Origin of the sequence: Pantoea sp. EKM103V, assembly GCF_011800365.1 — a bacterium.
GTDB classification, from domain to species: domain Bacteria; phylum Pseudomonadota; class Gammaproteobacteria; order Enterobacterales; family Enterobacteriaceae; genus Pantoea; species Pantoea anthophila.
In genome coordinates this window covers 668,816-725,733 of the sequence record NZ_JAALFQ010000001.1, presented here as the reverse complement: position 1 = coordinate 725,733, position 56,918 = coordinate 668,816, and the positions used below count along the sequence as shown (strand labels likewise).

Sequence of the window (56,918 nt, the reverse complement as noted above, 5' to 3'; positions counted from 1 at the left end):
CAATCGCGCGACAGTTAGGTTCGCTGCCGGGACGCGAGTGGGTAAAGGAGGAGTTGTTCAGTTCCAGCGCCACGTCATAATGCGCGGCAGCTTCAGCGATAGCCGGGATATCGACCGGGAATTTCGGGTTGCCCGGATGGCTGATGATGTGAACCTGTCCGCTGGCCATTGCGGCGATCATCGCGTCAGTGTGCTGTTTTTTGTCGCGCGGCGCATAAACCGGCTCGTGAAAGCCGGCAACGATCAGATCCAGCGCATCAAGCATCGGGCCGGAGCAGTCGATCTCCCCCTGCTGATTTTTAATGTTGGCCTCAATACCGCGCAGAATCGCCACGCCCTCGATCACCCGCGGCCAGATGCGCATATTCACAAAGTGCCAGTAGTGCGGCGCGTCAGCCATGTCAGGGCCGTGATCGGTAATGGCAAACAGTTTCAGGCCCGTTTGCTTCGCCTGAGCCACATAGTCGTGCAGCGTGCTGTAAGCATGTGTGCTGGCAACAGTGTGCATATGCAGATCTACCGGATACATTCTTCTCTCCTCCTGAGCGGCCCTGACAGGGCCGGTTAGTTAATAGCCGCGCTGCCGATCCACCCTGCCCTGCGGCGTTTCGCCTGCCTGGTCCTGAGTAATGGCGCGGGCAATATAGTCGATCGCTTCGTCGATCAGCGTGACCGCCGCATTATGGGGGGTAATTGTGACGCGCGGATGGGACCAGAGCGGATGCGCTTCAGGAAGCGGCTCCACCTGAAACACATCCAGGGCCGCCGCTTTCAGCTGACCACTCTCCAGTGCCGCCAGCAGATCCGCTTCCACCACCTGTGCACCGCGTGCGATGTTGAGGAAGAACGCGCCGTGCGGCAGCTGCGCTAAAAAGTGCTGGTCGATCAGGTTAATCGTCTCCGGCGTGCTCGGCAGCAGGTTGATTAACACCTGCGTCCCCTGCAGGAACGGCTGCAGAGCATCGCGACCGGCGAAGCTGGTGACGCCGTCAATGGTTTTCGGCGAACGGCTCCAGACGCGCAGCGGGAATCCCCAGGGCTTCAGGCCCTCGGCGACGCTCTGCCCCAGCACGCCCGCCCCCAGAATACCAACGGTAAAGGTTTCACGCGTATAGGGAGGCAGCGGCTGCCAGCACGCCTGCTGCTGCTGAAGCCGGTAGTCGTCAAAGCGGCGGAACCAGGTCAGGACGCTATGGACAGCATACTCCTGCATCTGGCGCGCCATGCCGGTATCTTCCAGCCGATAGAGCGGCACGCTGTCGGGCAGCATCTCCGGATGCTGCTCAAGCTGTTTCAGAATCTCATCGACGCCCGCGCCGAGGGCAAAAACGCCGCGCAGGGTGGCCCGTCCCCGCAGCATCTCTGCGGGAGGAGAACGGACCAGCGCATAATCGGCCGGCCCCTCATCGCCTGGCTGCCAGGCACGCACCCGCGCCTGTGGCAGACGCTGTTGTAAACCCCTAATCCAGGCCGTTGCAGACTGCGACGGGTGATACCAGATGATCTCCATCCTGCTCTCCTTTTTTTTCTTTCAGCGTCAGGGAAAATCCCGGTCAGCGCAAGAAAAAACCCGCGTCGGGCAGGGCTTTTTACCCTAAAAATAATTCCCGTGGCTTCACATTTCCGGCTCGCTTCAGGGTGAAGTGTCAGGATACGGTCTAAAGTTGGTCCTGTGGTCAATGCGTTACGCGCGGCCGCATTTCGGACAAGGAGAAAAACCGATGACAAAAATTGAGGTAAACGCCGCCCCACGGCGTCAGCGTTATGCGCCCTTTCTGCTCACTCTGCTGCTGAGCGTACCCGCCTTCACTGCTCATGCCGACGATCACAGCCGCATGCTGGATAATCAGCCGCAGCCGCCAGACGTTCGTCTGGGGCCGCTGTTTAATGCCGTGCAACAGGCGAAGTTCTACCCGGACCAGAAAACCTTTGCCGATGCGGTGCCGAAATTTGATCCCGCGTCGATACTTGCCGACTGGCAGATGCAGAAGAAACAGCGCAATTTCGATCTGAAGCGTTTTGTTGATGCCAACTTTACCCTGCCCGCCGCAGGCGACAAATATGTGCCGCCAGCCGGGCAAAACCTGCGTGACCACATTGATGGCCTGTGGCCGGTGCTGACGCGCACCACCAGCAGCGCCGGACAATATGACTCGCTGCTTCCGCTTCCCAAACCCTATGTGGTGCCGGGTGGTCGCTTCCGCGAGATCTATTACTGGGACAGCTACTTCACCATGCTGGGACTGGCCGAGAGCGGACACTGGGATAAAGTGCAGGATATGGTGGATAACTTCGCCTCGCTGCTTGACCGCTACGGGCACATTCCCAACGGCAACCGCAGCTACTATCTGAGCCGCTCGCAGCCGCCATTCTTCAGCCTGATGGTCGATCTGCTGGCGACGCATGACCAGGGCAAAGCGTACAGCCACTACCTGCCTGAACTGCAGAAAGAGTATGACTACTGGATGGCGGATAGCGACAAAGTGGCGGCGGGCACGGCCAGCAAGCGGGTGATTAAGCTGGCGGATGGCACGCTGCTTAACCGCTACTGGGATGCCCGTGATGTGCCGCGCACCGAGTCTTGGATGGATGATATCGCCACCGCGCAGAAAGCGCCGCAGCGCAATAAAGCGGAACTCTACCGCGAGCTGCGCTCCGGGGCAGCATCGGGATGGGATTTCAGTTCACGCTGGTTTACCGATGCGCATAATCTCTCCACCATCCGCACGACGCAGCTGGCCCCGGTTGACCTGAACAGCCTGCTGTTCCATCTGGAGCAGACGCTCTCTAAAGGGTACCAGATGAACAAACAGAGCGATCTGGCGAAGCAGTATGCCGATCGCGCAGAGAAGCGCCAGGCGGCGATTAACCGCTATCTGTGGGACAGCAAACAGAACTGGTATGCCGACTATGACTGGCAGAAAAAGCAGGTTCATCCGCAGCTGACCGCGGCCACACTGTTCCCGCTCTATCTGCAGGTCGCCAGCGATAAGCAGGCGGAAAGTACCGCCAGCGCGGTAGAGAAACAGTTGCTGAAGCCAGGCGGGCTGGTCACGACCACCGTGAACAACGGTCAGCAATGGGACGCCCCTAACGGCTGGGCACCGCTGCAGTGGGTTGCAGTCGAAGGACTGGAGCATTACAACCAGCCAGAACTGGCTAAAAAGGTGGGATTACGCTTCCTGCAAAATGTCCAGAGCACCTATGACCGTGAGCATAAGCTGGTCGAGAAATATGTCGTTGAAGGCAAAAATCTCGGTGGCGGCGGCGGCGGTGAGTACCCGCTGCAGGATGGCTTCGGCTGGACAAACGGCGTAACGCTGAAACTGCTGGATAAGTACTGCCCGAAAGATAAAACCTGTAACAGCGCCCACGATATTCCTCAGGCGTCAGCCTCTCAGCCCTGATTAGTCTCTGAATACCTCTGGCCTGGCCGGAGGTATTCTTTCCTCACTTCAGCGAATTTTACTTGACGTTCTCTCATCCACAGGCAAAATTGCAGCGTTTTTACAAAAGGTAATAATTCTCATTATGATAATGAGATTATGTATCAACAAACTGACTACACCTGCCTGAACCTTTGTTAAGAAAGGAATTTCGATGAAACTGTCATTGCCGCTGAAAGGTTATGTTCCCCTCTGCACTCTGGTGCTGGCCGCGCCTGCCCTGAGTTACGCTGCCGATATGGTCGTGACTGCCCAGCCGCAGGAAGATGCGACCTCTCCCACCCAGGGCTATCTGGCAACCACCAGCCAGGGCGCAACTAAAAGCGATCGGCCGCTGGTGACCACACCGCAGTCAATTTCGGTTGTGACCCGTCAGCAGATCCAGGACCAGGGGGCACTGACCCTGAATCAGGCGCTGGGCTACAGCTCCGGTGTCTTTACTAACTTTGGCGGTGCCGCCACCCGTTACGACACCATCGCGCTGCGCGGCTTCCACGGCGGCGATGTCGATAACACCTTCCTCGACGGCATGCGGCTGATGAGCGACGGCGGCAGTTTCAACATTCTGCAGGTGGATAACGCCTTCCTTGAGCGCGTCGACGTGATCAAAGGCCCCTCTTCGGCCCTTTACGGCCAGACGGTGCCTGGCGGGCTGGTAAACCTGGTCACTAAGCGTCCTCAGTTCGCGGAAGAGGGTCACATTCAGCTGCAGGCGGGAAGCAATGCCACCACCGGCACGATGTTCGACTACACCAATGCCATCAACGACCAGTGGGCGTACCGTCTGACCGGCGTGACCCGCAACAGCGACACCCAGTACGATCACACCCGCGAAGAGAAATATGCGCTGATGCCGCAGCTGATGTGGCAGCCGGATGAAGATACCCATCTGATCCTGAAAGCCTATCTGCAGAAAGATCCCTCTGGCGGCTATCACGGCTCCGTCCCGGGTGACGGCAGCATCACCGAACACAACGGCTATAAGCTGAGTAAGGGATTCTATGAGGGCAACAGCGACCTCGACCAGTTCAAACGCCGCGAGCAGATCTACAGCTTCGATTTCGCCCATCGTTTTAATGACGTCTGGTCCTTCTCCTCAACCGGCAGCTACAGCCACTCGAATGTCGATCTCGATCAGGTCTATCAGATTGGCTGGGACAAAAATAATCCCGATCTGCTGAACCGCTACTATTCCGGTGAGCGCTCTTCGCTGGCGGCATGGGCTACCGATAACCGTTTACAGGCGGAGTTTGCCACCGGTGAACTGGAGCATCGCGTGACGCTGGGTGCTGAATATCACCGCTACAAAAATGAGATCTCCGCGGCAGGCGGCTCGGCTTCACAGCTGAATGCCCTGACCGGCGAGCAGGTCGGTGACATGCCAGCCTATACCTGGGCGGATAAAACCCGTCGTTACTACCAGACCGGCCTCTATCTGCAGGATGAGATGAAGCTGGATCGCTGGCATCTGGATCTCTCTGGCCGGTACGATCGCATCGTCGCCAATAACAGCGGCAGCGATCGCCGTCAGGATGATCACATCAGCGGGCGCGCCGCGCTGCTCTATGCCTTCGACAATGGCATCTCACCCTATGTCAGCTGGAGCCAGGCAATTACGCCCACCGCCCTCACCGATCCGAACAATAACCTGCTGAAACCGACCACGTCAGAACAGTATGAGGCCGGGGTGAAGTATCAGCCGGTTGGCACACGCGATCTCTATACCGCTGCGATTTATGATCTGACGCAGAAAGATGTGGCGAACCGCGACGTGCTGACGGCGACCTATACGCCATCGGGTAAAGTTCATTCCCAGGGTATTGAGCTGGAGGCGCGTAATCAGCTGACCTCACGCCTGAGCACAGTGGCGAGCTATACTCTGAATCATCTGCGCTACAAGGATTCGGTAGATGGTAATGATGGGCACACGCCTTACGTGGCGCCAAACAGCATGGCGTCTCTCTGGGGCCACTATCAGTTTGATTACGGTCTGAGTGCCGGCGCGGGCGTGCGCTACATCGGCAAGCAGTGGGCGGACAACGAGAACACTACCCGTCTGCCGTCGGTCACGCTGTTTGATGCCTCCGTTCGCGCCGATCTCGGCGCCTGGAACAACAGCCTGAAAGGAGCCTGGGTGCAGGTTAATGCGAATAACCTGACCGATCGCACCTATGTGGCCGCCTGCTACGGCACCGGCTACTGCTACCGTGGCGCTGAACGCAGCGTGATGGCGACCGTCGGTTACGACTTCTGATAAGAGCCTCCGTGATGCAACCCTCCGGCCAGCCCGGAGGGTTTTCTCCTCTGATAACCCGCCTTTTTCAGCCTCTTCAAATCCGCTCAGAATTATCTTTCTCTGCCTGCAGATCTTTCCCTCCCGAACGTTCCTGAAATCCGCCCGGCCTTTTTTCTGCCGCTTCGCTCACAGATAGAACTATGGCCGAAATGGTGCGATGACACGCAGGCGGCCCTGACGTATAAAACAGAGGGTCCGGCGTTGAAAAGGAGTCTCTGACATGAACCCCTATGAACAATATTACAGGCAGCTTCTGGCAAACGGCGCGGTGGCCTGGGCGGGAGAAGGTTATCTCAGAGCCAAAAAACAGCAGGAAGAAATCTTCCAGTGGCTTCGTACTCACCACTATTTACCGGAGCCTGGCGCGCCGGTACTGGAGATGGGATGTGGTAATGGCGCCATGGCCGCACAGTCTCTCGCTGAGCAGGGATATTCAGTCTGGGGGGTAGACTGGTCAGAGACCGCAATAGAGTGGGCCGAAAAGCGTTTTCAGCAAGCCGGACTCACCGCGACATTTCTTGTCGGCAATGTCTGTCATATCGATCGCTGCCAGGCGGCAACGTTTGAGCTCATTATTGATGGCAGCTGCTTACACTGCCTGATCGACGACGATCGGCAGCGCTTTTTTGCCGAGGTAAGAAGGCTGCTCAGCCCGGAGGGACGCTTTGTGATCGGTTCGATGTGCGGCACACCTCGTCATTCAGCCGACATGGCTGCGTATGATCCCTGCAGCCACCATTTATGGAAAGCCGGCAAGCCCTGGCGGACCCTGAAGCCGCTCCCTGATTTACGGCGTGAAGTCGAAAGTGCGCATTTCACGGTGGAGGCAGTCAGCGTTAATGAAAATGCATGGTGGGATCACGCTACGATAGTCTGTTCGCAGCAAAAGAGGCTCATAGCATGATGGGCAAGGGCGTTAAAAAGCGATCCAATCTGAGTCATAAAAAAGGGGACGAATCGCTTCGTCCCCTTTTTTGTTTAAACCGTTACGGTCAACTGCGTACCTTGCGGTAGATAAACAGCACCACGATGGCACCGATCACTGCGACCACAAAGCTTCCGAAGTTAAACCCATCGACGCGGCCGAAGCCAAACAGCGTACTGATCCAGCCCCCGACCACAGCACCGATAATACCCAGCACCACCGTCAGAATGAAACCGCCACCGTCTTTACCCGGCATAATCCACTTCGCCAGAATACCCGCGATCAAGCCAAAGACGATCCAGGAAATAATACCCATCTGTTGCTCCTTCCTTTTTTGATTACATCGTGAACGCCTGATTAATCAAGCGGTTTACTGCGCTAAGTATAGCGAGCTTTTCAGAAAGTGCCTGCCTGCCCTCACGATTTTTTCGGCGTACCCTGGCTAAAGCTTTTTTCCGCTGCGCCGATAACCGTAATGAGGTAGTCAGAACGTAAAAATAATAAAACCCCTTGTGGAGCAGGATGTGAAAGAAGCCGACCAGGAACAATATTTAAAACGTGGCACGCTGGCGGTTCTGGGCGTAATGAAAGATCTGCTGCGACTGCAGACACCATTACTGGTGCGTTTTCCGCGCGGGCAGTTTATCAGCCGGATGCTGGCTGCCGACGCAGACCGCCTGCTGTTTGACCTCGGCAGTAATAATCTGGATAACGACTACGCCCTGACCAGCGACGATCTCAGCATCACGGCGGAAACCTACGGCGCAAAGGTTGAGTTCAGTCTCGCCTCGCTGGAGAAGGTCGATTTTGATGGCCTGCCCGCCTTCAGCGCGCCGCTGCCCGAGCTGGTGTGGCAGATTCAGCGACGGGAATTTTTCCGGGTCACTGCCCCGCTGGCGCCGGAGTTCTGGTGCCATACCGTGTGGCCGGATGGCCGGAAAACGCGTCTGCGCCTGCAGGATCTGTCGCTGGGCGGGATCGGTGTGCTGGTGGACGAGGCGCTGCCGGAAGGATTGCAGAATGGCGACAGTTTCAATCAGTTTCGCGTGGAGCTGGGTGAGTATGGTCATTTTGAGGTGCCGGTTAAGCTGCTGCACATCGGCGAACGCACTGTCGTGACGCATAAAAATGAAACCCGCGTGACGCCCCGTCTCAGCTTCCGGTTTGCCACGCTGAACCCAACGCAGGAGCGACAGCTTCAGCAGATTATCTTCTCCCTTGAGCGACTGGCCCGCGATAAATCGACCCGATTTCAGTAACCCCTTTCCGGATGCGTGCCCCCAAGGGGCCGCATCCAGGCTATGCTTCCTGCTTGATTTCTTTTAAACCGGAACCCAGCAAGGAGACCTTCCCCAATGGAAAACTGGCTCTCATCACGTCATTTTCACTCCCTCTTTTTTAACCAGACGTTCTGGCTCAACAGCGCCATCGTGGTGGTCGCCACCCTGGTGATCTACTGGGTGTTGCGCACCCTGATTCGCTTTATCTCCAACCGGATTGCCCTTTACAGCGAACACCGTCACGTTCGTGTCACGGCGATCCTGGTGGAGATCCTGCGAAGCACCAGCCAGACCCTGCTGCTGATCTTTTCGCTGCTGATCGCCCTGAAATTTGTCGATCTGCCCGCCTCATGGAGCGCCACCATCGCCCACGGCTGGTTCCTGGCGCTGATTGTGCAACTCGCCCTGTGGATCGACAGCGGCATCCGGCTGTGGCTGAAGAGCCTGATGCGCGATCCGCTGCACGTGCGTAATCCGGTGACCACGGTGATCCTCGGGATTCTGCTGCGGATCGTGGTCTGGATCATGATGTTCCTCGCTATTCTGTCGAACATGGGTATCAATATTACCGCACTGGTCGCCAGCCTCGGGGTCGGCGGTATCGCCATTGCACTGGCCATTCAGACCGTGCTGAGCGATGTGTTTGCGTCACTGGCGATTGGTTTTGATAAGCCTTTTGAGCATGGCGATTTTATTGTCTTTGGCGACATTGCCGGTTCCATCGAGCATATCGGCCTGAAAACGACCCGGCTGCGCAGCCTGAGCGGAGAGCAAATCGTCTGCTCAAACACCATTCTGTTGCAGCAGACCATTCACAACTACAAGCGTATGCAGCAGCGCCGCATCGTCTTTAAGTTTGGCATCAGCTACGCCACCCCGTCGGAGCAGGTTCGGGAGATTAGCCCGCTGGTTAAGGCGATCATCGAGGGTGTGGAAACCACGCGTTTTGACCGCGCCCACTTCCTGGCGTTTGAGGATTCGAAGCTGACGTTTGAAGTGGTCTATTACGTGCTGGATGCGGATTACAACAAATATATGGATATTCAGCAGGAGATTAACCTGCAGCTGATGGCGGCCATGGAAGCGCGCAATATTCGCTTCGCCTTCCCGATCCGTCAGGTCGAGTTCAGCGGCGGCAATCTGCCGCCAGTGGATCTGGTTGCCGTGGAGAATGATAAGGGCGATGTACGTCAAATGGCGCGCTGAAGTGTTGCCTGGCCTCAGGTGGTTTCAGGCCAGGCAATCCGTCACGCCGCTGCGCCGGATCGCGCTTAACGCGGCTGAAAACGGCAGCGGGCAACAGCATCGAGCCAGCCTTTGTAGTTTTCCTGCATAGCGTGCGCGCGCGCGTCACGGGGCAGGATAACGCTGCCCCCCTGCAGCGCCTGCATATCACTGCCCTGCTGCCACCATCCCAGTACTTTGCCGGCCAGCAACGCTGCGCCCAGGGCGGAGACTTCGGCGGTGGGCACCCGGTAGAGCGGACGCTGTAACACATCGGCCTGTAGCTGCATCAGCCAGCTGTTTTCCGTGGCGCTGCCATCCACACACAGCGCCGGAAGCTGCTGACCGCTCGCCTGCTCCATCGCAAAAAAGACATCGGCGATTTGCCAGACGATCGACTCCAGCGCCACCCGCGCCAGCACCGCGGGGGTGGCGGCATCCGTCAATCCGCACACCATGCCGCGCGCCTGTAAATCCCACCAGGGCGCGCCCAGTCCTGAGAGCGCCGGGACGAAGTAGATGCCCTGATTGTCATCGCAGCCCTGCGCCAGCGCAGTCAGTTCACGTGGGTCCTGCACGCCGAGCAGCTTACCCAGCCAGGCCGCGCCTGAGCCGGTGTGGGTAATATTGCCTTCAAAGGCGTAACGCAGCGTACCGTCGTGCCAGGCCACGGTAGTGCTGAGGCCATTTTCGGTCAGTAACGGCGTCGCCATGGACATCATCAGGGACGAGCCGGTGCCGTAGGTGGCTTTTACGACTTCAGCGTCTCCGCGTCGCTGCGCCTGCAGGGCGGCATGCGAATCGCCGATGCGCGCCAGAATGGGGGTGCCCGGCGCTAAGCCGGGAATGGTGTTCACCGCCACCACACCCTGCTCACTGGCGGAGGCGATGATGCGCGGCAGCGCGGCTCGCGGCAGCTGAAACAGCGTCAGCAGCTCGTCGTCCCAGTCGTTCAGGTGCAGGCTGTAGAGCTGCGTACGGGCGGCATTAGCATGATCGGTCACAAAGCATTCGCCCGCGCTGAGCTGCCAGCTGAGCCAGCAATCGACTGTGCCGATGCAGAGCTCGCCGGCTGCGGCCCGTGCCGCGCCATCGGGGATGGCAGCCAGCATCCCGGTCAGCTTCGCCGCCGGAAACATCGGATCGACGGCCAGCCCGGTCAGGCCACTGATCCGGGGGGCTTTGCCTGCCTGGTGCAGATCGCGACAGAACGACTCAGAACGGCGATCCTGCCAGCTTACCAGCGGCGTCAGTGGCTGCCCGTCGCGCCGCTGCCAGATCAGCACCGACTCCCGCTGATTACTGATCGCGACGGCGGCGACAGGCGCGCCCCCGCATGCCGCCAGACACCGGGTGATCGCTTCCCTCACCGCCTGCCAGATTGCCATCGGGTCCTGCTCAGCCAGCCCCGGCTGGGGATGGTGCAGGGTTAAACTCTGGCTGCCACGCGCCACCACCCGCCCGGCACGATCAACCGCTATCGCCTTGGCATTGGTCGTGCCTTCATCGATTGCCAGAATCAGAGGTCCCGCCATGTTCACACTCCTGCGCAGATGCGCGCTGCACTCTTCACCACGCTGCTGGCGTCAATGCCGTGACGGGCACGCGTGGCGGCCCGATCGCCGGCAATCGCATACTCCCCATCAGCAATGCCGAGCCGGACCAGCGGAATGCTGCAGCCGCCTTCTGCCAGCACTTCCGCGACCAGGCTGCCGACACCGCCATTGACGTTATGCTCCTCCACGGTCACGACCGCCGGATAGTGATTTAACAGGTTGCGCAGCTGTTGGGTATCACAGGGTCGAATCGATGGAACCGCGATCACGCCCGCTGAAATACCCTGCTCAGCCAGTTGCGCAGCGGCGTGAACCACCTCATGAACTGTGGATCCCATCGCCACCAGGGCGATATCGCGGCCTTCACGTAACAGGTCGATCGCACCGGGTCTGAAGCGGTAGGTGTCATCATGCAGCTGCGGCAGATCTTTGCCATCAAGGCGGATATAGACCGGGCCGACGTGTTCCAGGGCGTAATCAATAATCTGACGACACTCCAGCGGACAGGACGGTGCGTAGATCTCGATGTTGCCAAAGCCGCGCATCACGGCGATATCGTCAATGCTGTGATGGGTGCTGGCTAACGGGCCATAGCTGGCACCGGCATTCAGCCCGAACAGTTTGACGTTGGTGTTGTTGTAGCAGACGTCGACTTTTACCTGCTCATTGGCGCGTGAAACCAGAAACGGCGCGGCGTTGCAGGTCACGGCGATTTTGCCGCCCAGCGCCAGGCCTGCTGCCGTTCCCACCAGCGTCTGCTCCGCGATGCCGACGTTAATCAGCCGGTCGGGAAAGGCCTTGATAAAAGGCGCGATTTTGGCGGTGGAGGTGGAGTCCGCGACCACCGGTACCAGATCGACGCCGCGATTCACCGCATCGATAAAGGCCGTAACCATGACGTTTGCCAGGTGTTGTGCATTACTCATCTTTCAGTTCCTCCAGTGCCAGCGCGATCTCTTCGCCTTTCGGCACCCGGTGATGCCACTCCGCCTTGCTCTGAATAAAGGAGACGCCGAAACCTTTCTCGGTATGCGCCACAACCACCTGCGGCTTGCCGTTCTGCGGCAGGTTTTCAAGGGTGCTGACGACCGCCGCCATCGCATTGCCGTTACATTCACTGACCTCCAGCCCAAAAGCGCGCCATTTTTCCGGCAGCGGGTCCGTGTTCATGATGTCCCGGGTGGCGCCCGCCAGTTGCAGTTTGTTCTTGTCATTGATGATGATCAGATTGTCGAGCCCATAGTGCGCCGCCACCAGAGCGGCCTCCCAGTTGCTCCCTTCCGCCAGTTCGCCATCACCGGTCACGACAAAGATGCGGCGGGAACTGCGATCTTTTTTCGCCGCGAGGGCGATGCCTACCGCCACCGGCAGGCCGTGCCCCAGCGCACCGGTGTTCAGCTCCACGCCCGGTGTCTTCTGGCGCACCGGGTGGCCCGGCAGAGGAGAGTCAGCGTGCTGATAGGTGGTAAGCCACTCGGTCGGGAAATAGCCCGCTTCCGCCAGTACGCAGTAGTAGCCCCCTACCGCATGCCCTTTGGACTGAATGTAGATGTCGCGATCGTTATCCTCTGTGCGATCCGGTGCGCAGTTCAGAATACGGAAGTAGAGCGCGGTCAGGATCTCGACCTGCGACAGGTCAGCACCGGTGTGCCCGCCTGCCGGACTGCCCGCGTTAAGCTGGATAATGCGGCGGCGTATCGCCCGCGCCCGGCGTTCAAGCTCATCGACTGAAAGATTGAAAGGGTTCATGTTCTGCCTCTGAATTTTAAATCGACCGTGAATATATATTCACGATGGGTAAAAAAATTAACCGTTAACGTATCCGGTCCGGAATCGGCCACCTGTCATCCTGTATAAATGCGTCGTTAAACAGCGTGTCAGATCGGTTCATCACCTGACGGGTATCTCCATCCCCCCATGATCCCTTTAGCCTGACAACCGGCACCATGGGGACAAAAGGGCCTGCTCACGAATTTCAATGAATATATATTCAATTACGATTTTATATGCATAATGACTATGCGCCTCTGCTGAGGCATCGTCCAACAGGCGATCGTCAAAAAGCGAAAACGATCACAAATTCGCCTGCGTTGTGATTTTGATGATCCTGGTTAACAATACCGGGCAGACTCTGAGAGGGAAAACCGATGGCTAAACAGGATGAACAGCGACTGATGGTGAAGATCGCCACCCTTTACTATATCGAGGGGCTGAAGCAGTCGGAGATCGCGCAGTCGCTGTCCCTGTCGCAGTCCTTTGTCTCACGCATCCTTAATCGCAGCGTAAAAGAGGGTGTGGTCAAAATCAGCGTTGTGCCACCGGCCAATGTCTATCCTGAGCTGGAAAAAGCGATTGAGCAGACCTACCACCTGCCCCAGGCGATTGTGGTTGATGTGCCGGACCAGGCTTCTCCGCTGCAGATCAAACAGGCGATTGGATCGGCGGCAGCGCACTATCTCGAAACCCGCCTGCGCAACGATGAACTGATTGGCATCTCCTCCTGGAGCGGCACCATCCGGGCGATGGTCGATGCGCTGCATCCGCTCAACATCGCCTGCAAAGGGGTTATCCAGCTGCTGGGCGGGGTTGGCGCTAACGGCAATGTGCAGGCCACCATTCTGACGCAGAATCTGGCGGCGCTGCTGAACTGCCCCGCCTGGCTGCTGCCGTCTCAGTCAATCGAACATTCGGTCAGCGATCGCCAGCGGCTGTCAGCCAACGCGGAAGTTGCGGAGGTACTGGAGCAGTTTGAGCAGGTCGATCTGGCGATTGTCGGTATTGGCGACCTTGAGCCGTCAGCCCTGTTGCGCAATTCAGGCAACTACTACGATGGTGAAATGCTGCAGACCCTGGCGGCACGCGGTGCCGTGGGGGATATCTGCCTGCACTACTTCGATGCCTGCGGACAGCCGGTGCTGCAGCCGGAAGAAGATCCGGTGATCGGCATGGAGCTGGCGCAGGTTAAGCAGTGCCCGCAGGTCGTGGGACTGGCTGGCGGACGCGAGAAAGCGCCGGCGATTCGTGCGGCGCTGCTGGGCGGCTACATTAAAGTGCTGATCGTCGATTATCCGACGGCGCGGCTGCTGCTCGCGCCGTAGGGAGTGCGCCCGCTATCATGCCGAGGCGCTTTCCGGTCAGATCGTGCGGTAGGCGGTGGTAACCTTCCACAGATAGCGCGGAGCCTGCGCCGCCGGATGTTTGTTCTGGACATGCTGATAAAACTCATCCGGCGACATCGCATTGATCATCGCAATGGCACGATCGCGGTCGCGGGAGAAGGTTCGCAGCAGCGCACCGGCACCGTTGGCATAGGAGACGATGGTGGCATAACGCAGCGTCAGCGGATCGCGAATCCCTGACAGAGCGGAATCCTGCAGGATGCGGATATAGGCGGTGCCGATATCGATATTTTTAGCCGGATCGCGCAGTTCGGCATTCGATGGCTGACCGCGGCGACCCTGAGTCCGGTAAACTTCACGCCCGGCGGTCGAGGCTTTGATCTGCATCAGGCCCACCGCATTCGAACGGCTCACCACGCCAGGATTTCCCCCCGACTCGACACTGATAATGGCGCTGATAAGCTTCTCATCAACGCCATAATGACTGGCGGCATCTTCGGTAAACATTGACCATGCGCTGTTAACGCTGGAAGGCGGTGCCTGAGTGAGAGGCGTATTACGCTGTTTCACTGCGTGGTGCGGTGGCTCGCTGGCACAGCCGGTCAGGAGTAACGCTGAGAGTATAAGGTGTCGGATTTTCAGCAATTTTTCGTCTCATAGCGGTAGTGGCGAATGCTATCATACCCAGACAGCCTGAGAGCAAAATTACCGTTTATCCTAAATGCACGAAAAAGCGGCCCGTGTCGTGACTTCAGGGGTGTATTTCGTCATCATCGCCTCAGGTCAAGGGCGCTAACAGCAGGAAAGTATGATGATTTCACGTTCAGTTCGTCTTATCTCCCCCTCCGGTTACTGTCACAATCAGCCTGCGGCACTGTGCGGCATTGCGCGACTGCGCGAGGCGGGCCATCGGGTAGAGAATGAGCAGATCATTACCCGGCGTTTTCAGCGCTTCGCCGGGACAGACGCCGAACGGCTGGCGGATATTAACCAGCTTGCCACACTCAGCACGCTGCCCGATGTGGTGCTGGCGGTGCGCGGCGGTTATGGTGCCAGCCGGTTACTGGAATCGATCGACTATGTCGGCCTGCAGCGTCGCCTGCTGAATCAGCCGCTGGCGCTGTGCGGGCACAGTGATTTCACCGCCATTCAGCTGGCGCTGCTGGCGCAGGTCGGCTTAATCACCTTCAGCGGTCCGATGCTGGCCGGCAACTTCGGTGCCGCGACCTTATCTGAATTTACCCTGCATCACTTCTGGCAGGCTCTGACATCACCTACAGTAGACGTGGCATGGCAGAGCGAAACGCCTGATGAGGGTGAGTGGCAGGGGACGCTATGGGGCGGTAATCTGGCGATGCTCTGCTCGCTGACTGGCACGCCGTGGATGCCACAGATTGAAAACGGCATTCTGGTCATTGAGGATGTGAATGAACATCCGTTCCGCATAGAACGTATGCTGATTCAGCTGCAGCAGAGCGGCATTCTGGCGCGCCAGCGGGCGCTGGTCACCGGCAGCTTTACCAGCACCGCACTGACAGAGTATGACAACGGGTTTGACTTCAGCACCGTCTGGCAGCGGGTGCGTGAAACCACCGGCCTGCCGGTGATCAGCGGTCTGGATTTTGGTCACGCGGCTGACACCGTGACCCTGCCCCTGGGGGCCAGCGCACGATTAGCGGTCCGTCAGGGCCAGGCCAGTTTACAGGCAAGCGGGCATCCCGTTCTGCGGGAATAAAGAACGTTTCAGGAGATCGACATTGAAGCCGTTGTATGACGATTTGTGGATCTCAACCCCGGAATTTCCGGTGGAAGATGCCGTTAATGACCTGATGATGCATGGCTTTATGCTGCGTCACCCTCGCGGCAATCTGCTGATTGGCCGCGTAGAAAATCCGCTCGATCATGAAGTGCTGGCCGATAGCGGTGGCGTGATCCGCCACTATCTGACCCACTGGCACGAGTCTGCGCCGGGGGCGGCGGTGATCCAGCAGCGCTTCAGCAGCGCACTTTACTGCCATAGCCGGTCGCTGGGCCCCATCAGCCGCTTCGCGGAGCCTGATGACACCTTTTCGCAGCAGGAGACGCACTTCGGGGATTTTCATCTGCTGCCGACGCCAGGGCACACGCCGGGCAGCAGCAGTTACCTCTATACCTCGCCGCTGGGGCTGACCTATCTGTTTGTCGGGGATACGGTGACGCGGTCGCACGATAACTGGATCACCGTGCTGGTGCCGGACAGTAATCCGGCGGAGCTGAGTCAGACGCTGGAATTGTACCGTTCGCTGCGTCCCGACGTGGTGCTGATGAGCACCACGCGCGGACATCTCTCGTGGAAAAAAGTCACCCTGCAGAGCTGGCTGGCAGCGATCGATGAAGCTGAGCAGCACCCGCTCGATCTGCGTCAGCAGCCGCTGTTCTGATTACAGCGTTTTCGTCAGATAGTGGCGCTGGTGGTGGCGTGGATAGTTATCCAGGCTGAAACGCAGCGTATAGCCAAGCTTTTCATAAAACGGTCGCGCCTGAAAACTGGCGGTATCCACCTGGGCAAAGCGGCAGCCGCGATCCCGCGCCTCCTGCTCGGCGGCCTGAATCAGCGCGCTGCCCGCCCCCTGCCCGCGCAGCGCCTCACTGACCCACAGCATATCAATCCGCAGCCAGTTTCCGGCCGTTGACCCGGTCAGACCCGCCAGCTTTTTGCCCTGCTCATCACGGATGAAGACGCCAATTGAGCGGATCTCATCCACATTAATAAACTTACGGTTGAAGGCGGTCAGACCCAGTCTGACCTCATCCAGATCCTGTGCGGTAACCGTGTCGGTAATTTCAGGTTTCATCGTGGCTTCCGGTGTCAGGTGTCAGAGCGCGCTCTGTCGTCGTAGCGCTCAAGCGTCAGCGCATCCACATCGCGTTTTTCACTGCGGCTGCAGGGCAGCAGTTTATCGCTACCGCGATAAACAAAGAAGGTCGCCTGGGTGCGCTGATTCACAATCAGCTGATCGCCATTGCGAAAGCGGGTAATCGCCACTTTGTCGCCCGCCTCCAGGCGGGTACGCTGCTGGCCTGCGGCAATCTGGAAGTGTCCGGGAGGCCACATCAGGGTGGATAATCCATATTCGGCGCGTGAAATGGTCATGGTCGCCCGACCGGGACAGGTGAGCTGAAATTCAGTTTCGCTCCATGCGGGCGCGACGTGGCAGGCCATCAGGCCCAGAGCAATCAATGCTGCCTTCATGCTGTGTCTCCACTGAAGAGGATTTCTACAGGAATGAATAGCTTAACATATCCCTGCCCCCTGATGAGGCACAGGCGCGTCGGGAACAAGACCACGAAAAGATAGAATCGGGGTGAGAAAAAGCGGAAAGTTGAGAAAAGATAAAGTAATCCGGTCAGCATATCGGCGCCGCATGCTGACCGGATAACGGTTATTCGGCGGCAACCTCTGCGGCCACCAGCATCAGCGCCAGCCCGGCATTCTCGCTGTCATACGCCTGCATCGCTGCGCGAATACGCTCGGAGCAGGCAACGACCTGTTGCTTCTTATCGGCATCTAACTGGTCAATCGCGTGGCGAATAATCATTAGACTGGCTTCTTCTTCTTTCATCATTTATCCCTGGATTTGCCTAAGTGGTGCGCAAAGGAGCCAAGAATACCGTTTATTGATAAGCAAAGTCACCCTTTTACATTCCTGTTGCTTAACGATTAAACAAATCGCAAACAGGAAGCGCAGCGGAAACTGCTATGATTAACAAAATGATGGCCTGGCAGAAGAGACGCCACGCCACGACACGCCCAGGGATTGAAGCAGGTAGAAAATCATGATGCGACTCAGCATTTTTATCCTCATCACCATACTGACTGGATGTTCATCTGGCCCGAAAGGGGTCAACTGTCCGGGTGAGGTTTCGACAATTTATGGTCAGCCGATGGGGCAAACGCAGGGACGGATTTTTGATCTGGTCAGCGCCTTCACCGTGACCCGGGATGACGTCAGCGTGGAGAGTGGGCCGCTGCAGTCGCTGGATCGCTTTAAATATGTCCCCTCCGCAGTGACGCGGGAAGGCTACTATGCGCAGCGCCTCTCTGATAAGCAGTTCCGGCTGATCAATCCCTACCAGGATACCCAGATTACCTGGACCTGTCCGTAAGGGGTGAATCCTGCTGCCAGATGGTTTATTGTCAGGAAACGTCAAGCAGCAGGTTTCCCCGATGGAAAAGCGTCTGGATAACAACGGTTATATCGATTTCCCCTTTCCGGCCACCCGCAATGCGGATGGCTCCGTCAATCCGTGCGGTATTGATTTAACGCTGGAAACCAGCCGGCTGGAGGAGATTGCGGTCCTGAACCGCTCAGAAAACCTGCGCCGACTGGTCGAAGAGGTCAATCTGCAGGAGGGGCTGTTTATGACGCTCGCCTGCGACTGGCAGCAGCAGGCCGATGCGGTCTGCGGCTTTATCGATGTGGCCTTTCGTCCCGATCTGCCGCAGCACGGTCACGACGAGGCACTGGCGCTGGAAGCGCATTTCATTCGCTACCTGGCCGGGCAGGAGAAGCAGCATAAGCTGCCTGCTGAAACGCTGGTAAATTATGCCCGCTCGGTGCTCGACTGGAGCTGGTCGCCTCTTCGCCAGCGTCAGCGCGACTATGAAAAGATCACCGTTCAGTTCTATTGTCCGCAGGCTGACGACGCCGAATGGTGTTTCGATCACCTGCGTCATTTCCTGGTGAGCGTTTATCCGGCCTGCGTCACGGCCCGCTCACGCTGATCCCCCTGGCATCCGGAGTCGCTATGCGTTCTGCTGCACTGTCTGCTGTTACCCTCTTCTGTTCGCTCTTTTTCGCCACGTCTGCCCTGGCCGATCGCTGCCAGCAAATTCGCGCCGGTCTTGATATCGGTTCCGGCACCACCAAAATCGCGGTGGCCCGCGTCAATGTCTGCCAGTCGCGCATTGAAAAAGTGCTCTATCAGGATCAGCGCGCCGTCGCCTGGAACGATGCGCTGGCACATGCTCCGGACAATCAGCTCACGCCGGCGATCGCCCGCCAGGGCGCCGCGGCGCTGCAGCAGCTTCTGGCCCATGCTCAGCGCTTTCATCCTCAGCGTATCAGCGGCGTGGCGACCGCCGTGTTTCGCAACGCCCGCAATGGCCAGGCGGTCATTGACGATCTGCAGCGGCAGACCGGGGCGCAAATCAGCCTGATCTCACAGCAGCAGGAGGCGAAGCTCGGCTTCCTCTCCGCCAGAGCCGCGCTGAACGATCCCGCGATCCGTGATGAGCAGTTGCTGGTCTGGGATATTGGCGGCGGATCGATGCAGATGACCGCCTGGCGACAGCAGGCCGGTCAGCCGGTGGCCGATATCTATCAGGGAAAGCTGGCTTCCGTGACGCTGAAAAACTTTATCCTGCGCGTGCTGAAGAACAGCCCGGATGCCCCGTCACCCAACCCGATTGGCTCCTGGCGGCAGTCCGTGCTGCGCTTCGTGCAGTTTTATGCCACTAACGAGGTCAGCTCGCAGATCAAACAAGATGTGGCGGGTCGCCGGGTCATCGGTATTGGTGGTGTGCACGGGTTCTCCATCCGCAATCAGTTACCGGGCAGACCCCATCACTACACCCTGGCAGCATTGCGTCAGCTCTCTCAGCAGCAGGTCTGGAAGGGTGACAGTGAACTGTCAGGCGACTATCGCGCCACGGACGTCAGCAATCTGTTGCTGGTTGAAGGCTATATGGAGGCGCTGAAAATCAACGAGGTGACGATCGTGGAGGCCAGTCTGCTCCAGGGCGTGCTGTTGCAATAGCCCTGTCTCTGCCCTGCTTCGCCTCCGGCTGAGCCGCTGACACCGCGCCATTAACAGCCGGACATAATTTTTTAGCCTCTGATTTGCCTCTGACGGAGCAGGATTCACTATCTTTGCTACGCTTTGAGTGTCTCACTTAAAACCAAGGAGCAACAGATGTCAGGAAAAATCGAAGATAAAGTAAAAGAAGCCGCTGGCGCAGTTCAGGAACAATGGGGCGCAGCAACCGGCTCTTCTGAGCATCAGGCTAAAGGCGCCGCGCGCCGTTATGCCAACCAGGCAAGCTACGCGGCACGCGATGCTGCTGACTGCATCAAGGATCAGGTTCAGTCTAATCCTGTTGCGGGTCTGGCTGTTGCGGCAGGCGTGGGTGTTGTCCTCGGCTTTCTGCTGGGCCGCAAGTAATCCTGCAGAACGTCAGCAGAACGGAAGCCGGTGGCTTCCGTTTTTTTTTCGCTCACAGCGACGTGCCGCTGAGAAACATCTGAAAAATAACCCTTTTCAGGCCAGATCGCGGTCAGTCACTATGATTAAGTGAGCTTCCCTTTTTCTGACAACATCAAGGTGACCTTATGAAAACAATTCCTGCCCTGCTGCTCGTTGCAGCGACGCTGACCTCTCTGGCGGGCTGCTCACACCAGAGCAGTGCGATTAAAGAAGATGGACGTCCTCATGCGCCAAGCGGTCAGTCATCACCAGGCGGCACGCTCGGCTCCGGCCCGGTGGGTCAGCCTCAGTCCTGATTCCCGGCCCCGGCTCTGACGCCGGGGTCTGTTTTTAGTGCGCGGCATTAACCGATAGCACGCATAAAATAATGTCACTCATTGTTATCCTGCTATTAGTTATTACTGCAGTTAACATCACATGCAAAATAAAATAATTTTTTAAGATTCATCCCAGTCCTTTTCAATAAACCCCTACTCTCTTTACGCAATCCTGTAAATACACCCTGTATAAACAACACAGAAATTGTGGAAACAATTTAAACAGTTCCTCTACAGCGTTTAAAAAAACATTTCCGCAATGAACTTTCTCGCTGAAACTATTCTCTAATCACGCATAATGATTTTTTGTTTAATTTAATTGCTACGTGAAAGAGAATTGAGACGTGAAGAAAAAAAAGATTTATCTGATAGACCGCCTTTTAACGCTTTATTCTCGATTTTCCGGCAGAAGACAACCGCAGGCCCTGCAGCAGCTGAACCCGGAGACCGTGGTCATCTATTCCACCACCGCGCTGGGCGATTTCCTGATGAATACGCCCGCTATCTGGAGCCTGAAAAAACGCTTTCCTGCCAGTAAATTTATTCTGGTCTCCAGCCTGAAAAATAAGGATCTCGTCAGCCGCTATCCCTGGTTCGATAAGATTTATATCTGGGATAACAAACTGGCAAATTTTCTGCCGTTATTTTTCAAACTGCGTCGCCATAAACCAGAACTGTCCGTCATATTACACGCGCATTTCCCCTACGATATTATGAGCTCGGTACTGACCGGCAGTCAGGCTATTTTACGCGACCATTACGGCAGCGAATCGCCGGTACTGAATAAATATCTCGACCACTATTCGGGTTATTTCGACGACCACACCATCAAGCGTAAGCTGAAATTAATTGAAGCACTGGGCGCAGAGACGCAGCAGACCCGGATGCATCTGCCAGAGCTGAATAGCAGTGCCACGGCAAACGCGTCGCATCGCCGCATCGGGTTTCAGCTGGGGGCATCGAAAGATATCCGCCGCTGGCCGCTGGAGTCGTTCAGTCAGCTGGCCACCGCCCTGCTTGCGCGCTGGCCTGACAGTGAAATCGTTGTGACCGGTACAGCGGCTGAGCAATCGCTTGAGCAGGCGTTTATCGCCAGCCTGCCGCCGCACTGCCGGAAAAATGTGACGCCAATGGCGGGCAAAACAAATCTCAGTGGCCTGATTACCCTGATCCGCTCGCTGGATCTGCTGGTCACCGGCGATACCGGCCCGCTGCACATCGCCGTGGCGGCGCAGACCCCGACCGTCAGCCTCTTCTCCACCGCTAATCCACGCTATACCGGCCCCTGTCAGGACAGCGATCGCCACATTATCATTCACCGTCCGGATAAGACGGCGACGCAGCATCCCATGGCGTCGATTAAGGCGGAAGAGGTTGAGCAGGCCGTGGCGCAACTGGTGGGATAATGAACCGCTTATCTACCGCCATTATTACGCTGATTGAATATCATAATCAGCCGACCCCGCTGGGCTGGTTCCGCAGAGTGGACCGGCCGGGTTTTCACCTGCAACAGCTTCCGCTGAATGAGGTGGAATTTGCGCTGCTGATGAGCGACTTTTTTCTCACGTTTAACGTCAGCGCCGACCATTATGATGAGTCCCGCTATTTTCCGGCAGTGCAACGGCGACGCTTGGCTTTCACTCCCGGATTCAGAGCCGGCGCTGAACCGGCTTACCGCCCTGTCACCGTCGCGATGCTGTCTGAGGCGGCCAGCCGGGGATGCTGGCCTGAAGAGGATGACTGAATCAGGGTATGGACAACGGCGTCATAGACTTCACAGCTGTTCAGCGCGTTAACATTCCGTGACGCGGGTTGCAGCACCTGATAATTCACCTGCCAGGGATGCCAGCACGCCGGGTCGCTGTCGCCGAACAGCGCCACCACCGGCAATCCCAGCGCCGCACCGATGTGCATCGCCCCGCCATCACTGCTCACGAGCCCCTGACATAACGACATCGCCGCGATCAGTTGCGGCAGGCTGGTTGTTGAGACCGCTCTGATCGACAGGTGCGGACAGAGCGCCATGATGTCTGCGGCTTTTTCATCATCACCCGGATGACGCGGATTATCGCGACTGCCGGGTGACCACAGCAGCATGATCTGGCAGGGATGGTGAGCGGCAATCTTCTCAGCCAGTCCGGCAAAACGTGTCGCTTCCCACTGCTGGCTCGGCTTACGGGCGCTGATTTGCAGCGCATACACCGGGAGGTCGCTATCAATTGCGTAAGTGTCGCGCAGGCTGGCGGCAAGGGCGGCGTCAGGCCGCAGCGTCAGTCTGCCCGGTCTGTTTTCACGGAGATTGAAGGGGCGTCCCAGGCTGAACAGCGTTTCGCTGATATGGCACGGCGACGGGTCGGGCGGTGGCAGCAGGTCGGTAATCAGAGGATGGGACTGCTCTCCCAGGGCGATGACTCTTGCCGGACGCAGGCTCTTTACCCATTTCAGGCCATGCTGATCCCAGCGGCTTTTCGCCAGTATCACCACCTCATAGCGTTGCTTTTTCAGGGTCAGCATCAGCTTCAGTCGCTGCAACAGGCAGGTCACCCTTCCCTGCCCTGACTCCCGGTGATGCAGTTTGGTGTAAAAGAAGAGCTGCCGGATATCGGGGTTGTGCGCCAGCACAGGGGCGGCGTAGTTGTTCGTCAGTACATCGACCTGATACTGTCCCGACTGCGCCAGCGCACTGATGAGCGGCGTGGTCAGTAACGTGTCGCCAATATTATCCCTGCAAATAATTAAAACCCGCATGTCTGACATCCTCTGCGCACAGTCTGTGCTGGCTGGCTAAAAATAAGACGGCCCGTTAACGCTCGTGGAATGCTAACGTAACGGTACAATCAGCTGATTAGTCAGCGAAGTGTCAGATTGGTTCAACAGTTGCCATATTGTTAAAACATGAGGCCGGGCAGAGCGGACGAATACGCTTAACGGGTTTGGGCAATTAGCCGGTTTCCGGCAGGGAGAGCGTCAGGATCATTCGGCCCGGCACAGTGTATGCCGGGCACGCAGTTTTCAGGACGGGATTAATGGAGCCTGTCGTCTAACAGCTCAAGGGCGACCCGATAAATCAGCCCAGGCTGGGCATCGGGTAACATCCGCTTGATTTTCTCCTCCAGGGCGCGGTTCGTGACGGCCTTATTATCCGCCAGTAATTCCAGCACAGCCTGACCGAACATCAGGCGACAGATATAAATCGCGTCTTTAGTATATTTAGCGTCCATAAATCCTCCTTATGAATGAGTGTTTACAGTAACGGGATTCAGACGCTGAAGAATGACCGATGCAGGGACGCTGCCTTTTTTTGCAGTGGCATCAGACAATCCGATTTACAGAAATATTAAAACGCGATGATGTCACTGAAGGGTCAGGTGAGGCGGAGAAAGAGAAAAGCGTGGAACGCGGGCACAAAAAAGCCGGCACAGAGCATGACCCTGTGCCGGCCGCATCAGACATTACATATTTTCAATGATCGCGTCACCAAACTCTGAGCATTTCAGCAGTTTAGCGCCATCCATCAGGCGTTCGAAATCGTAAGTCACGGTCTTGTTAGCGATAGCGCCTTCAACACCTTTAACAATCAGGTCAGCCGCTTCGAACCACTCCAGGTGGCGCAGCATCATCTCTGCCGACAGGATCACGGAACCTGGGTTCACTTTATCCTGGCCTGCATACTTCGGCGCAGTGCCGTGCGTGGCTTCAAACAGCGCGCACTCGTCACCGATGTTGGCGCCAGGTGCGATACCGATACCACCGACCTGAGCCGCCAGGGCGTCAGAGATGTAGTCACCGTTCAGGTTCATACAGGCGATAACGTCATATTCAGCCGGACGCAGCAGGATCTGCTGCAGGAACGCATCCGCGATCACATCTTTAACGATGATCTCTTTGCCGGTGTTAGGGTTTTTGAACTTCATCCACGGGCCGCCGTCGATCAGCTCGCCGCCAAACTCTTCTTTCACTAACTGGTATCCCCAGTCTTTGAAAGAGCCTTCGGTGAACTTCATGATGTTGCCTTTGTGAACCAGAGTCAGTGAATCACGATCGTTGGTGATGGTGTATTCCACTGCCGCACGCACCAGACGCTTGGTTCCCTCTTCGGAGCATGGCTTAACGCCGATACCGCACTGCTCAGGGAAGCGGATTTTCTTCACGCCCATCTCTTCGCGCAGGAACTTGATCACTTTGTCCGCTTCGGCAGAGCCCGCTTTCCACTCGATACCCGCATAGATATCTTCGGAGTTTTCACGGAAGATCACCATGTCGGTCTCTTCAGGACGTTTAACCGGGCTTGGCGTGCCTTTGTAGTAACGAACCGGACGCAGGCAGACGTAGAGGTCAAGCTCCTGACGCAGGGCCACGTTCAGTGAACGAATACCGCCGCCGACCGGGGTGGTCAATGGACCTTTGATCGCAACGCGATATTCTTTGATTAAATCGAGGGTTTCCTGAGGCAGCCAGACGTCCTGGCCGTAGAGTTCGACTGACTTCTCACCGGTGTAAATCTCCATCCAGGAGATTTTACGCTCGCCGTTATAGGCTTTCTTCACCGCCGCGTCGACCACTTTCAGCATGACCGGGGAAACATCAACACCGATACCGTCACCCTCGATGTAAGGAATGATCGGATTGTTTGGTACTGTCAGCTTGCCCTGATTCAGGGTGATTTTTTGACCTTCCGCCGGAACAACTACTTTGCTTTCCATTAACCTCTCCTGGGCGTTTGTTAATTATTTGTAAGATGCGCGTCAATACTACTTGAATATTTCCGCCACGCCAATCACCGCAATTTCACGTTATAATGCGCCGAATGTTTCTGACTGCAAAGCCCATGCGAAAAACTTCTCAACGAATTCACCAGGATAAACGATTCAGCCGTCCGGCGCGTGATGCGCGACGTGCGCCTGCCCGCCCTGCGGCCCCGCGCCGCGTGATTCTCTTTAACAAACCCTTCGACGTTCTGCCGCAGTTTACGGATGAAGCGGGCCGCCGCACCCTGAAGGATTTTGTTACTGTTGCCGGGGTCTATGCCGCAGGCCGCCTCGATCGCGACAGTGAAGGCCTGATGGTGCTGACCAACGACGGCGCCCTGCAGGCCGCGCTGACGCAGCCCGGCAAACGCACCGGCAAAATCTACTACGTGCAGGTTGAAGGCGCGCCACAGGAGGCGGATCTGCAGCCGCTGCGGGATGGGGTTAATCTGAAAGATGGTCCGACCCTGCCCGCTGGCGTGGAAAAAGTCGATGAACCCGAATGGCTCTGGCCACGCCAGCCGCCGATCCGCGAGCGTAAAAACATTCCGACGCAGTGGCTGAAGGTCACGCTGTATGAGGGGCGTAATCGTCAGGTTCGCCGCATGACCGCCCACATCGGCTTTCCTACCCTGCGCCTGATTCGCTATGCCATGGGTCACTACAGCCTCGACGACCTGGCCCCCGGAGCGTGGCGGGAGATCAGCACAGACCCTGTCTGACAACCGAACTTTCATAACCTCAGGTTAACAATTGCGGAGAAGGGATGTTTAAACCTCATGTTACGGTCGCCTGTCTGGTTCAGGCGGAAGGTGAGCTGCTGGTGGTGGAAGAGACCATCAACGGACGCGCCACCTTGAACCAGCCAGCCGGCCATCTGGAAGCGGATGAAACGCTGCATGAAGCCGCGGCGCGTGAACTCTATGAAGAGACCGGCATCGTGGCGCAGATGGACTATTTCATTGCGATTAACCAGTGGATAGCCCCCGACACCACGCCTTTTGTGCGTTTTCTGTTTGGGGTCGATCTGCCGGAAAAAGTGGTGCCGGAGCCGCAGGACAGCGACATCGACTGCTGCTGGTGGCTGCCGCCAGCGCAGATTCTCACGGCTTCTAACCTGCGTTCGCCGCTGGTGGCGGAGAGCGTCCGCCTGTGGCAACAGGGCACGCGCTACCCGCTTCATCTGATCAGCCCGTTCCGGTGGCCGTTTCACGAGGGTGCGCGTCTGCCTTCTGCATGATAGAATGCGCCGCCTGTTTTTTTATCGTAATGCGAGCGTGTCATGTCTGACAACAGCCAGAAAAAAGTGATCGTCGGTATGTCCGGCGGCGTCGATTCTTCCGTTTCCGCCTGGTTACTGCAGCAGCAGGGTTACCAGGTTGAAGGCCTGTTCATGAAGAACTGGGAGGAGGACGATGGCGAGGAGTATTGTACCGCCGCGGACGATCTGGCGGATGCGCAAGCGGTGTGCGACAAGCTGGGTATGAAGCTGCACAAGGTTAACTTTGCCGCGGAATACTGGGATAACGTCTTCGAGCATTTCCTCGAAGAGTATAAAGCGGGCCGCACCCCTAACCCCGATATTCTCTGTAACAAAGAGATCAAATTCAAAGCGTTCCTGGAGTTCGCGGCTGAGGATCTCGGCGCTGACTTCATCGCTACCGGTCACTATGTGCGCCGTCAGGATGTCGCTGGCCAGAGCCAGCTGCTGCGCGGCCTGGATGGCAACAAAGATCAGAGCTACTTCCTCTACACCCTGAGCCACCAGCAGATTGCGCAGAGCCTGTTCCCGGTCGGCGAGCTGGAAAAGCCGGAAGTGCGCCGCATCGCTGAAGAGCTGGACCTGATTACTGCGAAGAAGAAAGATTCGACCGGCATCTGCTTTATCGGCGAGCGTAAATTCCGCGACTTCCTGGCACGCTATCTGCCGGCCCAGCCAGGCGAGATTGAAACCACTGACGGTCAGATCGTCGGTGAGCACCAGGGGCTGATGTACCACACCCTGGGACAGCGCAAAGGCCTGGGTATCGGTGGCCTGAAAGAGAGCAAAGATGATCCCTGGTATGTGGTCGACAAAGATGTGGCGCGGAACCGCCTGATTGTCGCTCAGGGCGGCGATCATCCGCGTCTGATGTCGGTGGGACTGATTGCGCAGCAGCTGCACTGGGTCGATCGTCAGCCGATCACCGCCCCGCTTCGCTGCACCGTGAAAACCCGTTATCGTCAGACCGATATCCCCTGTGAGATTATTCCTCACGGTGACGATCGGATTGAAGTGCGCTTTGATGAGCCGGTTGCTGCGGTGACGCCCGGCCAGTCTGCGGTCTTTTATCTTGGCGATGTCTGCCTCGGTGGCGGTATTATCGAACAGCGTCTGCCTTTCGTGACAGAGTAAGCGGGCGCAGCCCCCTATTGATGACGCGTAAACAGGAGTAACCGTGGCGAAAAATTATCAGGAAATTACGCTGGCGCTGGCGGGCATCTGTCAGTCCGCGCATCTGGTGCAGCAGCTGGCTCAGCAGGGTCACTGCCAGCCAGAGGCGCTGACCGTTTCGCTGCGCAGCGTGCTGGATCTCAATCCTGACTCCACGCTGGCCGTGTTTGGCAACAATGAAGCCAACCTGCGTCTCGGACTGGAAACCCTGATGGCGGTGCTGAACAGCAGCAGTCGCCAGGGTGCCGGTGCCGAACTGACCCGTTACACCCTGAGCATGATGGTGCTGGAACGTAAACTCAGCGCCAGTAAGTCTGCCATGGCAACTCTGGCGCAGCGCATCAGTCAGCTGGATCGCCAGCTGGCGCATTATGAGCTGGAATCCGATACCATTCTCAGCGCCATGGCGGGCATCTATGTCGATGTCATCAGCCCGCTTGGCCCGCGGATTCAGGTGACCGGTTCACCTGCCGTGCTGCAGAACAGCCAGGTTCAGAGTAAAGTGCGCGCCACCCTGCTGGCCGGTATCCGCGCGGCGGTGCTCTGGCAGCAGGTCGGTGGTGGCCGACTGCAACTGATGTTCTCGCGTCAGCGTTTGCTGCGTGAAGCGAAAACCCTCTTATCCCGGCTGCCACTGACCTACTAAGTCGGTGTGGCCAAACACTGCTAAATGATTCAGGAGTTGCACTGATGGAATTATCCTCTCTGACCGCCGTCTCACCTGTCGATGGTCGTTACGGCGACAAAGTCAGCCCGCTGCGTGCGATTTTCAGCGAATTTGGTCTGCTGAAATTCCGCGTTGAGGTTGAAGTTCGCTGGTTACAAAAACTGGCCGCGACCGCAGAGATCAAGGAAGTTCCTGCATTTGACGCTGACGCAAACGCTTTCCTTGATGCGATTGTCGCCGGTTTTTCCGAAGAAGATGCCGCGCGCATCAAAACCATCGAACGCACCACCAACCACGATGTGAAAGCGGTCGAATACTTCCTGAAAGAAAAAGTCGCCGACACGCCTGCGCTGCACGCCGTCTCTGAATTTATCCACTTCGCCTGCACCTCGGAAGATATCAACAACCTGTCGCACGCGCTGATGCTGGAAACAGCCCGCCGTGACGTGCTGCTGCCTTACTGGGAACAGCTGATTGGCGCGGTGAAGGGTCTGGCCAGCGAGTACCGTGATATTCCGCTGCTCTCCCGCACCCACGGACAGCCGGCAACGCCGTCAACCATGGGTAAAGAGATGGCAAACGTGGCGTACCGCCTTGAGCGTCAGTTACGTCAACTGAAGCAGATTGAAGTGCTGGGCAAAATCAACGGCGCAGTGGGCAACTACAACGCCCACATTGCTGCCTACCCGGAAGTGGACTGGCACGCGCTGAGCGAGAATTTTGTCACCTCGCTGGGGATCACCTGGAACCCCTACACCACGCAGATCGAGCCGCACGACTACATCGCCGAGATGTTCGACTGCATCGCCCGCTTCAACACCATCCTGATCGACTTTGATCGCGATATCTGGGGCTACGTGTCGCTGAACCATTTCAAACAGAAAACCATTGCGGGCGAGATTGGCTCGTCAACGATGCCGCATAAGGTCAACCCGATCGACTTCGAAAACTCCGAAGGCAACCTGGGTCTGGCGAATGCAGTCATGCAGCATCTGGCCAGCAAACTGCCGGTGTCGCGCTGGCAGCGTGACCTGACCGACTCTACCGTGCTGCGTAACCTTGGCGTCGGCGTCGGTTATGCGCTGATCGCCTATCAGGCGACGCTGAAAGGCATCTCTAAACTGGAAGTGAACCGCGAACGTCTGCTGGACGAACTGGATCACAACTGGGAAGTGCTGGCGGAGCCGATCCAGACGGTGATGCGCCGTTACGGTATCGAGAAGCCTTATGAGAAGCTGAAAGAGCTGACGCGCGGCAAACGCGTGGATGCCGCCGGTATGCAGGCCTTTATCGACAGCCTGGCGCTGCCGGAAGAGGAAAAAGTGCGTCTGAAGCAGATGACGCCAGCAAACTATATCGGTCGCGCTGTCCGGATGGTTGACGATCTGAAATAATGCCCGCCGCAGACCGGCTCACTCCGGTCTGCGTTAACATCCTGTTTAATACATTTCGCGTATACTTTCTGCAGGTTGACTCAAACAGAGTGTAAGGACTTTCTATGCGTGTTCTGGTTGTTGAAGACAATGCCCTGCTGCGCCATCATCTCGCCGTCCAGTTACGTGACATGGGCCATCAGGTCGATGCCGCCGAAGACGCCAAAGAAGCCGACTATTTTCTTCGGGAACATCTGCCCGATATCGCGCTGGTGGACCTCGGCCTGCCGGATGAAGATGGCATGTCGCTGATCCGTCGCTGGCGCGGCGACGCCGTGCGCCAGCCCATTCTGGTGCTGACAGCCCGTGAAGGGTGGCAGGCCAAAGTCGAAGCGCTGGAAGCCGGTGCCGACGACTACGTGACCAAACCGTTTCATATCGAAGAGGTGGCCGCCCGGCTGCAGGCGCTGATGCGTCGCAACAGTGGTCACGCCTCGCAGATTATCGATATGGCCCCCTTTCAGGTCGATCTCTCCCGCCGGGAACTGACCGTCAATGAACAGCCGGTGAAGCTCACCGCCTTTGAGTACACCATCGTCGAGACGCTGATTCGTAACGCAGGCAAGGTGGTCAGCAAAGATTCGCTGATGCTCCAGCTCTACCCGGATGCGGAACTGCGTGAAAGCCACACCATCGACGTACTGATGGGCCGCCTGCGCAAAAAGATTTTAGCGCTGCACCCCACTGACGTGATCGCCACCGTACGTGGCCAGGGTTACCGCTTTGATCTCTGACCATGTCCTGGTTTAATCGTTATCGCCCGATTTCGCTGCGCGCCCGCTTTCTGCTGGCCTCCGCAGCGATTGTTCTGTTTCTCTCCCTCTCTTACGGCATGGTCGCAGTCATTGGCTATGTGGTGAGCTTTGATAAAAACACCTATCGCGTTATGCGTGGTGAGAGCAACCTCTTCTTTACGCTGGCGCAATGGCATGACAACAAGCTCACCATCGCCCAGCCGGAGCGGATGACGCTCAACTTCCCGACGCTGGTGTTTATCTACGACGAGCGCGGCAAGCTGCTGTGGCAGCAGCGCGACGTTCCGGATATCCGCAAAAAGATCCGCCATGAATGGCTGCTGAAGCCCGATTTTTACGAGATTGACACCAGTAACCGCACCAGCATGCTGGCGATGGGGAACAACCTGAATGCGCAGCGGCGCCTCAACGACTGGGATAACGACAGCAACGATACCTTTACCCACTCGGTGGCTGTCAACCGTTACGATGCCACCACCAATCTGCCTGCGCTCACCATCGTGGTGGTCGACTCGATCCCGCAGGAGCTTCAGCACTCGGACGTGGTCTGGTCGTGGTTCAGCTACGTGCTGGCCGCCAACCTGATCCTGATTGTTCCGTTGCTGTGGCTGGCCGCGCACTGGAGTCTGCGGCCAATCGGTGCGCTGACTCAGCAGGTGCGCGAACTGGAGACCAGTCAGCGCGAAAACCTGGACGACAATCCCCCACAGGAGCTGCGCAGCCTGGTGCGCAATCTCAATCTGCTGCTGACCAATGAGCGGCAGCGTTATACCCGCTATCGCACCACCCTCTCTGACCTGACCCACAGCCTGAAAACGCCGCTGGCCGTATTGCAGAGTACGCTGCGCTCGCTGCGCAACGGCAAAGAGCTGACGGTGGAAGAGGCAGAACCGGTGATGCTGGAGCAGATCAGTCGTATCTCGCAGCAGGTCGGATATTACCTGCACCGCGCCAGTATGCAGGCCGATCACAATCCGCTGCAGCGCGATCTGCATTCGGTCTCTGGCCTGCTCGACAGCCTCTGTTCGGCCCTGAATAAAGTCTATCAGCGTAAGGGCGTGGCGATTACCCTGGATATCTCCCCGGAGCTGACCTTTGTGGGTGACCAGAATGACTTTATGGAAGTGCTGGGTAACGTGCTCGATAACGCCTGCAAATATTGCCTGGAATTTATCGAAGTGAGCGCGTTTCAGAGCGACAAGGCGCTGCATCTCTATATCGATGACGATGGCCCGGGCATCCCTGAAAGCAAGCGCGACCTGGTGTTTGTTCGCGGACAGCGGGCCGATACGCTGCGTCCTGGCCAGGGATTAGGTCTGGCCGTGGTGCGCGACATTCTTGAGCAGTATGAAGGTAACGTCATCGCCTCCGGCAGTGCACTCGGCGGAACCCGCATGGAAGTGATCTTTCAGCGGCAGGAAGTCGAACATCGCCGCGAGTAGAAAAGCCGCCGGGCTGTTATACTTGCTGGCATTTACAGCCCTAAGCGGAACTCTTTTATGGACTATCAGCTCGATCTTAACTGGCCCGATTTTATTCAGCGCTACTGGCAGAAACGCCCGGTGGTGCTGAAGCGTGGCTTTAAAGACTTTGTCGATCCGATTTCACCGGATGAACTGGCCGGACTGGCGATGGAAAACGAGGTGGATAGCCGCCTTGTCAGCCATCAGGATGGCAAATGGCAGGTCAGCCACGGCCCGTTTGAGAGCTACGACCACCTGGGCGAGAACAACTGGTCGCTGCTGGTACAGGCCGTCAATCACTGGCACGAACCCTCTGCTGCGCTGATGCGCCCTTTCCGTTTCCTGCCTGACTGGCGTATTGATGACCTGATGGTGTCGTTTGCTGTGCCTGGCGGCGGCGTCGGCCCCCATTTTGATCAGTACGATGTCTTTATTATTCAGGGAACCGGTCGCCGTCGCTGGCGCGTCGGTGAAAAAGTGCCGATGAAGCAGCACTGCCCGCATCCCGATCTGCTGCAGGTTGAGCCGTTCGACGCCATTATTGATGAAGAGCTGGAGCCGGGCGATATCCTCTACATTCCACCAGGATTCCCGCACGAAGGCTATTCGCTGGAAAACGCCCTGAACTACTCTGTCGGTTTCCGTGCCCCCAGTGGCCGCGAGCTCATCAGCGGCTTCGCGGATTATGCTCTGGCAAATGAGCTGGGCAGCCTGCGCTTCAGCGACCCGGATGTCCCGGCGCGCGAATGCCCGTCGCAGATCCTGCCGCAGGAGATTGAAGGTGTGCGTCAGCTGATGCTGGATGTCGTTAACCAGCCGGAGCATTTCGCGCACTGGTTTGGCGAATTTATTTCGCAATCGCGCCATGAGCTTGATGTGGCGCCGCCGGAGCCGCCTTATCAGCCTGATGAAATTTATGATGCGCTGCAGCAGGGCGATGCCCTGAGCCGCCTGGGCGGCCTGCGTGTATTAACGGTTGGCGATGCGGTGTATGTCAACGGTGAGCGGGTCGAATGTTCACGCCCTGAGGTGATGGCGGTGCTGGCGCATCACTCCCGCATCACGCTGGATGATCTGGGCGATGCGCTGGATGATCCGGCAGTGCTGGCGCAGATCGCCGGTCTGGTGAATGCCGGGTACTGGTATTTTGGTGACGAATAACCGGTAGTCCGCTTCCGGAATCAGGCTCTCTGCCCCTCAGGTCAGAGAGCCTTCTCTCATTATCCCTTCTTCTGCGCCGCCAGTTCTGACAGACGCACAATCACTTCCACCGTTTTCGCCATGATGTTCAGCGAGGCGAACTCGTGCTTGCCGTGATAGTTGTAGCCCCCGGTAAAGATGTTCGGACAGGGCAGCCCTTTCCACGACAGCGACGACCCATCGGTGCCGCCACGAATCGGTTTCACCACCGGTTCAATGCCGCAGTCACGCATCGCCTGCAGGGCCAGGTCAATGATATGCGGGAACGGCTCAACCTTTTCACGCATGTTGCGATAGCTGTTGGTGATCTCAACGGTGACGGAGCAGTCAGGATGCAGGGTTTTGTTAATCTCCGCAGCGATCTGCAGCAGCGTCTGTTTCCGCTGTTCAAAACTTTCCGTTTCAAAGTCACGGATAATGTAGAGCATCTCGGCGTGCTCGACACTGCCCTTGATCTGATGCAGATGATAGAAGCCCTCGTAGCCGTCGGTAAACTGCGGTTTCTCACGGGCCGGTACCGCCGCGTGGAACTGATTTGCCAGCTCCAGCGCATTCACCATCACCCCTTTGGCGGAGCCAGGGTGGACGTTGTTGCCGACGATGCGGACCGTGGCCGAGGCGGCATTGAAGTTCTCATATTCGAACTCACCCAGATCGCTGCCATCAATGGTGTAAGCCCAGTCGGCGGCAAAGCCTTCCACATCAAAGTGAGAGGTGCCGCGTCCGATCTCTTCGTCAGGCGTAAAGGCCACGCGGATCGCCCCGTGCGGCGTATCACTCGCCGCCAGCTGCGCCATCGCCGTCATGATCTCTGCAATCCCCGCTTTGTCATCCGCACCGAGCAGGGTTTTGCCGTCGGTGGTAATCAGCGTATGACCGATTAATTTGTGCAGCACCGGGAACATGACCGGCGACAGGATCTCATTGCCGCTTCCCAGCGCGATGTCACCGCCGCGATAGTTTTCAATGATCTGGGGATTCACATGCTTCGCCGTGAAATCAGGCGACGTATCCATGTGGGAGATGAAACCGATGACCGGGGTGGGCCAGTCGACATTGGCGGGCAGCGTGCCCATAACACAGCAGTGATCGCTTAAGGTGACATCGACAAATCCCAGCGCCAGCAGCTCTTCCTGCAGCTGCCGTGCCAGCGTCCACTGCCCTTCGCTGCTGGGCACCTGGCGCGCCTGCGGCTTAGCCTGAGTTTCAACGGCCACATAACTTAAAAAGCGCTCAAGTAACTGTTCCATATCCCATCCTTTAAAAGTGCTGTGCGGTATTATTCACCGATCGGCCAGTCACAACGTTGCGTAAAATCATCAGCAGACAGGTTAGCGCTGTCGCTGACCTTCAGCAAAGTAATAAGCCCGAAAAAAACGCCGGATGACGAGATTGTTGCATCGGGTCAGACGTCGTCGATAACAACAGGGGCGGCCATCGCCGCCCCTGTTTATTTATAAAGACCGCGCAGTAGCTTATGCACGAACTCCGGCACCACTTCACTCGCCAGGCCGTAATGCCGCTCGGCAAACTCGTTGCCCACCTGGCTCGGCTCCAGGTTCAGCTCAACGGTATGCGCGCCCTGCAGTCTGGCTTCGTGAACAAAGCCCGCCGCCGGATAGACGTGGCCCGAGGTGCCGATAGCGATAAAATAGTCGGCCTGTTCCAGCGCCTGATAAATCTGCTCCATGCCCAGCGGCATCTCACCAAACCAGACCACATGCGGTCGGAGTGCGGAGGGAAACTGGCAGCAGGTGCAGCGATCGTCAGGAGTGATATCGTCGCTCCACTCAATCACCTGGCCGCTGGTCACACACCGCACTTTTAACAGCTCGCCGTGCATATGCAGCACCCGGCTATTTCCGGCGCGCTCATGCAGGTTGTCGATGTTCTGCGTAACCAGCAGAAGATTATCGCCTAACACCTGCTCCAGCTCCGCCAGCGCCAGATGGGCCGCGTTGGGCTGAATCTCTGCCTGCTGCAGCTGCTGACGGCGCGCATTGTAGAAGCGCTGCACCAGCGCGGGATCGCGCTGAAAGCCTTCCGGTGTCGCCACATCTTCTACGTGATGCTCTTCCCACAGACCGTCCGCTGCGCGAAATGTACGAATGCCGGACTCGGCGGAAATACCTGCGCCGGTCAGGATCACCACATGCGGCAGAGGGTGGGCGGCCAGTTCGGCCTGACGATCGCGCTCAAATATGCGCTGACGAAAGCGCTGATGCACTTTTCGCCGGGTTTTCTTCAGGCGGGCAAGTCGTATGCGGCGACGTGGTGTTCGCATAAAATCTCCTGGCGTAGCAGCTGCGGCGAGCTGCTCTGAACAGATTCCGGGTAAACATCACCCGATAGTAACGGTTGCCGGGGGCAGAACCCCATAGCAAAGGTCTTAAACAAAAGCGGCGCGATAATCACTCGCGCCGCATTGTCCTACTGACCGCTTAAAACCCGAGCCGGGTCAATGCGGCTGGCGCGTCTGGCGGGATACCAGCTCGCCAGCAGACTCAACAGAATCGCAGTAATCAGTACTGAGAACACATCAATCCAGTGCAGTTCCGACGGCAGAAAGTCGATAAAGTAAATATCGCCCGCCAGCAGATGATGACCGGTGATCGACTCCAGTCCGCGCACCAGTTTCGTCAGATTCAGCGCCACCAGCACGCCCGCGACCACGCCGCTGACGCTGCCCAGCAGACCTGCCAGCAGCCCGTACCAGATAAAGATGGCACGGATCAGGCGGTCTTTGGCACCCAGGGTACGCAGGACCGCAATGTCGCTGCTCTTATCTTTCACCGCCATCACCAGCGTGGAGACGATGTTGAAGCAGGCGACGCCAATCACCAGTACCATTGCCAGATACATAATGGCGCGGATCATCTGAATGTCGCGGTACATGTAGCCGTAAGTGCCGATCCAGCTCTTAATGTAGACGTAAGAACGGGTCGCCTCACCAGCCTCGCGCACCAGCTTAACGGCCTGGAACGGGTCGGTCATCTTCAGGGCGATGCCGGAGACGCTCTCCCCCATCTCCAGATAGTGCTGGGCATCAGCCAGCGGCACCAGCGCCAGGCTGTGATCGAGCATACCGCTGAGTTGCAGGATGCCGCTCACCTGCAGCCGGATGCGTTTTGGCTGCAGCAGTTTATTATCACCATCGTTATTCGGGATCATGATGGTGATCCAGTCGCCCTGCTTCACATTCAGCGATTTGGCAATGCCGCCGCCGAGGATGATCTGCTGTTTACCGGCGGCAAAGGAGGACCAGGCGTTGTCTGCCACAAACTGCGGCAGCGCGCTCAGGCGCGGCTCCTGTGCCGGATCGACGCCCTTGACCTGCAGCGCTTCCAGCCGGGCTCCGCTCTCAATCAGGCCGGTGAAGTTAACGTAGGGGGCGGCGGCCGCAATGCCGGGCACCTTTTCAATCGGGGCGATCATCGATTGCCAGTGCTGAAACGGCTGATTCACCGCCTCGATCTCACCGTGCGGCACCACCGCCAGAATGCGGTTATTCAGTTCACGCTCAAAGCCATTCATGGCGCTCAGACCGATAATCAGCACCGCCACGCCCAGGGCGATACCGATGGTGGAGATCACCGAAATCAGCGACACCATGCCGCCCCGGCGGCGTCCGCGGCTGAAGCGCAGGCCCAGCAACAGGGATAACGATGAACCCATTACACCGCTCCTGCCAGGGTGAGCCGATCGCTTAACTGCCCGTCACGCATCTCCATCTGACGCGTCATGCGTTTTGCCAGCATCAGATCGTGGGTCACCACCAGAAAGGCAGTGCCCTGACGGACGTTCAGTTCGCCCAGCAGTTCAAAAATGGCGTCGGCGTTGCGCGCATCGAGGTTGCCGGTGGGCTCATCCGCCATCACCAGCCGGGGACGGTTGACCAGCGCACGGGCAATCGCCACACGCTGACGCTCGCCGCCGGAAAGCTCAGACGGCCGGTGCGCGGCACGATGGTCCAGCCCGACCGCGGCCAGCATTTCACGGGCGCGATCCTGCGCTTCCGCTTTTGCGGTTTTGCCAATCAGCAGCGGCATCGCCACATTCTCCAGCGCGCTGAAGTCCGGCAGCAGATGATGGAACTGATAAATAAAGCCCAGCTCGCGGTTGCGCAGTTCGGCTTTGGCCGGGGAGGACATCGCATTGAGTGACTGGCCGTCGAAGACCACATCGCCAGAGGTTGGCGCATCCAGGCCGCCGAGCAGATGCAGCAGCGTACTCTTACCGGAACCGGAGCTGCCGACAATCGCCATCAGTTCACCCGGCTGGAGGCTGAAAGCCACGTTGCGCAGCACATCGGTCTGCACGCTGCCTTCCTGATAGCGTTTGCACAGGTCGCGACACTGCAACAAAGGAGAGTTACTCATAACGTAAAGCCTCAGCGGGTTGAACGGCGGCAGCGCGCCATGAAGGATAAAGCGTAGACAGCAGAGCCACGATCATCGCGCTGAGGGCGATGGTCACCACCTGCCACGGATTAATATCGACCGGCAATGCTGCGCCATCCAGGAACAGGCCAATGACCGGCATTAAGGTGTTGAGCTGGCTGGCGAGCAGCACGCCCAGCAGGGTGCCGAGCAGCGTGCCGATAATACCGGCGCTGGCTCCCTGAACCATAAACACCGCCACAATCTGCCGGCGCGTCAGGCCCTGGGTTTGCAGGATCGCCACTTCGCCCTGCTTCTCCATGATCAGCAGGCCCAGCGACGTAATAATGTTAAAGGCGGCGACGGCGATGATCAGGCTCAGCAGCAGGCCCATCATGTTCTTCTCCATCCGCACCGCCTGGAAGAGATCGCCTTTGCGCTCGCGCCAGTCTTTCCAGACCAGGCCCGCCGGCAGCGTCTGCTGGCTCAGGCTGTCAACCTCAAGCGGTTTGTCGAGCCAGAGTCGCCAGCCGGTGATATTCCCGGCCGGATAGCGCATGACACGCGACGCATCCTGAAGATTGACCAGGATCTGATAACCATCGACTTCGCTGTTGGCAGCATAGGTGCCCGCCACGGTAAACAGGCGCTGGCTCGGCACGCGGCCCATCGGCGTAAACTGGCTGACCGACGGCACCATCAGACGCAGCTGGTCGCCGCGTTTAACGCCCAGCTGAGAGGCCAGCTGTTCCCCGAGGATGACATTGTACTGCCCGGCCTGCAGGACGCGCTGATCGGTATTGACCAGAAACGGCGTCAGCGGATCTTTCTCATCCGGCGCGATGCCGAGCATCACCCCAACCGAGACGCTGTGCGGGCTTTGCAACACCACATTCGCCGTGGTCAGCGGTGCAATACGGCTGACCCCGTTGAGGTTGAGGGAACGGGCGGGTTGCTGTTGCGGATTAATGCTGCCTTTGTCGCTGGTGATCAGCGCCTGAGGCATCAGGCCAAGAATATTGCCTTCGAGTTCACGCTCAAATCCGTTCATGACCGATAACACGGTCACCATCGCCAGCACGCCGAGCGTAATGCCAATCGTTGAGAGCCAGGAGACAAAGCGACCGAAGCGATCCGATGCTCGTCCGCGCATGTAACGCAGACCGATAAATAGCGCGACAGGTTGATACATGGAATCCAGTAAGCCGTTGCCTGAAAATAGGTAGTGGGATGATAAAGGAGAGGCTGGCTTTATGAAACCTCTAACCCTCTGAGTCGGCAGCAAAGTTGCATCAGAATGCGTCACATTCCCTGCCAAAGCCGGGGAATAGAGCATAAAGCCGCCGCTTATTGGCTGATTATCCGCCACCGCAGGGGGTAGACTACAATCAGTAACAGGATAAGAAGCGAGGTTATCGCCCGGCCACAGAGGTAGCGACCATGTTCAGATTTCCCAAAGGCAGCATCGTGAAACATCAATCCGGGGAGATCCGGGGCGAGATTATCAACGTCTTTGAGCAGGGAGCGGCATCGGCTGGCTACTACGTAAAGTGGGACGACGGGAACCTCAGTTTTCATCCTGAGCAGGAGTTATCCTGGGCGAATATCGACCGCCCACGCATGCATTACACACAGCAATCCATAAAATAACTGCCCGTTTAACCCCGTCGCTGCATGGCGACGGTGGTTTTTTCCGATCCCCCCGCCCGACTCCGTCTATTCTCTTTTTAGCCGCTGCGTTACCGCTGACACCCGGTAAGCACTGCCCGATTCGGGTTCAGCGCGGCGCGGCAGGAAAATTGTGCCGCAAAGGTGATCCCCCTGACATAATATGGAATGATTACGTCCTGGAAAAATGGAGCAACCCCGAGATCCCATGCCCGAACAGACTCGTTATACCCTGCCCGTTAAATCCGGCGATCACCGGCAGCTTGGTCAGCTTATCGGCGCTGCGCACGCGGTAGAGTGTGCCAGCATTACCGAGCGACATGCCGGTCCGGTGTTGATGATTACGCCCGATACCCAAACCGCCCTGCGTCTGCTGGATGAAATCCGCCAGTTTACCGATCTGCCAGTGGCCCATCTCGCCGACTGGGAAACGCTGCCCTACGACAGCTTTTCACCGCATCAGGATATTATCTCCTCCCGCCTGTCGACCCTTTACCAGCTGCCGGTGATGCAGCGCGGGTTGCTGATTATGCCGGTCAATACGCTGATGCAGCGCGTCTGCCCGCACAGCTTCCTGCACGGTCATGCGCTGGTGATGAAACAGGGACAAAAACTGTCGCGCGACAGGCTGCGCGACCAGCTTGAGCAGGCGGGTTACCGCCATGTCGACCAGGTGATGGAGCACGGTGAATACGCGACGCGCGGCGCCCTGCTCGACCTGTTCCCGATGGGCAGCGATCAGCCCTACCGCATCGACTTCTTTGATGATGAGATTGACAGCCTGCGTCTGTTCGACGTTGACAGTCAGCGTACGCTGGAAGCGGTGCCGGAAATCAATCTGCTGCCCGCGCATGAATTTCCCAGCGACAAGGCAGCCATCGAGCTGTTCCGCAGCCGCTGGCGCGAGATCTTCGACGTGCGCCGCGAGTCGGAGCATATCTATCAGCAGGTCAGCAAAGGCACGCTCCCGGCGGGCATCGAATACTGGCAACCGCTGTTTTTTGAGCAGCCTCTGCCCAGCCTGTTCAGCTATCTGCCTGACAACACCCTGATTGTGAACTGCGGCGACCTGGAAGGCAGTGCCACCCGCTTCTGGCAGGATGCGGAGGCGCGTTACGAGAATCGTCGCGTCGATCCGATGCGTCCGCTGCTGGAGCCAGCCACCCTGTGGCTGCGTCCGGACGGTCTCATGGGCGAGCTGAAAGCCTGGCCGCGCATCTCCATGACCAATGAGGTGCTGCCGGCGAAAGCCGCCAACACCAATCTCGGTTATACCCCGCTGCCGGATGTGGCCGTTCAGGCCCAGGCAAAAGCGCCCCTTGACCCGCTGCGTCAGTTTATCGACACCTTTAGTGGTGCCGTGGTGTTCTCGGTTGAAAGTGAGGGCCGCCGGGAAAGCCTGCAGGAGCTGCTGGCACGCATCAAACTGCGTCCTCAGCCGGTGCATCGCTTCGATGAGACCGGTGAGGATCGTTTCAGCCTGATGATCGGGGCCAGCGAACGGGGTTTTATCGACACCGTGGGGAACCGGGCGCTGATTTGCGAAAGCGATCTGCTGGGCGAACGCGTCAGCCGTCGCCGTCAGGATACCCGCCGCACCATTAACCCGGATATCCTTATCCGTAACCTGGCGGAGCTGCATCCCGGTCAGCCGGTGGTGCATCTGGAGCACGGCGTGGGCCGCTATATCGGCCTGACCACGCTGGAAGCGGGTGGCATCCAGGCGGAATACCTGATGCTCTCCTACGCGAACGACGCCAAACTTTACGTGCCGGTCTCCTCGCTGCATCTGATTAGCCGCTATGCCGGTGGGGCTGACGAAAACGCGCCGCTGCACAAACTGGGCAGCGACGCCTGGTCGCGCGCACGGCAGAAAGCCGCTGAAAAAGTGCGCGACGTGGCGGCGGAGCTGCTGGACATCTATGCGCAGCGCGCCGCCAAAACCGGTTTTGCCTTTAAGCATGACCGCGAACAGTATCAGCTGTTCTGCGAAAGCTTCCCGTTTGAGACCACCCCCGATCAGGCTCAGGCCATCAACGCGGTGCTGAGCGATATGTGTCAGCCGCTGGCGATGGACCGCCTGGTATGTGGTGATGTGGGCTTCGGTAAAACGGAAGTGGCCATGCGTGCCGCGTTTCTGGCTATTGAGAACCACAAGCAGGTTGCCGTGCTGGTGCCGACTACCCTGCTGGCGCAGCAGCACTACGATAACTTCCGCGATCGCTTCGCCAACTGGCCGGTGCGCATTGAGATGCTGTCCCGCTTCCGCACCGCGAAAGAGCAGGCGCAGGTGCTGGAACAGGCCAGCGAAGGCAAAATCGACATCCTGATCGGCACGCATAAGCTGCTGATGAGCGATCTGAAATGGCACGATCTGGGTCTGCTGATTGTCGATGAGGAGCACCGTTTCGGGGTGCGTCACAAAGAGCGCATCAAGGCGATGCGGGCCGACGTGGATATCCTGACCCTGACCGCCACGCCTATTCCGCGTACCCTGAATATGGCGATGAGCGGCATGCGCGATCTCTCCATTATCGCCACACCGCCTGCCCGCCGCTTAGCGGTGAAAACCTTTGTGCGCGAATATGATGATCTGGTGATCCGCGAAGCGATCCTGCGTGAGATTCTGCGTGGCGGCCAGGTCTACTACCTCTACAACGACGTCGAAAATATTGAGAAAGCGGCACAGCGTCTCAGCGAACTGGTGCCGGAGGCACGGGTGGCAATTGGCCACGGACAGATGCGTGAGCGCGAGCTGGAACGGGTGATGAACGATTTCCATCATCAGCGTTTCAACGTGCTGGTCTGCACCACTATCATCGAAACCGGGATCGATATTCCGACCGCTAACACCATCATCATCGAGCGGGCCGACCACTTTGGCCTGGCGCAGCTGCATCAGTTGCGCGGTCGCGTCGGGCGTTCGCACCATCAGGCTTATGCCTGGCTGTTAACGCCACATCCGAAGGCGATGACCACCGACGCGCATAAGCGACTGGAGGCGATCGCCTCGCTCGAAGATCTGGGGGCCGGTTTTGCGCTGGCAACGCACGATCTGGAGATCCGCGGCGCCGGTGAACTGCTGGGTGATGAGCAGAGCGGTCAGATGGAGACGCTGGGCTTCACGCTCTACATGGAACTGCTGGAGAACGCCGTCGATGCGCTGAAAGCGGGGCGTGAACCTTCACTGGAGGATCTCACCAGCAATCAGACCGAGGTAGAACTGCGGATGCCCGCGCTGCTGCCGGAGACCTTTATACCGGATGTCAGCACCCGTCTGTCGCTCTATAAGCGCATCGCCAGCGCGGAAGCGGAAGAGGAGCTGCAGGAGCTGAAAGTGGAGATGATCGACCGCTTTGGCCTGCTGCCCGATCCGGCGCGCAATCTGCTGGATGTCGCTATCATCCGGCTGAAGGCCCGCGCGGTGGGGCTGCGCAAGATTGAAGCCAGCGATAAAGGCGGCTATTTCGATTTTGCGCCGCAGAACAAGGTGGATCCGGCCTGGCTGATCAGCCTGCTGCAGAAAGAGCCTCAGCAGTGGAAGCTGGATGGCCCGACACGGCTCCGGTTCACGCGTGAGCTGACGGAAAGAAAGATTCGTATGGATTGGGTCCAGAGCTTCGTTTCACAACTGGCTGAGCATCAGGCGTAACCGGTTCTTCCGCGCCTCGCCCGTTTTCCGGCGAGGCGCGCAGAACGCCATGAAAAAAGGCGCATCCTGAGATGCGCCTTTTTTATTACGTCGTGCTGTGTGGCCGCGAGTGCGGCAAAGCTTTGCCCAATTACGCCTGGTCGCCGTTAAGGATCAGCTGACCATTGCGGTCCAGTGGAATACGGGTGCCGGGATCATTTTCCATACGGATTTTGCCCTGCTGGTCGCCTATTTTATAGGTCACGTCATATCCCAGTTGTTTCTCTTGTTTGTCGTAAACTGTTTTGCAGCGCTGCTCGGTTGTGGTGTAGGTATCCCGATCCTGCAGTCCGCCCTGGACCTGATTACCGGCATAACCGCCCGCTAACGCACCTGCGACGGTTGCCACGTCCCTGCCGCGTCCGCCACCAAACTGGTGACCTAACACGCCCCCGGCTACTGCACCCAACACCGAGCCAGCAATACGGTTCTCATCCTGAACCGCCCGGCGATGCGTCAGCGTGACGTTACGGCACTCCTGACGTGGCTGTCTGATGCTCTCTTTGATTGGCGTTGCAGCCAGTACCTGAGCGTATTGAGGACCGCGATCAAACACGTTCATGCCTGCTACGGCGGCAACACCCAGTGCTGCTGCCACACCAATACCGATACCCGCTAACATTGATTTATTCACAGGAAGTCCTCCTGAAAAGTGTTACCGCGCATTCCTGCCGTAAAGCATCCTCGTTAACTGAGGCATAACCGACGTGCGCGACTCGCCGTGTTTGTTGGGATGAAGTTTTACAGATGGACCGAAATTGCAACATCAGATAAATGGAGGAAATCGGTCACTTTGCTTTCAGGACCAGTTTTTAGGAGAGTTCTGAGGAGAGAAAAGCAGCAGTATCCGCTTTTATAAGCTATGAATAAATTTATTTAAATCAATCAGATAACAGCAAATACCCTGCACACTGTCAGGCACCGGCGTTATCCGCTAACACAGGGAGCGCGTCTGACGTCTGAACGTTGTTTATCGGGGTGAATGTGGAATAACCCCGGCCAGAGGACCGGGGTCAGAGAACCGAAGGTGGCTCAGAAACGGTAGCCGATACCGATGTTGAAACCATTGATGGCAAAATCATCGCTGTATTTCACGCGAGTGCCTTCATAGCCAACACTTACCGAGAGGTTGCTGACTGGATTCATGACAATACCTGCGCCCCAGGCCAAAGAGGTTTTATTTTCGCTGTACTCTTCGGACCAGCCATCGAGGTAGGTCGCGTTCTCATCCACTTTGGTATGGGCAGCACCAATCAATGCATACAGGCTGACATAGTCATTGAGGCGATAGGCCGGGCCTGCCATGAGTGAATAATATTTCACGTTGGTTTTGCCGTCATATCCGCTGATATCACCATAAAAATCTTCGCGCTCAGAAAAACTTTCATCGCCTTTCAGGTAACTGAATGAGCCAATCACGCTGAGAGGCGAGTCCCACTCATAGCGATACTGAACGTTAACGCCGCGTAGATTTTTAAAGTCTTCAACTTTGCTTTGAGCATAGCCGATAGAGACGGTGTGGTTATTTGCCAGCGCAGTATTGCCGGCTAACAGCCCTGCGCAGAGCACTGCCATGAGGGTAATTTTGCTTTTCATCTGAATCATCCTTTTAATAATTTCATACCTTATTTCCCTGCGCCAGGCGCAGGACTTCATTCCCTGAATTACCCACATCGGACAGAAAGACAATGCTGCCTGCCTCACCGCCTGTGTCGGACAGGAATTTATTCACATGATCCGTGCAGGACGCTTGCATGGCCGGTTGCCTGTCAGAAAAACAGGCAGGCCATTATTTAACGCGCGTCAGATTTGATCCGAGAAATTCTGGCCATGACGGCATAAAGCGTCAGGCTGTAATTTACGTTAACCGGCGAATTTATTCAGACCATTCCGTTGATTAATGACGTTAACGAAGAGAGAAGTCTGCAACAGCACAGCCGTTATTTAATGATTTAATGTCAGAAAAAACAACCTGCCGCGTGCGCTGGAAATGCCTGAAATAACCCTCAAACAACAACGCAGGTAATGAAAATATTAATTATTATGCAACCTGATAACCTTTTATTCGACTATGCCGGAACCAGGATGCGTGTCAGGCCATTATTCACCTGTACACTTCCCTCTCTTTTTATCATCGCGGGTCGGTTTAATCAGGTCATGTGAAAAGCAAAAAAAAAGCCCCCTGCCATGAGGGGGCTGATAGCAAAACGGTACTCGCCTGTGGCGAATCAGTGCAGCTTAAGCCGCGGGCGGATCACCCGGTTGATGCTGCCGACCAGCATCATCAGGCCGGTTTTAAAGTAGCCGTGCAGTGCGATCTGGTGCATACGATAGAGAGAGATGTAGACAAAGCGCGCAATGCGCCCTTCCACCATCATGGAACCGCGCATCAGGTTCCCCATCAGGCTGCCGACGGTACTGAAGCGGGAAAGCGACACCAGCGAGCCATGATCTTTATAGACATAGGCTTTCAGCGGTTTACCGTGACGCTGCGCCAGGATATTTTCCATCGCGCGCGAGGCCATCTGGTGCGCCGACTGAGCACGCGGCGGGACAAATCCGCCACCCGGCAGGGCGCAGGAGGCGCAGTCGCCAATCGCATAGATGTCATCATCCAGCGTGGTCTGCAGCGTCTCTTTCACCACCAGCTGATTGATACGGTTCGTTTCCAGTCCGCCAATCTCTTTCAGGAAGTCTGGTGCTTTGATGCCCGCCGCCCAGACCATCAGATCGGCTTCGATAAACTCACCGCCTTTGGTGTTAAGACCGTTGCGCTCGGCACTGGTCACCATGGTCTGTGTCAGCACCCGCACGCCCAGTTTGGTCAGCTCCTGATGGGCGGCGGCAGAGATGCGCGGTGGCAGCGCAGGCAGAATGCGCTCGCCCGCTTCAACCAGCGTCACGTTCAGCGCTTCGCGTCCCAGACCTTTAAATCCGTAGCTGTGCAGCTGTTTCACCGCGTTGTGCAGTTCGGCTGAGAGCTCAACGCCCGTTGCGCCGCCGCCCACAATGGCGATATTCACTTTCTCGACCTTACCTTCGCTGGCAGAGAACTTCAGAAACAGGTTGAGCATCTCATTATGGAAACGACGCGCCTGATGCGGGTTATCCAGGAAGATACAGTGATCTTTCACGCCAGGCGTGCCGAAGTCATTGGAGGTGCTGCCCAGCGCCATAACCAGCTGGTCATAAGCCACTTCGCGCTGTGGCACCAGCACTTCACCGTGCGCATCAAGCACTTCGGCCAGGCGGATCACTTTACGGCTGCGATCAATATCGGTGAGCGATCCCAGCTGGAACTCGAAACCGTGATTGCGGGCATGGGCCAGATAGCTCAGTGCATCAATGCCTTCGTCCATCGAGCCGGTCGCCACTTCATGCAGCAGCGGCTTCCACAAATGACTGTGGTTGCGATCGACCAGAATAATCTCGGCCTTCTTTTTACGGCCCAGTTTATGGCCCAGCTGCGTCGCCATTTCCAGGCCGCCTGCTCCCCCGCCGACGATAACAATTTTCTTAACAGATGTAGTCAACAAAGACCCCCTCAAATTGTGAACCAAAAGTTAACTGAAGGTTAAATTAAACCTTAATAAACATAGGGTTGGCGAAGTTAAAAATCGCAATCTGCTGGCAGAATAGCATGGCAGGAAGAGGAGGACATAAGAATATTGATATACATCAAAGAAGACGAATAAAACTCAGAGAATTACGCAATGAAAACAGGCACCCTGCGGTGCCTGCTCTGCTTAACCTGCTGTTTTAAAGGCTTTTATCCGCTGAAGGTGTGGGGATATATTTTTGAATTTGTGCCCTTCCGTTTCGTCCCAGACAATCTGATAAAAGGGATGCAGCTCACTGGCGATGCGCTGCGTATCCAGCGCCTCATCCTGACGGGAAAGAAAAGTCAGGCAGCGATCGCGGTTACGCTCGCGAAAGTCACTGACGCATTTTGTGGCGATGTCCTGATACTCCTCCGGACGGTCAATCTTCCCTTCCATGTTCTCCTGCGGAAACAGGTTAGGGTTGAAGATCGCCTGCCGGATGCCACATAAAAATCCGATGCGTTCTGACCAGTAGCCGCCCAGCCCGACACCGCAAATCAGCGGACGGTCATCGTCAGACAGGGTCAGCATTTTGTCCGTCTCTTTCAGCAGAAACTGCATGTCATGTTTAGGATGGCGAGTGCTGTAACTGATCAACCTGACGTCAGGGTCGATAAACTGCAGTTGCAGCACTTTTTCGTGATTGCCTGGACTGTTTGAATCAAAACCGTGCAGATAGATGATCATGTTAATCCTCAAGGTATCGATAGCGCCGGGCAATCCCTCCTTACCACGACGCTTTATGAGCCAGCCAGCGTTCCTGAAGTGCACTCAGTTGCCGGGCATTCTCTTTCCAGCGAGACGTTGCCTGCAGCGCATCGCGGGTCAATCTGCCCTGATGATACAGCTGCGTTACCCGCTCTGACCCGACCGGGATCAGGTTATCGAGCACACTGATAGCCCCCTGACGCTGATTACAGACCAGAATCATGTCGCAACCGGCAGAGAGAGACTGCTGTGCCCGCTCTGGATAGCTGCCCATTACCGCTGCGCCCTCCATCGAGAGATCGTCGGAGAAAATCACCCCGTTGAAGCCCAGCTGCTCGCGCAGGACGGTTTTCAGCCAGTAAGGCGAACCACTGGCAGGCAGCGGGTCCACGTCGGTGTAGATGACATGCGCGGGCATAATGGCATCCAGCGCCTGCTCGGTTATCAGCTGGCTGAAGATCGCCATGTCATGTTCACGCAGCGTTTTTTCATCGCGCGGATCGCGCGGGGTCTCTTTGTGCGAATCGGCACTGACCGCACCATGTCCCGGAAAATGTTTCCCGGTGGTTTTCATGCCCGCCTCATGCATCCCGGCGATAAAGCGACGGGCGACGGCAAGCGCGATAGCCGGATCGTCATGGAAAGCGCGGTCGCCAATCGCGGCGCTGATATGACCCACATCAAGCACCGGCGCGAAGCTGATGTCGATGTCCATCGCGATCATCTCTGCCGCCATCTGCCATCCTGCCTGCTGTGCCATCTCACCGGCGCGCTCAGCGTCGTGAAGGGCGGCAAAAGATTGCATGGCGGGCAGCTGGGTGAAGCCGTCGCGGAATCGCTGCACGCGCCCCCCCTCCTGATCCACCGCAACCACCAGCCGGGTGTGCGAGGCGGCGCGAATCTGACGCACCAGCTCGGCCAGCTGAGCGGGATCGTGATAATTGCGGGCAAATAATATCAAACCGCCGACCAGCGGATGCTGCAGGATGTCGCGCTCTTCGCCATCCAGTTCATAACCCTCAACGTCGAGCATCAGTGGGCCGGGTAAATGTGATTTCATAACCTGAATCCTGTAGCGTTACGCCTCTGCGTGACGCGATTAAATCTGTTGCCAGCTCTGTCGAGCCATCTGTTGTAGTGCTTCATCGTCACACTGAGCGGCACGGAGCTGATACCAGCTGGCTATCAGTAACCGCAGCCAGGGCTGCCAGCGTCTGACCTGCTTTACCAGGGCATCAGGCGGCAGCCGCATTGCCGCAGCATAGTCGGCCAGCCAGTCGGCCTGGTTTTGCGGATCGCTGGCGCAGAGTGCGGCCAGCTCCAGCGCCACATCACCATCCGCGGCATATTCCCAGTCAATCAGATGCAGCCCTGTCTCACCCTGGATAATATTCCCGGCATGCACGTCCATGTGCAGCGGTGCCAGCCTCAGCGGCTGAGGTTCGCCCTGCTGCGTCAGCCGCCGGAGCGCCCGCAGCCAGCGATGATTGCGCTGAGGAACCTGCTGCCAGTACCGCCAGAGCAGCGGCAGCAGCGACAGACGGTAGCCGGTCAGCGGCTGCTGGTGCAGCTGTTGCAGCAGAGTGACAATCTGCGGACGCTGCTGGCTGAAGCGCTGTTCATCCAGCGCCTCGCCAGGACACCAGCTCAGCACATTCCCCTGCCGGTGGCCTGCAACGGGCTGAGGGGCCACTCCGCTGGCGCGCAGTTTTCGTAACAGACGAAACTCGCGCTGCCGGTCTACAAAGGGAATCGGCGGCTGAGGTGCCGCCCGCGCGATAAAGAGACCACGCGGGCTGACGATTTTCTGACTGTGCCCGGTCAGCCCGGCGAGCGGAAGCGATGTCGTCCTCTCTGGCTCGCCGGTGACCTGATGAATCATCCGCGAAAATGCGGAATCAATGCTGTGCAATGCCGTTGCCAGACCAGATGATTTCGCCGGTCTGCACCAGCATCAGCTGCATCTGCAGGGTCGGCGCTTTCACATCGCCGCGTGCATTGCTGTAAAGCACATACTGCGCGTTAACATTGCGTGCCAGGCCAATCGCTTTACTGCGCGAGTTCAGGCTGTCATCCGGTGACAAACCCAGCGCCTGCTTGGCCTGTGCCAGTTGATCGGCGGAAACCAGAGTGAATTTGCCGTTGTTGTTCAGCGCATTCTGGATCGCCGCTGTGGCTTTCTCGCTTTGCAGCGATCCGTTGGTGCTGTTTTTAATCCGATCCACCAGCAGCACGCTGCCTGGCTCGGCGCTGGTCGCCTGGAGCATCTGCGCCACCAGCGGCTGAACGCTGGCGTCCCAGTTGATTGTCACCAGCTTCGGTGGCTGCGGCACCGGCTGTGGCTGCGGTTGCGGCACCGGTTCAGGTTGCGGAACGGGCTGCACCGGCTCAGAAGGCTGGGTCGGTTCAACCGTGGCGGGCTGCTGCTTCACGACACAGCCGGTGAGAATGAGCGCCATCAGGAGCGCTCCGGTACGATTAATACTGCGTATCACGTCGAAAATCCTTAAAGATAGAGATAGAGACGAACCTTGCTGGCAGTCAGGTTACCCAGTTGCGATGTGGCGACAATGCTCCCCTGTGCCGGAACGGTGACGGTCTGCGCCGGTTCCTGCGGGGTGATTTCCAGCCCCTTGTCGTCATACCAGTAGTAACGATAGTGCACAATGACCGGGGTTTCGCGCTGATTATAGAGCACGCTGGTGGCGCGTTTCAGTCCATCGTTCTCATCCAGCGTCGGCTCATCGGTGATGATCCCTGCCGACAGCACAGAGGACTCCATCACCAGCGACTGCGAGGTATTGATCATCGGTTTATCACTGCTACAGGCCGTCAGGCAGAGCAGGATCGGCAGGCCAGTCAGCCAGGATCGCATAGCACGTTTCCGTTGTCAGTTCAGTTTGAAAGCATCGGGCCCAGCGGTTCGCCACCCAGCAGATGCATGTGAATATGATAAACCTCCTGACCCCCATGTTGATTGCAGTTCACAATCAGCCGATAACCATTCTGATCGATGCCTTCCTGACGGGCGATTTTCGCCGCGGTGGTGAACATGCGGCCCAGCGCATGTTCATGCGCCGCTTCCGCCTCATTAACCGTCGGGATCAGTACATTCGGCACGATCAGGATATGGGTCGGGGCTTTGGGCGAAATGTCGCGGAAGGCAGTGACCAGCTCATCCTGATAAACCACATCAGCGGGGATTTCGCGGCGGATAATTTTACTAAAAATGGTTTCTTCAGCCATGGTGCAATTCCTTTAGCATGAGTCGTAATCAAGCAGTATGAGGGAGAAATTTGTTTTCTTTCAACCTCGGTGCCACTTTTCTTGTTTTGTTAGCCTGCCTTTGCAGCAGCGCGCTATCTTCCTGGCCAGTATGCCGTTTTGCTGGTCCTGCTGACCACCGCCTCATTATAAAAATGAAACGCTGTTTCATAAATAAGAGTTTCGCCCCCCTTTTCTTCATCTGGTTGCCATTCTGGCGCCATCCCTTGCCAAATCGCGAAGGTTTACCCCTCCGGTCAGTTCTACTTTGCTAACCAGTCCGGTTGAGATGTCCGGCGTCACCAGAGTTAACCGCCATACAACCTCAAGGAGCCTCTGCTATGCGCTCACGTAAAATTGGTCCGGGCCACTATCTGGCCTATGGTTCTGGAGATTTTCTTGGAGCCGGCACGACGGCACTGACTGCCGCCTGGTTGCTCTATTTTTACACCACCTTTTGTGAATTGACCCCGATTCAGGCCACCCTGATTTTCGCCGCCGCCCGCGTTCTGGATGCGATAGTCAGTCCGCTGATGGGGTTTATCACCGATAATTTCGGCTCTACCCGACTGGGTAAACGCTTTGGCCGCCGCAAATTCTTTATCCTGCTCGGCATTCCCGCGGTGTTCAGTTACAGCCTGATGTGGGTCAGCGACATGAGTTTCTGGTGGTATCTCTCCACTTATCTGCTGTTTGACATCGTCTACACCATGATCCTGGTGCCTTATGAAACGCTGGTCCCGGAAATGACGGACGATTTCCGCCAAAAAACGCACTTCTCCGGTGCACGCATCGGGCTGGCACAGCTGTCGGCCATACTGGCAGCGTTTTTGCCTGGCCTTTTGCTGGGCTGGCTGGGGAAAGATAACCCTCTCTCCTTTTTCTACGCCAGTCTGGTCTTCTCCGTCATCTGTGCGCTGGTGCTGACACTGGTGTGGTGTTTTACCTGGGAGCGTCATCCTGATGATTTTTCCGCGGAGTCGCGCCGGGCCGGGCTGGAAAAACAGCAACTGACGCTCCGGCAGAGCCTGAAACGGCTCTACGTTGAGCTGGCCTCTACCCTGCGCATCCGCATCTTCCGCCAGCACTTGGGCATGTATCTCGGTGGCTATATCGCTCAGGATATCTTTAACGCCGTCTTCACCTGGTATGTGGTATTTGTGCTGATGCAGAGCGCCCAGGTCGCCTCAAGCCTGATGGGCACGATGGCGGTGCTGCAGTTCATCGCGGTGATGGTGATGATCCCGCTTTGCATCCGTCTTGGTCCTGCGCCCGCCTACCGTATGGTGGCCCTCCTGTTCGCTCTGGCAGCGCTCTCCTATGCCGGATTATGGTATGCCGGCCTGAACGACAACATGTCACTGCTGCTCGCCGTCTCTGCCCTGGCTGGGCTGGGACGTGGCGGCATCAATTATGTGCCGTGGAACACCTACACCTATATCGCCGACGTGGATGAGGTGATCACCGGTCAGCGACGGGAAGGGATTTTTGCCGGCATCATGACGCTGACGCGGAAAGCGTCGCAGGCGGGTGCGGTGATGCTGGTTGGCATCATTCTGCAACTCTCGGGCTTCGTCTCTGGTCAGTCGACGCAGTTACCCGGGGTCAGCCACACCATCCTGGCGATTCTGAGCATCGGCACCGTCGCCGTTCTGGCCTGCGGCTTTATGGTGTCACTGCGCTTCAGGCTGAATCTGCAGACCCATACTGTGCTGCGTCAGGAGACGCAGAAAATGCGTGAAGCGGGCCGTATCGTGCCGGAAAGTATCACCCCGGACGCGCGCAGGATCGTTGAAACGCTGGCGGGCATGCCTTATGAGAATCTGTGGGGTAACAATAATATTGGCTTTCTCAATCGCAACAAGCCCGCTCCCGGCAAACTCCCGGCCCCCTCTCTGATCTCCCCTTCTTTAAACCCAACCTTAAACAGGAATAAATCATGATGCTCTTTCCCGTTAAACAGAGTCCGCTGCTGCGCCAGCCTGAGTATCTGCTGCCACGCCGTGAACTGGTACAGCTGATTGAGAAGCTGACACAAAATCTGATTAACATCACCGACGAAACCGGCGAATTTTTGCTGCGGCTGGATGATGGCCGGGTGATTGATACCAAAGGCTGGGCAGGCTGGGAGTGGACTCACGGCATTGGTCTCTATGGGATGCTGCACTACTACCAGCAGACCGGTGATGAGCAGACGCTGTCGATTATCGATACGTGGTTTTCGCAGCGGCTGGCGGAAGGCACGCCGACCAAAAATGTCAATACGGTCTGTCCTTTTCTGACTCTGGCCTATCGCTATGAGGAGACCGGTAATCCGGTCTGGAAGCCGGTACTTGAGCGCTGGGCGGAATGGGTTATGTATGAGATGCCGCGCACCGAACAGGGTGGCCTGCAGCACATTGTCTATAACAGCGAAAACAGGCAGCAACTCTGGGACGATACGCTCATGATGAGCGTGATGGCGCTGGCCAAAATCGGGCAGCTGCTGAAGCGCGACGCGTGGATTGAGGAAGCGGTTTATCAGTTCCTGCTTCATACCCAGTATCTGATGGATCGCGGGACCGGCTTGTGGTTTCACGGCTGGAACTTTGACGGTCGCCATCATTTCGCGAATGCGCGCTGGGCCCGAGGCAACAGCTGGGTGACGATAGTGATCCCCGACTTTCTGGAGATGATGGACTGGCCTGAGCATCACGCCACCCGCCGTTTTCTGCAGCAGGTGCTGGAAAGCCAGGTCAGGGCACTCAGCGCCTGTCAGCACAGCAGTGGATTATGGCACACCCTGCTCGATGACCCGCACAGTTATCCGGAAGCCTCTGCCACGGCTGGCTTTGCCTATGGGATCCTGAAAGGCGTCCGTAAACGTTACCTGCCCGCTGAATTTCGTGAGGTCGCTGAAAAAGCACTGCGCGGTGTGATTGCCAACATTGATGATGATGGCGAGCTGAAACAGGTTTCGTTTGGCACCGCGATGAGCAGCGATCTCGATGACTACCGCAACATTCCCCTGACCTCAATGCCGTACGGCCAGGCAATGGCGCTGCTCTGTCTGACCGAGTATCTGCGGGTTTACCTCTGAGTGGTAATAAAAAAAAAGCCCCGCAGTGCGGGGCTTTCTCATCAGCGTGTCTCGTTACATGCTGCGGATGTAATCATCCATATCGGTTTTCAGGTTATCGGACTTGGTGCCGAAAATGGCCTGCACACCTGAACCGGCCACCACCACGCCGCGGGCGCCGAGGTTTTTCAGTTCTGACTGATCCACTTTCGCCACATCGGCCACGCTGACGCGCAGACGGGTGATGCAGGCATCCAGGTTAGTGATGTTCTCTTTACCGCCAAACGCAGCAACCAGTTTGCCAGCCATCTCTGTGCCGGTCGCAGAAGATTGCTCGCTGCTGCTGCTCTCTTCACGGCCAGGCGTTTTCAGGTTCAGCTTAACAATCAGTACGCGGAACAGGGTGTAGTACACCAGACCGTAGATGATACCGATAATCGGGAACAGCCAGATTTTGCTGCTGTTGCCGCTCAGCACGATAAAGTCGATCAGACCGTGTGAGAAGCTGGTGCCATCACGCATACCCAGCAGGATGCAGATTGGGAACGCCAGACCCGCCAGAATCGCATGGATCACATACAGGATGGGTGCCACGAACATGAATGAGAATTCAATCGGTTCGGTGATACCGGTCAGGAACGAGGTCAGCGCAGCAGAGATCATGATGCCGCCGACTTTGGCACGGTTTTCAGGTTTCGCGGAGTGCCAGATAGCAATCGCAGCAGCCGGCAGGCCGTACATTTTGAACAGGAAGCCGCCTGAGAGTTTACCGGCAGTCGGGTCACCCGCCATGTAGCGTGGGATATCGCCGTGGAACACCTGGCCTGCGGCGTTGGTGTACTCGCCAATCTGCATCTGGAAAGGCACGTTCCAGATGTGATGCAGACCAAACGGCACCAGAGCGCGTTCTACGACGCCATAGATACCAAAGGCCACAACCGGGTTCTGGTAGGCCGCCCACTGCGAGAACTCCTGAATCGCGGCACCCACCGGTGGCCAGATGAAGGAGAGCAGCACGCCCAGCACAATCGCCGCCAGGCCGGAGATAATCGGCACAAAACGCTTACCGGCAAAGAAGCCCAGATACTCAGGCAGCTTGATGCGGTAAAAACGGTTAAACATATAGGCGGCGATGGAGCCGGCGATAATTCCGCCCAGCACCCCGGTGTCGGCGAGGTGTTTAGCCTCGATCTCTGCCGCCGGCAGATGCAGAACCAGCGGCGCCACGACCGCCATGGTTTTCACCATGATGCCATACGCGACCACAGCGGCCAGTGCGGAAACGCCGTCATTGTTGGTAAAGCCCAGCGCCACACCAATCGCAAAAATCAGCGGCATATTGGCGAACACCGAGCCGCCCGCTTCTGCCATCACATGCGAAACTACTGCAGGTAACCAGCTGAAATTAGCTGAACCGACCCCTAATAAAATCCCGGCAATCGGCAGAACCGATACCGGCAGCATCAGCGATTTACCGACCTTTTGAAGGTTGGCAAAAGCATTTTTGAACATAGCGTGAAGCTCCTGAGTATGAGTGCATATTTGCGCAGTGCGCGTGGTAAAGAGGGAGGATTCTTTACCGGGGTGGCGGTAACCGCCTTTTGATTTATTACGAAGGGTAAAATAATTACCGATTTTTTACTTTGACGGCTATCACGTTTCAACAATTACAGCGGCATGATTTGCGAAATTTCTGATTAATTCAGCGCTGCAACACGCAATAAAAAACTGACCCTGTTCAGAAAAACAGGGTCATTCGGGAAGATTGCAGATTAATTACAGAGACTGAAATAAACCGGCCGACTCAGGCACCCAGCTGGCTCATCGGGATATGAAACAGCGTGGAGAAGTTGCGGGTGGTCGCCTCCGCCAGCGTTTCAATATCAACCCCTTTCAGCACGGCCAGATAGTCGGCAACGTCGCGCGTATAGGCGGGCTGGTTCTCTTTGCCGCGATAAGGCACCGGGGCCAGATACGGGGAGTCGGTTTCGACCAGCATCCGGTCCAGCGGTACATAGCGTGCGGCCTCACGTAACTGTTCGGCATTACGGAAGGTAACGATACCGGAGAAGGAGATGTAGAAGCCCATATCCAGCAGTTTAGCCGCGGTGGGCTGATCCTCTGTGAAGCAGTGCAGCACGCCGCCACAGCGCTCAACCTGCTCTTCCCGCAGGATCGCCAGCGTATCGTCACGCGCATCGCGGGTGTGAACAATAATCGGTTTGTTCAGTGCAATACCGGTTCGGATATGTTCCCGGAACGAGCGCTGCTGCTGCTCCCGCGTCTCAGGCTGGTAGTGATAATCCAGCCCGGTTTCACCCAGCGCGACCACGCGGGGATCGGCAGCGAGCCGGCGAAACTCCTCAACATCGTATGCCTCTTCCTGATTCAGCGGATGCACGCCGCAGGAGAGCGCAATGTTTTTTCGCTCCCCCACCAGCTGCTTCAGGGTATGAAAACCCGGCAGCGTGGTGGCGATGGCCAGCATAAATTTCACATCACGCGCCGCCGCTTTGGCGAGCACATCATCCAGGTCACGGTGGTTCTTTTCATAATCCAGGCCATCAAGATGGCAATGGGAATCGACAATAAACATAAAGACTCTCAGAGTGATTTAGCCGATCAGGGCGGGCTTCTGGTTATCTGCCCAGCTCAGGAGCTGATCGGTCAGCAATAATTCACGGTTGACTGACGCCACATGCAGTAGCTGTTCACGGCAGCGCATCCAGGTCCGGGCCGTGTTGTTAAGCGCGCTGGCTGAAAAGTGGCTGGCCAGTAAGGCCACCACATCCTGGCGATCGATGTTGCTCAGCCACTGCTCCGCATTCTGCTGCCATTTCATGGCATCCAGCAGTAATGAAATCAGCCAGCCAATGCGTGCTGCCGCATCGTCTGCATTCAGCACAGGCAGCAGTTGCAGGATGTCATGCTGCAACGCCGCAGGCAGCGCGTCGCAGAGCTTCTGTCTGGCCTGCCACGGCCCGGTGTCCAGCAGGCTCAGCGCCGCACCAGGCGCGCCCGCGCTCAGGCGTAACGCCGCCAGCAGCATCGCTTCATCCTGTGAGGCGTGCTTCTTCAGCCAGATCAGGCTCTGCCCTTCATCCGGTGGAGTCAGGTGCAGCGTCATGCAGCGACTGCGCAGCGTTGCCAGCAGCCGTGACGGATCGCGGCTGCTGAGGAAGAACCAGCTGTTAGCGGGCGGCTCTTCCAGCGTTTTCAGCAGGGCGTTGGCCGCCGCTTCCGAAAGCTGTGCCGCATCCGGCAGCCAGACGACTTTTGCCCCCCCCTGCTGACCAAAGTGGTACATTTTTTCTGTCACCTGCCGCACTGCATCAATGCCCAGCGTGGATTTACCTTTCTCCGCCTCAAGCCGGTACCAGTCCGGGTGCGTATTGGCCTGCATCAGCTGGCAACCGTGGCACTGGCCGCAACTTTTCAG

57 protein-coding genes (2 of these 57 running past the window's edge) are annotated in these 56,918 nt (G+C 57.3%); 27 read left to right on the top strand and 30 right to left on the bottom strand.

Translation table 11 applies throughout. From position 1 onward, the window contains the following. Together HFD97_RS03610 and ghrA are read right to left on the bottom strand one after the other, a co-directional pair. On the bottom strand, positions 1–529 hold the 5' portion of the coding sequence (locus HFD97_RS03610; protein WP_150029655.1) for a phosphatase. Its footprint begins 209 nt before the window's first position; 529 of the gene's 738 nt are visible here — the first part of the coding sequence; its start codon is at positions 527–529; its stop codon lies beyond the left edge, outside the window. A gap of 39 nt (positions 530–568) precedes the next feature. Further along, positions 569–1,510, bottom strand: a complete 942-nt coding sequence (ghrA, locus tag HFD97_RS03605) for a glyoxylate/hydroxypyruvate reductase GhrA (protein ID WP_150029656.1) — start codon at positions 1,508–1,510, stop codon at positions 569–571. 211 nt (positions 1,511–1,721) lie between these two features. On the opposite strand from ghrA, the gene treA reads away from it, so the two are divergent. From treA to HFD97_RS03590, 3 genes are all read left to right on the top strand, one after another. Next, the gene (treA, locus tag HFD97_RS03600) at positions 1,722–3,407 is read left to right on the top strand and encodes an alpha,alpha-trehalase TreA (protein WP_140028354.1); all 1,686 of its coding nucleotides are present in this window, start codon (positions 1,722–1,724) and stop codon (positions 3,405–3,407) included. A 193-nt stretch (positions 3,408–3,600) separates the two neighbouring features. Beyond that, positions 3,601–5,700, top strand: coding sequence for a TonB-dependent siderophore receptor (locus HFD97_RS03595; protein ID WP_167430994.1), 2,100 nt, complete (start codon positions 3,601–3,603; stop codon positions 5,698–5,700). A gap of 262 nt (positions 5,701–5,962) precedes the next feature. Then, positions 5,963–6,646 (top strand): class I SAM-dependent methyltransferase, encoded by a 684-nt coding sequence (locus HFD97_RS03590; RefSeq protein ID WP_150029658.1) that lies wholly within the window; start codon positions 5,963–5,965, stop codon positions 6,644–6,646. Positions 6,647–6,734: 88 nt separating this feature from the next. On the opposite strand, the gene HFD97_RS03585 is transcribed toward HFD97_RS03590, so the two are convergent. Continuing rightward, positions 6,735–6,983 (bottom strand): GlsB/YeaQ/YmgE family stress response membrane protein, encoded by a 249-nt coding sequence (locus tag HFD97_RS03585; RefSeq protein WP_009090782.1) that lies wholly within the window; start codon positions 6,981–6,983, stop codon positions 6,735–6,737. 208 nt (positions 6,984–7,191) lie between these two features. Between HFD97_RS03585 and HFD97_RS03580 the strand changes: the two genes are divergently transcribed. After that, on the top strand, positions 7,192–7,926 hold the full coding sequence (locus HFD97_RS03580) for a flagellar brake protein (RefSeq protein ID WP_033736567.1): 735 nt from the start codon (positions 7,192–7,194) through the stop codon (positions 7,924–7,926). 96 nt (positions 7,927–8,022) lie between these two features. Further along, positions 8,023–9,153, top strand: a complete 1,131-nt coding sequence (locus HFD97_RS03575; protein WP_167430995.1) for a mechanosensitive ion channel family protein — start codon at positions 8,023–8,025, stop codon at positions 9,151–9,153. Between the two features lie 65 nt (positions 9,154–9,218). Here HFD97_RS03575 and HFD97_RS03570 read toward each other — a convergent pair whose 3' ends face one another. From HFD97_RS03570 to HFD97_RS03560, 3 genes are read right to left on the bottom strand one after another with little or no spacing between them, the layout of a single operon-like run. After that, the gene (locus HFD97_RS03570) at positions 9,219–10,706 is read right to left on the bottom strand and encodes an FGGY family carbohydrate kinase (protein WP_046101628.1); all 1,488 of its coding nucleotides are present in this window, start codon (positions 10,704–10,706) and stop codon (positions 9,219–9,221) included. A 2-nt stretch (positions 10,707–10,708) separates the two neighbouring features. Then, positions 10,709–11,653 (bottom strand): transketolase family protein, encoded by a 945-nt coding sequence (locus tag HFD97_RS03565; protein ID WP_009090787.1) that lies wholly within the window; start codon positions 11,651–11,653, stop codon positions 10,709–10,711. Next, positions 11,646–12,476: a transketolase gene (locus HFD97_RS03560; protein WP_009090788.1), complete on the bottom strand. Its 831-nt coding sequence runs from the start codon at positions 12,474–12,476 to the stop codon at positions 11,646–11,648. The genes HFD97_RS03565 and HFD97_RS03560 overlap by 8 nt, the downstream gene beginning before the upstream one ends. A 398-nt stretch (positions 12,477–12,874) precedes the next feature. On the opposite strand from HFD97_RS03560, the gene HFD97_RS03555 reads away from it, so the two are divergent. Next, positions 12,875–13,825, top strand: a complete 951-nt coding sequence (locus HFD97_RS03555) for a sugar-binding transcriptional regulator (RefSeq protein ID WP_009090789.1) — start codon at positions 12,875–12,877, stop codon at positions 13,823–13,825. Positions 13,826–13,861: 36 nt separating this feature from the next. Here the strand turns inward: HFD97_RS03555 and emtA are convergent, their stop codons facing one another. Continuing rightward, on the bottom strand, positions 13,862–14,491 hold the full coding sequence (gene emtA, locus HFD97_RS03550; RefSeq protein ID WP_072215488.1) for a membrane-bound lytic murein transglycosylase EmtA: 630 nt from the start codon (positions 14,489–14,491) through the stop codon (positions 13,862–13,864). Positions 14,492–14,657: 166 nt separating this feature from the next. Between emtA and ldcA the strand changes: the two genes are divergently transcribed. Together ldcA and HFD97_RS03540 are read left to right on the top strand one after the other, a co-directional pair. Beyond that, entirely contained in the window at positions 14,658–15,581 is a 924-nt protein-coding gene (gene ldcA, locus HFD97_RS03545; RefSeq protein ID WP_009090791.1) for a muramoyltetrapeptide carboxypeptidase, read from the top strand. A 22-nt stretch (positions 15,582–15,603) separates the two neighbouring features. After that, the gene (locus HFD97_RS03540; protein WP_058957480.1) at positions 15,604–16,266 is read left to right on the top strand and encodes an MBL fold metallo-hydrolase; all 663 of its coding nucleotides are present in this window, start codon (positions 15,604–15,606) and stop codon (positions 16,264–16,266) included. Here the strand turns inward: HFD97_RS03540 and HFD97_RS03535 are convergent, their stop codons facing one another. From HFD97_RS03535 to HFD97_RS03525, 3 genes are all read right to left on the bottom strand, one after another. Next, positions 16,267–16,680 (bottom strand): N-acetyltransferase, encoded by a 414-nt coding sequence (locus tag HFD97_RS03535; RefSeq protein WP_058957481.1) that lies wholly within the window; start codon positions 16,678–16,680, stop codon positions 16,267–16,269. 14 nt (positions 16,681–16,694) lie between these two features. Further along, the gene (locus HFD97_RS03530; protein WP_009090796.1) at positions 16,695–17,078 is read right to left on the bottom strand and encodes a hypothetical protein; all 384 of its coding nucleotides are present in this window, start codon (positions 17,076–17,078) and stop codon (positions 16,695–16,697) included. A 190-nt stretch (positions 17,079–17,268) separates the two neighbouring features. Then, positions 17,269–17,448: a hypothetical protein gene (locus HFD97_RS03525; RefSeq protein ID WP_009090798.1), complete on the bottom strand. Its 180-nt coding sequence runs from the start codon at positions 17,446–17,448 to the stop codon at positions 17,269–17,271. 214 nt (positions 17,449–17,662) lie between these two features. On the opposite strand from HFD97_RS03525, the gene HFD97_RS03520 reads away from it, so the two are divergent. The 7 genes from HFD97_RS03520 (at position 17,663) to HFD97_RS03490 (ending at position 22,153) form a co-directional block, all read left to right on the top strand. After that, entirely contained in the window at positions 17,663–17,992 is a 330-nt protein-coding gene (locus HFD97_RS03520; RefSeq protein WP_150029660.1) for a hypothetical protein, read from the top strand. Positions 17,993–18,053: 61 nt separating this feature from the next. Beyond that, positions 18,054–18,611 (top strand): hypothetical protein, encoded by a 558-nt coding sequence (locus HFD97_RS03515; RefSeq protein ID WP_150029661.1) that lies wholly within the window; start codon positions 18,054–18,056, stop codon positions 18,609–18,611. 23 nt (positions 18,612–18,634) lie between these two features. After that, positions 18,635–19,645: a Ppx/GppA phosphatase family protein gene (locus HFD97_RS03510; RefSeq protein ID WP_150029662.1), complete on the top strand. Its 1,011-nt coding sequence runs from the start codon at positions 18,635–18,637 to the stop codon at positions 19,643–19,645. 156 nt (positions 19,646–19,801) lie between these two features. Then, the gene (locus HFD97_RS03505; protein WP_009090805.1) at positions 19,802–20,050 is read left to right on the top strand and encodes a YqjD family protein; all 249 of its coding nucleotides are present in this window, start codon (positions 19,802–19,804) and stop codon (positions 20,048–20,050) included. 167 nt (positions 20,051–20,217) lie between these two features. Beyond that, a complete protein-coding gene (locus HFD97_RS03500) occupies positions 20,218–20,388 on the top strand; it encodes a hypothetical protein (RefSeq protein WP_009090806.1) in 171 nt (56 codons plus the stop codon). Positions 20,389–20,753: 365 nt separating this feature from the next. Then, positions 20,754–21,815 carry a glycosyltransferase family 9 protein gene (locus tag HFD97_RS03495; protein ID WP_150029663.1) on the top strand — a complete coding sequence of 354 codons (1,062 nt, stop codon included), beginning with the start codon at positions 20,754–20,756 and terminating at the stop codon, positions 21,813–21,815. Further along, a complete protein-coding gene (locus HFD97_RS03490; RefSeq protein WP_150029664.1) occupies positions 21,815–22,153 on the top strand; it encodes a DUF1493 family protein in 339 nt (112 codons plus the stop codon). The genes HFD97_RS03495 and HFD97_RS03490 overlap by 1 nt, the downstream gene beginning before the upstream one ends. Here the strand turns inward: HFD97_RS03490 and HFD97_RS03485 are convergent. The 3 genes from HFD97_RS03485 to icd form a co-directional block, all read right to left on the bottom strand. After that, on the bottom strand, positions 22,081–23,157 hold the full coding sequence (locus HFD97_RS03485; RefSeq protein ID WP_167430996.1) for a glycosyltransferase family 9 protein: 1,077 nt from the start codon (positions 23,155–23,157) through the stop codon (positions 22,081–22,083). The two genes, HFD97_RS03490 and HFD97_RS03485, sit on opposite strands and share 73 nt — an antisense overlap. Positions 23,158–23,432: 275 nt before the next feature. Beyond that, positions 23,433–23,630 carry a hypothetical protein gene (locus tag HFD97_RS03480; protein ID WP_167430997.1) on the bottom strand — a complete coding sequence of 66 codons (198 nt, stop codon included), beginning with the start codon at positions 23,628–23,630 and terminating at the stop codon, positions 23,433–23,435. A 231-nt stretch (positions 23,631–23,861) separates the two neighbouring features. Beyond that, on the bottom strand, positions 23,862–25,112 hold the full coding sequence (icd, locus tag HFD97_RS03475) for an NADP-dependent isocitrate dehydrogenase (protein ID WP_009090813.1): 1,251 nt from the start codon (positions 25,110–25,112) through the stop codon (positions 23,862–23,864). Between the two features lie 104 nt (positions 25,113–25,216). On the opposite strand from icd, the gene rluE reads away from it, so the two are divergent. The 8 genes from rluE (at position 25,217) to HFD97_RS03435 (ending at position 33,070) form a co-directional block, all read left to right on the top strand. Further along, positions 25,217–25,879: a 23S rRNA pseudouridine(2457) synthase RluE gene (gene rluE / locus HFD97_RS03470; protein WP_167430998.1), complete on the top strand. Its 663-nt coding sequence runs from the start codon at positions 25,217–25,219 to the stop codon at positions 25,877–25,879. Positions 25,880–25,923: 44 nt separating this feature from the next. After that, complete coding sequence (locus HFD97_RS03465; protein ID WP_167430999.1) at positions 25,924–26,397, top strand: NUDIX domain-containing protein; 474 nt, start codon at positions 25,924–25,926, stop codon at positions 26,395–26,397. Positions 26,398–26,439: 42 nt separating this feature from the next. Continuing rightward, positions 26,440–27,552: a tRNA 2-thiouridine(34) synthase MnmA gene (gene mnmA, locus HFD97_RS03460; protein WP_111207917.1), complete on the top strand. Its 1,113-nt coding sequence runs from the start codon at positions 26,440–26,442 to the stop codon at positions 27,550–27,552. A gap of 43 nt (positions 27,553–27,595) precedes the next feature. Further along, entirely contained in the window at positions 27,596–28,237 is a 642-nt protein-coding gene (gene hflD, locus HFD97_RS03455) for a high frequency lysogenization protein HflD (protein ID WP_009090821.1), read from the top strand. Positions 28,238–28,281: 44 nt separating this feature from the next. After that, positions 28,282–29,652, top strand: a complete 1,371-nt coding sequence (gene purB, locus HFD97_RS03450; protein WP_167431000.1) for an adenylosuccinate lyase — start codon at positions 28,282–28,284, stop codon at positions 29,650–29,652. 104 nt (positions 29,653–29,756) lie between these two features. Then, positions 29,757–30,425 carry a two-component system response regulator PhoP gene (phoP, locus tag HFD97_RS03445; RefSeq protein WP_009090826.1) on the top strand — a complete coding sequence of 223 codons (669 nt, stop codon included), beginning with the start codon at positions 29,757–29,759 and terminating at the stop codon, positions 30,423–30,425. A 2-nt stretch (positions 30,426–30,427) separates the two neighbouring features. Next, positions 30,428–31,888, top strand: a complete 1,461-nt coding sequence (gene phoQ / locus HFD97_RS03440) for a two-component system sensor histidine kinase PhoQ (protein WP_046101611.1) — start codon at positions 30,428–30,430, stop codon at positions 31,886–31,888. Positions 31,889–31,945: 57 nt separating this feature from the next. Then, positions 31,946–33,070, top strand: coding sequence for a cupin domain-containing protein (locus HFD97_RS03435; protein ID WP_046101610.1), 1,125 nt, complete (start codon positions 31,946–31,948; stop codon positions 33,068–33,070). A gap of 59 nt (positions 33,071–33,129) precedes the next feature. Here the strand turns inward: HFD97_RS03435 and pepT are convergent, their stop codons facing one another. The 5 genes from pepT to lolC form a co-directional block, all read right to left on the bottom strand. Further along, on the bottom strand, positions 33,130–34,359 hold the full coding sequence (gene pepT / locus HFD97_RS03430) for a peptidase T (RefSeq protein WP_009090830.1): 1,230 nt from the start codon (positions 34,357–34,359) through the stop codon (positions 33,130–33,132). A 200-nt stretch (positions 34,360–34,559) separates the two neighbouring features. Further along, the gene (gene cobB / locus HFD97_RS03425; RefSeq protein ID WP_167431001.1) at positions 34,560–35,393 is read right to left on the bottom strand and encodes a Sir2 family NAD+-dependent deacetylase; all 834 of its coding nucleotides are present in this window, start codon (positions 35,391–35,393) and stop codon (positions 34,560–34,562) included. Between the two features lie 146 nt (positions 35,394–35,539). After that, positions 35,540–36,784: a lipoprotein-releasing ABC transporter permease subunit LolE gene (gene lolE, locus HFD97_RS03420; RefSeq protein ID WP_009090832.1), complete on the bottom strand. Its 1,245-nt coding sequence runs from the start codon at positions 36,782–36,784 to the stop codon at positions 35,540–35,542. After that, positions 36,784–37,488 carry a lipoprotein-releasing ABC transporter ATP-binding protein LolD gene (gene lolD / locus HFD97_RS03415; protein WP_009090833.1) on the bottom strand — a complete coding sequence of 235 codons (705 nt, stop codon included), beginning with the start codon at positions 37,486–37,488 and terminating at the stop codon, positions 36,784–36,786. The genes lolE and lolD overlap by 1 nt, the downstream gene beginning before the upstream one ends. After that, the gene (gene lolC, locus HFD97_RS03410; RefSeq protein WP_009090834.1) at positions 37,481–38,680 is read right to left on the bottom strand and encodes a lipoprotein-releasing ABC transporter permease subunit LolC; all 1,200 of its coding nucleotides are present in this window, start codon (positions 38,678–38,680) and stop codon (positions 37,481–37,483) included. Before lolC ends, lolD begins: the two co-directional genes overlap by 8 nt. 248 nt (positions 38,681–38,928) lie before the next feature. On the opposite strand from lolC, the gene HFD97_RS03405 reads away from it, so the two are divergent. Both HFD97_RS03405 and mfd read left to right on the top strand, forming a co-directional pair. Continuing rightward, positions 38,929–39,138, top strand: coding sequence for a hypothetical protein (locus HFD97_RS03405; protein ID WP_009090835.1), 210 nt, complete (start codon positions 38,929–38,931; stop codon positions 39,136–39,138). Between the two features lie 226 nt (positions 39,139–39,364). After that, entirely contained in the window at positions 39,365–42,808 is a 3,444-nt protein-coding gene (gene mfd, locus HFD97_RS03400; RefSeq protein ID WP_009090836.1) for a transcription-repair coupling factor, read from the top strand. A gap of 130 nt (positions 42,809–42,938) precedes the next feature. Here mfd and HFD97_RS03395 read toward each other — a convergent pair whose 3' ends face one another. The 9 genes from HFD97_RS03395 to hinT all read right to left on the bottom strand — a co-directional run bounded on the left by HFD97_RS03395 (position 42,939) and on the right by hinT (position 50,403). After that, positions 42,939–43,481, bottom strand: coding sequence for a glycine zipper 2TM domain-containing protein (locus tag HFD97_RS03395; protein WP_009090837.1), 543 nt, complete (start codon positions 43,479–43,481; stop codon positions 42,939–42,941). Positions 43,482–43,879: 398 nt separating this feature from the next. Then, positions 43,880–44,443 carry an Ail/Lom family outer membrane beta-barrel protein gene (locus HFD97_RS03390; RefSeq protein WP_167431002.1) on the bottom strand — a complete coding sequence of 188 codons (564 nt, stop codon included), beginning with the start codon at positions 44,441–44,443 and terminating at the stop codon, positions 43,880–43,882. Between the two features lie 632 nt (positions 44,444–45,075). Continuing rightward, a complete protein-coding gene (locus tag HFD97_RS03385; protein ID WP_009090841.1) occupies positions 45,076–46,380 on the bottom strand; it encodes an NAD(P)/FAD-dependent oxidoreductase in 1,305 nt (434 codons plus the stop codon). Between the two features lie 213 nt (positions 46,381–46,593). Continuing rightward, positions 46,594–47,136, bottom strand: a complete 543-nt coding sequence (gene ycfP / locus HFD97_RS03380) for an alpha/beta hydrolase YcfP (protein WP_046101607.1) — start codon at positions 47,134–47,136, stop codon at positions 46,594–46,596. A 40-nt stretch (positions 47,137–47,176) separates the two neighbouring features. Continuing rightward, positions 47,177–48,217 (bottom strand): beta-N-acetylhexosaminidase, encoded by a 1,041-nt coding sequence (nagZ, locus tag HFD97_RS03375; protein WP_058957492.1) that lies wholly within the window; start codon positions 48,215–48,217, stop codon positions 47,177–47,179. A 39-nt stretch (positions 48,218–48,256) separates the two neighbouring features. After that, complete coding sequence (gene thiK, locus HFD97_RS03370; protein ID WP_111207939.1) at positions 48,257–49,039, bottom strand: thiamine kinase; 783 nt, start codon at positions 49,037–49,039, stop codon at positions 48,257–48,259. A 16-nt stretch (positions 49,040–49,055) separates the two neighbouring features. Then, positions 49,056–49,652 (bottom strand): penicillin-binding protein activator LpoB, encoded by a 597-nt coding sequence (gene lpoB, locus HFD97_RS03365; protein WP_167431003.1) that lies wholly within the window; start codon positions 49,650–49,652, stop codon positions 49,056–49,058. An 11-nt stretch (positions 49,653–49,663) separates the two neighbouring features. Then, positions 49,664–50,032 (bottom strand): YcfL family protein, encoded by a 369-nt coding sequence (locus HFD97_RS03360; protein ID WP_009090849.1) that lies wholly within the window; start codon positions 50,030–50,032, stop codon positions 49,664–49,666. 20 nt (positions 50,033–50,052) lie between these two features. Then, on the bottom strand, positions 50,053–50,403 hold the full coding sequence (gene hinT, locus HFD97_RS03355; protein WP_009090851.1) for a purine nucleoside phosphoramidase: 351 nt from the start codon (positions 50,401–50,403) through the stop codon (positions 50,053–50,055). A gap of 359 nt (positions 50,404–50,762) precedes the next feature. On the opposite strand from hinT, the gene HFD97_RS03350 reads away from it, so the two are divergent. Beyond that, a complete protein-coding gene (locus HFD97_RS03350; protein ID WP_167431004.1) occupies positions 50,763–52,364 on the top strand; it encodes an MFS transporter in 1,602 nt (533 codons plus the stop codon). After that, positions 52,361–53,500: a glycoside hydrolase family 105 protein gene (locus tag HFD97_RS03345; protein WP_150029673.1), complete on the top strand. Its 1,140-nt coding sequence runs from the start codon at positions 52,361–52,363 to the stop codon at positions 53,498–53,500. Before HFD97_RS03350 ends, HFD97_RS03345 begins: the two co-directional genes overlap by 4 nt. 54 nt (positions 53,501–53,554) lie before the next feature. Here HFD97_RS03345 and ptsG read toward each other — a convergent pair whose 3' ends face one another. The 3 genes from ptsG to holB form a co-directional block, all read right to left on the bottom strand. Continuing rightward, complete coding sequence (gene ptsG / locus HFD97_RS03340; protein WP_009090856.1) at positions 53,555–54,991, bottom strand: PTS glucose transporter subunit IIBC; 1,437 nt, start codon at positions 54,989–54,991, stop codon at positions 53,555–53,557. Between the two features lie 292 nt (positions 54,992–55,283). Beyond that, positions 55,284–56,075: a metal-dependent hydrolase gene (locus HFD97_RS03335; RefSeq protein ID WP_111207925.1), complete on the bottom strand. Its 792-nt coding sequence runs from the start codon at positions 56,073–56,075 to the stop codon at positions 55,284–55,286. 18 nt (positions 56,076–56,093) lie between these two features. Continuing rightward, positions 56,094–56,918, bottom strand: partial view of a DNA polymerase III subunit delta' gene (gene holB / locus HFD97_RS03330; protein WP_140028338.1) — the 3' portion only. The gene runs 165 nt beyond the window's last position; the window shows 825 of its 990 coding nt (coding positions 166–990); its start codon lies off the right edge, out of view; the stop codon is at positions 56,094–56,096.

Excerpts from the sequence above, each read along its gene's own strand:
- cobB (WP_167431001.1), bottom strand. The coding sequence starts at position 35,393 with ATGCGAACACCACGTCGCCGCATACGACTTGCCCGCCTGAAGAAAACC.
- rluE (WP_167430998.1), top strand. The coding sequence starts at position 25,217 with ATGTTTCTGACTGCAAAGCCCATGCGAAAAACTTCTCAACGAATTCAC.
- thiK (WP_111207939.1), bottom strand. The coding sequence starts at position 49,039 with ATGATTCATCAGGTCACCGGCGAGCCAGAGAGGACGACATCGCTTCCG.
- HFD97_RS03515 (WP_150029661.1), top strand. The coding sequence starts at position 18,054 with ATGGAAAAGCGTCTGGATAACAACGGTTATATCGATTTCCCCTTTCCG.
- ycfP (WP_046101607.1), bottom strand. The coding sequence starts at position 47,136 with ATGATCATCTATCTGCACGGTTTTGATTCAAACAGTCCAGGCAATCAC.
- HFD97_RS03585 (WP_009090782.1), bottom strand. The coding sequence starts at position 6,983 with ATGGGTATTATTTCCTGGATCGTCTTTGGCTTGATCGCGGGTATTCTG.
- HFD97_RS03595 (WP_167430994.1), top strand. The coding sequence starts at position 3,601 with ATGAAACTGTCATTGCCGCTGAAAGGTTATGTTCCCCTCTGCACTCTG.
- ldcA (WP_009090791.1), top strand. The coding sequence starts at position 14,658 with ATGATTTCACGTTCAGTTCGTCTTATCTCCCCCTCCGGTTACTGTCAC.
- lolC (WP_009090834.1), bottom strand. The coding sequence starts at position 38,680 with ATGTATCAACCTGTCGCGCTATTTATCGGTCTGCGTTACATGCGCGGA.
- HFD97_RS03465 (WP_167430999.1), top strand. The coding sequence starts at position 25,924 with ATGTTTAAACCTCATGTTACGGTCGCCTGTCTGGTTCAGGCGGAAGGT.
- HFD97_RS03500 (WP_009090806.1), top strand. The coding sequence starts at position 20,218 with ATGAAAACAATTCCTGCCCTGCTGCTCGTTGCAGCGACGCTGACCTCT.
- icd (WP_009090813.1), bottom strand. The coding sequence starts at position 25,112 with ATGGAAAGCAAAGTAGTTGTTCCGGCGGAAGGTCAAAAAATCACCCTG.
- phoQ (WP_046101611.1), top strand. The coding sequence starts at position 30,428 with ATGTCCTGGTTTAATCGTTATCGCCCGATTTCGCTGCGCGCCCGCTTT.
- phoP (WP_009090826.1), top strand. The coding sequence starts at position 29,757 with ATGCGTGTTCTGGTTGTTGAAGACAATGCCCTGCTGCGCCATCATCTC.
- HFD97_RS03555 (WP_009090789.1), top strand. The coding sequence starts at position 12,875 with ATGGCTAAACAGGATGAACAGCGACTGATGGTGAAGATCGCCACCCTT.
- HFD97_RS03570 (WP_046101628.1), bottom strand. The coding sequence starts at position 10,706 with ATGGCGGGACCTCTGATTCTGGCAATCGATGAAGGCACGACCAATGCC.
- ghrA (WP_150029656.1), bottom strand. The coding sequence starts at position 1,510 with ATGGAGATCATCTGGTATCACCCGTCGCAGTCTGCAACGGCCTGGATT.
- HFD97_RS03560 (WP_009090788.1), bottom strand. The coding sequence starts at position 12,476 with ATGAACCCTTTCAATCTTTCAGTCGATGAGCTTGAACGCCGGGCGCGG.
- HFD97_RS03505 (WP_009090805.1), top strand. The coding sequence starts at position 19,802 with ATGTCAGGAAAAATCGAAGATAAAGTAAAAGAAGCCGCTGGCGCAGTT.
- HFD97_RS03390 (WP_167431002.1), bottom strand. The coding sequence starts at position 44,443 with ATGAAAAGCAAAATTACCCTCATGGCAGTGCTCTGCGCAGGGCTGTTA.
- HFD97_RS03525 (WP_009090798.1), bottom strand. The coding sequence starts at position 17,448 with ATGAAAGAAGAAGAAGCCAGTCTAATGATTATTCGCCACGCGATTGAC.
- pepT (WP_009090830.1), bottom strand. The coding sequence starts at position 34,359 with ATGGAACAGTTACTTGAGCGCTTTTTAAGTTATGTGGCCGTTGAAACT.
- HFD97_RS03535 (WP_058957481.1), bottom strand. The coding sequence starts at position 16,680 with ATGAAACCTGAAATTACCGACACGGTTACCGCACAGGATCTGGATGAG.
- HFD97_RS03520 (WP_150029660.1), top strand. The coding sequence starts at position 17,663 with ATGATGCGACTCAGCATTTTTATCCTCATCACCATACTGACTGGATGT.
- HFD97_RS03345 (WP_150029673.1), top strand. The coding sequence starts at position 52,361 with ATGATGCTCTTTCCCGTTAAACAGAGTCCGCTGCTGCGCCAGCCTGAG.
- HFD97_RS03485 (WP_167430996.1), bottom strand. The coding sequence starts at position 23,157 with ATGCGGGTTTTAATTATTTGCAGGGATAATATTGGCGACACGTTACTG.
- HFD97_RS03480 (WP_167430997.1), bottom strand. The coding sequence starts at position 23,630 with ATGGACGCTAAATATACTAAAGACGCGATTTATATCTGTCGCCTGATG.
- lolD (WP_009090833.1), bottom strand. The coding sequence starts at position 37,488 with ATGAGTAACTCTCCTTTGTTGCAGTGTCGCGACCTGTGCAAACGCTAT.
- HFD97_RS03510 (WP_150029662.1), top strand. The coding sequence starts at position 18,635 with ATGCGTTCTGCTGCACTGTCTGCTGTTACCCTCTTCTGTTCGCTCTTT.
- HFD97_RS03530 (WP_009090796.1), bottom strand. The coding sequence starts at position 17,078 with ATGAAGGCAGCATTGATTGCTCTGGGCCTGATGGCCTGCCACGTCGCG.
- HFD97_RS03565 (WP_009090787.1), bottom strand. The coding sequence starts at position 11,653 with ATGAGTAATGCACAACACCTGGCAAACGTCATGGTTACGGCCTTTATC.
- purB (WP_167431000.1), top strand. The coding sequence starts at position 28,282 with ATGGAATTATCCTCTCTGACCGCCGTCTCACCTGTCGATGGTCGTTAC.
- mnmA (WP_111207917.1), top strand. The coding sequence starts at position 26,440 with ATGTCTGACAACAGCCAGAAAAAAGTGATCGTCGGTATGTCCGGCGGC.
- HFD97_RS03490 (WP_150029664.1), top strand. The coding sequence starts at position 21,815 with ATGAACCGCTTATCTACCGCCATTATTACGCTGATTGAATATCATAAT.
- HFD97_RS03405 (WP_009090835.1), top strand. The coding sequence starts at position 38,929 with ATGTTCAGATTTCCCAAAGGCAGCATCGTGAAACATCAATCCGGGGAG.
- mfd (WP_009090836.1), top strand. The coding sequence starts at position 39,365 with ATGCCCGAACAGACTCGTTATACCCTGCCCGTTAAATCCGGCGATCAC.
- ptsG (WP_009090856.1), bottom strand. The coding sequence starts at position 54,991 with ATGTTCAAAAATGCTTTTGCCAACCTTCAAAAGGTCGGTAAATCGCTG.
- HFD97_RS03575 (WP_167430995.1), top strand. The coding sequence starts at position 8,023 with ATGGAAAACTGGCTCTCATCACGTCATTTTCACTCCCTCTTTTTTAAC.
- HFD97_RS03590 (WP_150029658.1), top strand. The coding sequence starts at position 5,963 with ATGAACCCCTATGAACAATATTACAGGCAGCTTCTGGCAAACGGCGCG.
- HFD97_RS03335 (WP_111207925.1), bottom strand. The coding sequence starts at position 56,075 with ATGTTTATTGTCGATTCCCATTGCCATCTTGATGGCCTGGATTATGAA.
- nagZ (WP_058957492.1), bottom strand. The coding sequence starts at position 48,217 with ATGAAATCACATTTACCCGGCCCACTGATGCTCGACGTTGAGGGTTAT.
- hinT (WP_009090851.1), bottom strand. The coding sequence starts at position 50,403 with ATGGCTGAAGAAACCATTTTTAGTAAAATTATCCGCCGCGAAATCCCC.
- HFD97_RS03360 (WP_009090849.1), bottom strand. The coding sequence starts at position 50,032 with ATGCGATCCTGGCTGACTGGCCTGCCGATCCTGCTCTGCCTGACGGCC.
- HFD97_RS03435 (WP_046101610.1), top strand. The coding sequence starts at position 31,946 with ATGGACTATCAGCTCGATCTTAACTGGCCCGATTTTATTCAGCGCTAC.
- lolE (WP_009090832.1), bottom strand. The coding sequence starts at position 36,784 with ATGGGTTCATCGTTATCCCTGTTGCTGGGCCTGCGCTTCAGCCGCGGA.
- treA (WP_140028354.1), top strand. The coding sequence starts at position 1,722 with ATGACAAAAATTGAGGTAAACGCCGCCCCACGGCGTCAGCGTTATGCG.
- HFD97_RS03350 (WP_167431004.1), top strand. The coding sequence starts at position 50,763 with ATGCGCTCACGTAAAATTGGTCCGGGCCACTATCTGGCCTATGGTTCT.